Genomic DNA, 55467 nt, shown 5'->3' with positions numbered 1-55467 from the left:
TTGGTCATCAGACACCTCTCTATGGCAAGTATTCTCGCCTTAAATGAGTGTCCGGATTTAGTAGACCACTACAATGACTCCCTTGAGGTCCTCTCAACGTGAGTTCCAATCTCTACCGTATAGAGAGGATAAGCAGCGTAGCTAACTCAAAGCACTGAGTTAGCTACGCTCTAAAGCCCACTTCTAATGTCCAACTTTTTGGGGTCAGTTCATAAGAAAACTCTGAAAAAGCCTCTGGTTCGCGAAATCACTGCCCTGTAGCCCGCATGATTGCTGGGTTGCATCTTTCGACAAAAGACTTTTTCAGACTATCCCTAAAGCTCTCTCTGCGTGGATGGAGCCCCGTTCAGTTCCGCCTTCGGGAACCCAATGAGCTTAAGGAACGACAAAGACACGCTATAAATGAGTCCTGAGAGCTTTAGAATGCAAAATCAAAATATGCGCGTATCAACAACTAACAATTCAGCTGGTATTTCCAATATTGACTCTGATTTACACTCGCTTAGCCCCACCCAGCAAGAAGGCCAGAAAATTGTTAACGATATTTTAGATGTTCAAAATTCAGCAGACCCAGTGCGGTTCATAAATCGTCTGCCTGAGCATATTGTTACCCTGCAAAGACTTGCTGAGCAGGAAACTTATACTAGCCCTGGAGTGATTAGTCAGTTTGCAAAGAGCCAGGGTTTTACAGAGCCATTGTTACCTTGCAATACTGGTGGAAGTACAGCCGTGCGAATTATCACCGTATTAGAGCTTGAAGAACAGCTACATACTTTAAAAAGTCAAGCGGCGGTATTAAATGGGGTTCATGAGCGTCTAGGTAGTGACGCGCCGGTCTTAAGTCATGCGAAAATAATGGCGAATGGTTACAAATATGTATTATTACTAGCAGCAATTAGCAATATTTTTTCCGCAGGTAAGTTAATGCTTGAGCACGCTCCTGGACGAGAGTCGAGAACAATACTCGGGCTAGCTAGGGAGGTCGTCGCCTTGGCTATTCATCTAAAGCTCTTTAGAGATATGAGTTTTGATCTAAGTGTGCTAGAAAAAATAAAAAACACTCGAAATAGTACCCTTCAAACTTTACCTCAATGGGACTTGAATAACCCTGAAAAAAGTTTACAGGAAGCACTTGCTAAGATTAATTCCATAAAAGAGCAGTCTGTTGCTGTAACCAAAGCCAAAGACCAAGCTAAAGATATTTTTATGAAAAAGGATCTGCCCTCCATAATGGCTGGGTTTTTAACACTTTCTCTAGCTGGCCATTTCGTAGGCATAGCCACTCAGTAGTGAGGTGATAAACTACAGGTTTTTATTATTAATCAAGGTGCCCTGCTGCTTTGCGAAAGTCATTTGATAGGGGGTTGGAATTTGAGGGGTAATCTATAAAAGTTAGCTTCTTGTGGAGGAGAGGTGAACTGCTTTCAGTTAGCGTCTCGTTTCTAGATTAAAGTTTCTCTAAGCTCCATAAGCCTACCCCTTATCAAATAAATAATGTTGTCTTATGTAATCCTCTACTGATTGAGTGGACTGCTAAATTTTATAATGTTCTCTCGAAAGGGGAATATTGTCAGCCTTGGTTAATGACTAACCGAAATTTAAGTAGGAAGTAAACCGTCCAACTTTATGGGGTCAGTTCACTGGGAGGGGAGGTAGGTATAAACACCTGCACTGATGGTCACTTCGCCTGTTTCGTTTCCCTGATGGGGAATATGCAGGTCCCGAACAGCCTGGGAAATTCGCTCAGCGACCTGATAGGTTCCGAGTTCATCCGTGCCAGGCAACAGTACCGTCATCTCTTCTCCGCCGTATCGGACGGCAAGGTCTCCTGCTCGCTTGACAGACGCCCTGATTGCTTGCGCCACGGCCTGAATACAGGCATCACCTGCCAAATGGCCGTAGAGATCGTTGTAACGTTTGAAGTGGTCAATATCGATCATGACAATACCGAGCGGTATCCCGTTACGTCTGGCGCGGCTGATTTCCGCAGGCAGCACGGCATCGAGCTGTCGGCGGTTGGCAAGTCCGGTAAGGCTATCCTGCATGGCAAGCTTTTCCAGTGCCACATGTGCTATACGGAGCTCTTCTTCGGTGCGCGTTGAGTGCCTGATCTGGCGAAGTAAGGTGATCCCGACCGCAAGCGTTCCTGCAATAATAAAGGCTACAACGGCGACGGATCGTTGAGCGTCGGAATACCAGGATGCAAGGATTGCTTCCTTGGATAACCCTGCCTCCACAACTAAAGGGTAGCGGTCGAGCTGTTTATAGCTATACATCCGCTCCACCTTGTCGACTACTGCAGTAATAAGGGCCGTACCGCTCCGTGAATGGGGAAGGTAGTCAGTGAATATCACGCTTTTCGCAAGGCTGGTACCAATGACCGATTCTTTAAACGGACGCCTTGCCAGGATGGTGCCGTCAGTTAGGGCAACCACAATAGCGCCTTTGGGATCAACCTTGAAACCCGAGTAGAACTGAACGAAGTAATCAACTTTCAGGGTGGCCAGTAACACACCCGCAAAACTACCGTCAGGGTTATTTATACGCTGTGATACTGGAATGATCAGGTCGCCTGTCGACCGACTTTTAACTACCGGATTTATACGAATGCCTGGATCGGTATGGGTCCTGTGATAGATAAAGTAGTCGCGGTCCGAATTATTGATGCCTTTAGGGATAACATCCTTGTCGGTTACAAGCCATTTGCCGTCTTTGTCATAGATAAACAGGCCATGAAGTTGAGGAACGACGGCAACCTGCTGCTTGAAAAGATGATGTAACCGGTCAACCTGGAGGTTGTTTACTCCATCCCACCGTACGCGCTCAGCGGCACCTATGATCAAGGTATCCACTTCCTTGATGCTGTCTTCTGCGTGTTGTGCTACTGAACGGCCAGATTGGATGTATTGATTTCGGCCTGCTCAAGCGCTTCCTTGTAACCCGTCCATACCTGCCAACACTCCATCGCAGTCAAGGCAAGGATAACGAGCAAAACAAAAACAAGCGTTAGGCGTTGCGTTGATAGGCGCTTGGCATTTATCCCAGACCTGTTTTGCTTTGGCATTGTTAAGGTCCATCCGCCGTACCGTTAGCTGGTTTGATACCGGTACGGCAATGAAGATTCATATATCAACCAAATCTGCGCGAAATTAGTTATGTACTTCCCGGCTGGGGTGGAATGCCAAGCGATAGTGACGCCAAACAGGTCCAGTCGATACGCCTGTTAACTTGTCTTTTAATCATGCCTGCATGATCACTTGACCCTATTTATAGCTTAGTGGCCGAGCGTCTATCACGTTAAAAATACGGATTAATCGTACTTGTAATGGAAGATCAACCCACAGCGGCGCTTATTTTGAATGTTAATTGTTATTAATCGTTAACATTTATCATTTACATTGGTTCGCTGTTTTTATAGCATCTTGCCAGCTTCGTCCGTACCTCGTTTTCCTGATGAAAAATGTTCCAAGCCTGCACCATGCGGCCTGGGGTAGCTGTGCTTGCACTCTTCAAGGATTTTGAATAATGAACGTTTTTCCCCTACGACCGTTGGTGGTCACGATCTCGCTCTTGAGCACCGGCCTGGTATTTGCTGCTGCACCGATTAGTATTGATCTAGCTGCTCAGCCATTGAGTAGCGCCTTGCAGCAGCTAGGTCAGGTCAGTGGGTTGAAAGTCTCTTATTCCTCAACGGCAGTCGCGGGTAAAACTGCGCCAGCGGTGCGGGGCCAGATGGAGCCAGCTGTCGCATTGCAGGAAGTGCTGGCAGGCAGTGGCTTGGTGGGTGATGTACAAGGTAATGTGCTGACTGTTTCCAATGCAGGACCGGCCAGCCCCGATGAAATAGCACAACTGGGCATTACTCAGGTCGTTGCCGAAGACACAGGTAGCATGACCAGCGATGTGGCCGCAACAGAAGGGTCCCGCTCGTATACGACGCGTAGCATGAGCACGTCTACCAAATTGCCCTTGTCGATCCGTGAAACGCCGCAGTCAGTGAGTGTCATGACGCGCCAGCGCATTGATGATCAGGGCCTGAACGAGCTCAATGACATCGTGAAGTACGCACCGGGCATACAGTTGCACAAGCTGGGAGGAGACCGTCAGCAGTTTCTCGCGCGCGGATTCACTATTGACAACCTGATGTATGACGGACTACCCACCACGATCAGTACGTTCACGCTTGATACGGTCAGTGGGGCTGATCTTGCCATCTATGATCGGGTCGAAGTGGTACGTGGCGCTACAGGCCTGATGACCGGTGCAGGTAGCCCGTCAGCTACCTTGAACCTCGTCCGCAAGCGTCCTACCGCCATGCCACAGGTCAGCATTACCACCAGCGCGGGTAGCTGGGACCGTTACCGCACCCAATTGGATGCGTCCAATAAGCTGAATGAAAGCGGCACGCTACGTGGGCGCGTAGTTGCAGCCTATGAGGATAATGGGAGCTTCATTGATGAACGTGAGAAACAACGGCAGACTTTTTACGGCATTCTCGAAGCGGATCTGAGTGATTCAACCACCTGGACCATCGGCGCTTCCAAGCAGCGCGATGATGCTGTGTCGGACTGGGGCAGTTTGCCGGCTGGACCAAACGGGGAAAACCTACACCTTTCACGTTCCACCTTTCTTAGCAACGACTGGGCGTATTGGGATCGGGACAACATAACGGCCTTTACCGATATCACTCATCGTTTCGACAATGGCTGGAACGCCAAGCTGGCAGCGGCCCGAACCTGGGCTGAATCCAATACCTTCTCTAGTTACCTTAACGCTCCCATAGGTAACAACTACACGCAGTCTTCGGGTCAGTACCACAGCAAAGACGTGCAGACTAATCTGGATGCAACGGTATCCGGGCCGTTTGAACTGTTTGGACGTGAGCATGAAGTCGCGTTCGGTGCGAGTCGCCGCCAGGAACGTTATGACCAAAAGGGAGGGTATTGGCCAGAGGCAATCCCGGTTGATATCTACAATTTCAATCCAGGTGTCATTGCCAAGCCCGGTTTGAATACCCGTCTTCCCTATTCAAGCAAGAATACCGCCACGGAAGAGGCCGTCTATGGCGTTGCCCGATTTAATCCCATCGACCCACTGCATGTCATTCTGGGCAGTCGGGTGACATGGTACGACTATGACAATCGAGCAAGTGATGTTGGCGACTATAAGGTCATGCGTGAAGTAACGCCCTATGCCGGCGTCATCTACGACCTGAACGACACATATTCGGTCTATGCCAGCTATACCGAAATCTTCAAACCCCAGACCGAACAGAACCTTGGTGGATCGACACTGAAGCCCATGACGGGCGAAAGTTACGAGATTGGTCTGAAGGGCGAGTACCTGGAGGGCAATCTGAACGCTTCGATAGCGGTGTTCGATATGACCCAGCAAAACCGGGCCTATGCTGTGCCAGATCAGCCCACGCTGTGCCGCAATCAGAATCGTACCTGTTATGAAGCAGCAGGGGAGGTGCGTAGCCGCGGTATTGATACCGAGCTATCAGGAGCCCTGACGCCTAACTGGGATGTTTCAGCCTCTTATACCTTGGTCTTGAGCCAATACGTAAAAGATCAGGCTTATGACAAGGGGACATTATTCGCACCAGATCAACCTAAACACCTGTTCAAAGCGGCCACTACCTATCGTCTGACCGGTGAGTTAAGCAACTGGCGCCTCGGCGCGGATGTACTTGCCCAGAGCAAAACCTACAATCGGGTCGGCACAGGACATGCTGTGCAGGACGCTTATGCTGTTGTCGGCCTTATGGCGGGCTACCAGTTTAATGAGCATTGGGATGGTCAAGTAAACCTGAACAATGTGTTCGACGAAAAGTATTGGCAGGGTATACCCAACGCCAGCGGTACAGGCGTCTACGGCGATCCGCGCAACGTGATGTTCAGCGTGAAATGGAGCTTATGATCATCAGGTACACGAGCACGAGCCGACTGTATCACGCCGTACCGTTTAATATCTTGTAGGTTGGATGGGCTGGTCTGCTATCTAACCTGTCTTATGACGAACCAGAAAGAGCGTTCTCTTATGTGGTTCGTCAGTCCCATCATTGCGGCAGTATGAGCGGTGCATCAGCCCATTTGCGGCAGGTCTACTGGCTTATTAAAAGATCAGCCTGTCACTATGATGCTTGCCAAGTATGCTCTCTTAATCTCTCGCAATAAGTAAGTCTGGGGTTATCCTTTGGCTGACAGTCTTTCAAGGGCTCCCCTAGCAACAGAGCAAGCCTGTCGTCATCACCAGACACCCAGTGTTAAGGGTCTGCTTAATGTACGCGAGCGGAGCGCAGACGACAGGGCCAGCGTGATATCAAAAACGGTCGTTAGCAGATCAACGTTCCGCTGAGCAGCTCTTGCCCTAGGCTGAATAGCTCCGCCAGCGTAGCGGCAGCATCTAGAATGGACAGCGCAAAAAAGGCTCATAGCCGTCTTCTGGGTACGTAGATTTGCTTATTTTAAAGGTGAAGATTGTTAGCTATAGGCATGACTTCATCTTGTAGGCGGCTGCATTTTTATTGGTATTGAGCAAGCGCTCTACGCACCCGTTTGGCATCACGTTCTACAAAGAAAAGTTGGGTTATACAAACGCTATAGCAAGCGTAATAAGACGGTGCTAGAGCATTTGGCGTTTAATGCTAACACGCGCCTGCAAGGGGTAGAGGGCCAGAGTCAATAAATCAGGATTATGGCGCACTGTGCTAGCGATGGCCTTGGCCTAGGCATTAGATATGTTATATGGTTACAAAATGTTTCACCAAAAATGTGTTTAGTTATGAACCGTCGTCATCTTCTCAACTTCATTCTGGCAGGAATGATGTTGCCAGCCGTTCCCAACGCTTTTGCTGTTTCAAGCGAGGTGCGCTCCGTACGGACATCACGCTCTTCTGATCGCTTTCGCCTCGTATTGGATCTCTCCAGACCTGGGCAATATCGTACTTTTACGCTTGATTCGCCCCAGCGTCTGGTGATTGATCTACCCAACACAACATTGGCTACTGATTTTTCTAAACTGGATTTAAGCGGTACGTCCATCAAGGCTATTCGGGGCGGTTCTCACGGCGCCACAGGTAGCCGTATTGTTATGGAACTGAGCCAGCCGGTAAAACTAGATAGTCTGGTTCTAGGCCCTTCCGGCACTTTTGGAGACCGACTGGTGTTCGATCTTCACTCAAAAATGAGCACCGCCAGGGAGGTAGCGCATGTGGCTTCTTCTCCAGCACCTAAACCTGTCAAAAGTCCCAGTCGTGATCTGGTGATTGTGGTCGATGCCGGCCATGGTGGTAAGGACCCTGGATGCATCAGCGCGAAAGGTGCTTATGAAAAGAAAGTAGCCCTGGCAATCGCCCATAACCTTGCTAAAAGGATTAACAAAGAGAAAGGCTATAAGGCCCGGCTGGTACGCACCGAAGATATTTTTGTCCCGTTGCGCAAGCGTGTAGACATTGCTCACCAATATGATGCTGACATGTTTATCTCGGTCCATGCGGATGCAGCGCCCAACCGTCGTGCTCGGGGGGCTTCTGTTTTTGCACTCTCCAGCAGTGGGGCAACTTCAGCAATGGCCCGCTGGATGGCGAAGCGGGAAAATGATGCTGATCTTGTGGGAACCAACAGCTTGCCTCTGCAAGGTAAGGACTCGGATCTGGCCAACGTTATTCTGGACATGTCCATGAGCACTACCATCGCTTCAAGCCTGGATCTGGGACACAGTGTGCTATCGAGCCTGGGCACCGTCGCGAAGATACATCAAAAGCAGGTTCAACAGGCTGGCTTTGCTGTACTCAAGTCACCTGACATCCCATCGATCCTGGTGGAGACAGGGTTCATGAGCAACGCTCAGGATAGCAAGCGGCTACTCAACCCCCGTCACCAGCAAGTTGTCGCTGATCGCATATTCGATGGAGTACACAACTATTTCAGCCAGCGGCCGCCGGTGGGTACCTATCTTGCTGATCAAAAAGCTGCTGCAACAGCCTGAGCCGATTGGACTGACTGGTACTTCCAGTCAGTCCAATCATGCGAGGAGGCGCAAGTTAGCATTGGCGTGCAGAAGGCTTCCAAATGCTATCTAGGTTAAGTATGTCTTAACTCTAAACTCGCCGACCAAGCCTTTTACTGTTGATAAAGGGTAGCGGTGTTGCCCACTCCGGTTTGCATGACGGTAGCGGAATTGCCCAGCAGTTCTGAAGGTCCGTTTTGGGAAATAAGAACCTGATTGGATGATCCAAGCTGATCAACCTGTGCCTGGCTGTTAACACCCATTTGCTCAATGGTGGCTAGATTGGCATCACCTTCCTGTGTGAGGTATGTCGTAGTCAGAGACGTATCCTGGCTGATACTGGCGATGTTGTTGTTGCCTGTGGAACGCCCGACAATCGCTCCGCTTACCGTATCCTGATCAATAGCGAACTCGTTATTGTTTCCCTTTTGAGTAACATCAATAGTACTCAGGCCGCTGGATTGGAGGATAGAGGCAACGTTGGAGTCGCCTTCTTGATCCAGGCGGGTGGCATAAGCGCCGTAGTGATTGCCTGTCGACTGATCAACCGTTGCACTGTTCTCGTTACCCATTTGAGCAATATTGACAGCGGCCTCTATCGGACTACCACCCTGACTCAGCGTGATCTGGTTGTCATCGCCTGTCTGGGAAAGGTCAGCTGATTTCCCCTTTTCCTGAATAGCCGTGACAATGTTTCCGTCACCTACAGTATTAGCTGTCAAGCGGGTTACACCGTCATTCCTTTGCTCTATTGTGTGAGTATTATTATTGCCTTCCTGATACAACGTAGCGCTTTTACCTGGGTAGAAACCAAGCTGATGTAGGGTAACGACGTTAGAATCACCGCTCTGTACTACTGAGACGTTGTCTCCGTCTCTGTTAGAACTCCAGCCGTTCTGCTCAAGTGTGATCTGGTTATTTTCACCTTGTTGAAAGAGACTAGCCGATACGCCTGTTTGCTGTAGCGCTGTAATGGTGTTCCCATTACCGACGGTGTTGGCTGTTAACGTACTTAAACCATCGCCAATCTGGTCTATCGTATGAATGTTGTTATTGCCCTCTTGGTATAATGTGGCTCTGTTACTAGAGTCACCGCCTTGCTGGTTCAGAGTGGCGATATTCGCATCACCAAGCTGCAGAATTGAGGCGTCACTTCCACCCCCGGCATTAGCTTGATAGACCGCAGCCCTATTGTCGTTACCCGTCTGGCCAAGTGTCATTTTATGGCCAGAGGCTTGTTGCAGTACGTCGGCGCTATTGTAATTGCCTGCTTGTATAACGGTTGAACTCTGGTTATCCGCTAACCGCTGCTCTTGTGTCGCGCTATTATTTTCACCACGCTGCTCAAGAGCCATTTCATTATCGAACCCGCTCTGGGTCTGTGTGGCGCGGTTGCCTCCAGCCATGGCAAAACCGCTGAAGGAAACAAGAACGATCAACGTCAGGGGGGTGAGCTTGAACATGACAACTTTCCTTGTGTGTCCATAGGGGTTCAGCCAAGTGTCGGGCTGAGACAGTGAGCTATAGACCACAGGTTATTAAGTAGCAAAGTCACCTGTCTTAAACACATATGAAGATGACGTCATTCCATAGAAGTAGCTGTCTTCTTAAAGGTACTTTGAAGACAAGAGATGAGCGTTTGAAGATGCTCTGCGGCTTCGTGTAATAGACTGCTTGTCCTTATCATGGACGGCATAGTTGTTTTGCTCAGAAGCCAGCCAATACCATCAAGATGTTTTGCATCAATGAATACAGATGCATCAGACGGGCATAATGCTGCGCTAGGTGTTACGAGAAATTCCTGGGAAGCAAGATGAAAAAAAGTGTAGTCATGATCTTAGCCCTGCTGGCGCACGGAGCTGCCTTGGGTGCAGGAGACGCAACGGCAGGCAAAAAGTACTTCACCTCCTGGTGTGGTAACTGCCATAAGGTTGGGTCTTATGCGCGAGGTTCCTTTGGCCCAGAACTCAATGCAATTTTCGGCCGACAGGCCGGCAGTACGGAAGACTTCAACTATTCTCAGCCCATGAAGGATTCAGGAATCATCTGGAATGAGGAAACGCTAGCTGCATACCTGAAAGATCCGGATAAAGTCGTGCCCGGCACCAAGATGCGTTTCTGGGGGATCAGCAACAAACAGCAAATTGCCGACCTGCTTGCTTATCTGGCGACCTTCCAGAAAAAGAGCGAGTAAACCTTATTCTGGGTGAAGCAGAGCGTATGCATGCATTTGGGTGTGTCCGCGGTGTCAGTTGCTCACGCTGGCTTGGCTATGCTTTTATGAGTCCGGTTAGGTGATCAAGCAACATACCCACCAGTATGCCGATGCCGTAGGCAACTATATCCATCCAGGAAAAAGTAGTGCCTAAGACAAGATGGCCCAGCGGATGCTGTCGAATATCATTGATCCAGGGTGCCTGGTAAAGCTGTGCCGCCTCTACTGCACATGAAATGCCAAAAGCCATTAAGCCCAGTCGCACTGTTGCGGAGCGGGGAGAAACAAAGGCGAGACCCAAAAAGATCATGAGTGCCCAAAGCGCGTCACCTGGGTACTTGCCGAGTATTTCAGGAAGCATCCCAGGGAACCGGCGAGAAGCCAGCCCCAAGGCAATAACGGCAAGCAGTGCCAATGCGATCCGTACTCTATTACGACCCGCTTCATGGGAAAACAAGAATTGTGGCCGCATCGTTAAGGGCACGCTTGAGTGGTGCAAGGGCAACTGATCAACAACTTTCCTTATCTTTGGTCATTGCTTTCAATAGAGGCATAAGCCTTCCATGAATGTTTAAAAAGTGATTCTTATCACCATCCCTTGAGGATCGGCAATGCACGAAGCATTGGTACACCGTCGACCATGGGCCGAAGCGCTCTAGTAGGTCACGCTAGGCAGCACCTGAGACCAAGCCCCAGAGGATGCTGTTGAACATCAGCTGGTCATCACGGCGAGGTCTCCCCATCTTCTGTTTGAGGGAAACCAGATTTACAATGGGCTTCCAAGCAGTATCAGGAAGTTCGTAACGCTTTGCCATGTGGGCCTCCAGCCGGTTATGGCAGGCATTCTATCCGTTTGGACCTTTCCTACAGAACCTAGTACGCCGGCGCCCGTCCTTGGGCCGCGGCGACTTATACAGTCTGGGGAACCTCATCCATCAGCTTGTCCAGCGTGATCGGCAAGTCGCGGATGCGTTTGCCGGTAGCGTGATACACCGCGTTGGCAATGGCAGCCGCCAACCCTGTAATGCCGATCTCACCGATACCGCGAGCACCAAACTCGTTGAGGGCATAGTCGGGATAATCAAGCAGTATCACGTCCAGTTCCGGCGGCTGGTCGGCATGCACCGGCACCACGTACTCGGCGTAATCATTGTTGGTGGGCATGGCGTTGCGCTCGTCGTAATGGGTAGCCTCGAACATTGCCATGCCAATAGCCATTACGATTGCGCCTTCCACCTGATTAGCGGCGGCCTTGGCGTTGATGACCTGACCGACATCTATCGCACTGACTACCCGTGATACACGCAGGCGAGAGATACCCGGGTCCCACCGTACTTCCACGAAGTGCGCACCAAAGGAACGGATCGAAACATCACTTTTATCCGCTGTCTGCGTTCGGGCTTCGCCTTCGGCACTGCTCAAACGCCGTGTGGTAAGCAGGTGGCCGAAACCCAGCGCGTCGTTACCCTTGACCAGCCGGCCGTTAGTGAACTCCAAGGCTTTGGGATCGGCACCCTTGAACGGCCCGTCCTCTATGGCAAAGCTCTTTAGCTGCTCAATGGCGTCCCGGGTAGCCTCCGCCACGGCGGGTAGAACGCTGGCGGTTGCCCAGGAGCCACCAGAGACCGGTCCGGGCGGAAAGGATGAGTCACCCAGCTGTACAGTGATCTTTTCCAATGGCAGACCGGTGATCTTGCTCACGGCCTGGGCGACAATGGTATAGGTGCCGGTTCCGATATCCTGTGCACCGCAAGTGACGTAAGCCGTTCCATCGGCACGCAGTGATACCCGAGCCTCGCAGGCGCAGCGCATGGCATCCCAATTACAGGCCGCCAGACCATAGCCGATTATCTCATGGCCGTCGCGCATCGAGCCGGGCTCTGGGGTGCGCTTGTCCCAGCCAAACTTGGCCGCGGCTTTGTCGAAGGCTTCCTGCAGGTGGTTGCTGGACCAGGGCATGTCCTTGCTCTCGTCTCGAGTTGAAGCATTGAGCTTGCGAAACGCCAGTGGGTCCATGCCAATGGCCTCCGCCATTTCATCCATGGCTGATTCCAGTGCGAACAGGCCCGGCGCAGCGCCCGGTGCGCGCATGGACGTAGGCGTACCGTGGTTGACCTGCAAGGTCGCATGGGTAACGGCCAAGTTCGGGCAGCTGTACAGGCTCTTGGTTACGCTGCCGCAGCTTTCAGTATTCTGGTCAGTAAAGGACGTGCTGTTGACCGATTCATGTCGTACCGACAATAGCTTTCCCTGGTCGTCCGTGGCGAGCCGCAGTCGTTGCTCGGTGGCCGGACGATGACCAGTGGTAGTAAACATCTGCGGACGTGGCACCACGAACTGTACGGGACGACCTACAAGCCGCGCGACAGCGCAAGTGGCAGGGGAGTGCGGCCACGCCCAGAGCTTGCTGCCAAAGCCTGAACCTATAAAGGGCGATTGCAGTTCGACCTTGTCCGGGCTCAAACCAAAGATACGGGCCAAGGTGTTGCGGTGCACGATTACCGACTGTGTAGATTCATACACGAACAGCCGATCACCTTCCCAATAGGCGGTCGTGGCGTGCATCTCCATCGGGTTATGGGTTTCGACAGGCGTGGTGTAAGTGACATCGATGCGATGGGCTGCCTTGTCAAAACCGGCCTGCGGGTCTCCACGTGAGTAATCCGAGCCCGCGGTTTTGGGTGACTGTACCCTTTTTGCTTGCGCGAGCGTGGCCAAGGCAGGCTCTTCCTTATATTCGACCTTGACCTTGTAAGCCGCCGCGCGAGCCTGTTCAAAGGAGTCGGCTACCACCATGGCTACGAACTGACCGGCGTAATACACCCGGTCGTCCTCGAACGGCAGCCGACTTTCGTCGACTTTCACCAGCCGGTCGATCTTGTCTGGGTTCAGCTTCATCTTGGGTGGACGATAGAGTTCGGTGAAATGGCCGTGGTGGTAGATCCCGAGTACGCCCGGCATGCGCTGGGCCTCATCGACATCGATACGAGTGACGCGGCCGCTGGCGATGGTGCTGTAGACGCCATAGGCATACGCCATGCGCTTGAGTCCGTGATCGGCAGTGTACTGGGCATGGCCGGTGACCTTGAGTCGTCCGTCGACTCGTCTGGGACCAGCACCGATGATGTCGTTCATGCTACACCTCCGGTAAGTGTCTGCAGATTACGCACGATGGCCTGTTGGGCCAGTGGAATCTTGTAGGCGTTGTGCCGATAGGGCGTGGCACCCTGTAACGCTAGCTGCGCAGCACGGCGGAAGGTCTCATCATTGGCGGGCTGGCCACGTAATGACTGTTCCGCTTCATGCGCTCGCCAGGGCTTGGTGCCGACGCCGCCCAGTGCGATTCGCGCATCGGTGATGCGGTCACCCTGCAGCTGCACAATGATGGCACTCGACGCCAGTGCGAACTGATAGGAAGCACGATCGCGCAGTTTCAGGTAGCCCGAAAGGCTGTTGGCCAGTGGCGGTGCAAGCGTGATGTAGGTAATCAGTTCGCCGGGAGCGAGGGCGTGTTCACGTTCGGGAGTGTCGCCGGGCCGCAGATGGAAATCGAGGAAGTCGATTGTCCGCTCCCCTTTGGGACCTTGTACATGAACAGTCGCACCAATGGCTGCCATCGCTACACACATGTCAGATGGGTGCATGGCGATGCAGTGCTGGCTGGTGCCTAGGACAGCGTGGACTGAGCGATGGTCACCCTCGATCGCCGAGCAGCCGCTGCCGGGCTTGCGCTTGTTGCAGGGCGAAACGTTGTCGCGAAAGTAGTGGCAGCGCACCCGCTGCATGACGTTACCGGCGGTAGTGGCCTTGTTACGTAATTGTGTCGTAGCGCCTGCTAACAGTGCCTGAGACAGCACAGGATAGGCCTGGACGATGTAATTGTCTTGAGCCAACGTTGTATTGGTGACCAGGGCGCCGATACGCACGCTGCCATCGTCCTGGCGCTCCAGTCGGTTAAGGCCTACACGGTTGATGTCCACCAGCCGTTCGGGCTGCATAACGTCAAGTTTCACAAGATCAAGGAGCGTGGTGCCGCCAGCCAGGTACATCGCCTGGTTTGACTGGCCGGCCTTTAGCGCCTGCTCGGTGCTGGCTGCACGATCAAATTGAAAGCTACGCATCAGCTGGCCCCCTTCACCTTGCCGCGGGCCGACTGGATGGCCGCAAGAATGTTTTTGTAGGCACCGCAGCGGCAGATATTGCCGCTCATGGCTTCGCGGACGCTGGAATCGTCGCTGCCAATGGAGGGGTCGTTGAGGATGGCCACGGCACTCATGATCTGGCCAGAGGTACAATAGCCACACTGATAAGCGTCGTGCTCCCAGAAAGCTTCCTGGACCGGATGTAGCTTGCCGTCTTTTTCTAGGCCTTCAATAGTGGTGATCTCATCACCGTCATGGCTGACAGCCAGCGACAGGCAGGAATTCACTGCTGTCCCGTTCACATGCAGGGTACAGGCACCACATTGACCGTGGTCACACCCTTTCTTGGTACCGGTCAGCTGCAGACGGTCACGCAGTACATCAAGCAGTATGGCGTTAGCAGGAACATTGAGTGTGTGAGCCTGGCCGTTCACCTTCAGGGTGATTCTTTGCTCGCCAGGTTGCAGAGATTGTTGGGTATCGTCGACAGGTGCGGCCTGAATGGCCTGAACCCAAACTGGAGCCGAGGCGACGGCTAGGCTGGATACACCCACAGACTTGAGAAAGCTGCGGCGGTTAGGGGATATCGAGTCGCTCATGGAAGTCCTCATCGTTGGGACGTTCCGTCTCGTCACAAGACTCGACCCGCTCGAAAACGGCCGCGCATGCCTGATACATGCGTTATCCATTTGCCGACGGGGCTGGCTCGCAGCGATCACGGGCACGCCCATTCAGGAGTGGTCACAGACGGCTCACCGCTTCTGCGTCAGCAAGGCCGCTTTAGACGGACCGCCTTCAGGGCAGAAAGGTCCGGCAATAGTCATACGTTTTCCGGCTATTGATTACTGGATGTGTGTTTGAGCCTTGTGATCAAGCGGGCCGTGCATGGCTGCCTTCTGGCCGTCTGGGGCTGCCTCCAGCTGCTGGAGCGCGTTGAGGCTTCGGATCGCCAGAAGGCTCGGTGCAGAGCCTCCCCAGAGGTTTCAATATGTTTCATTCAATGGGCAGTCGTGAACTAACACGTAAGCGCTGCGTTCCTTTGCTATGGCATCACCAGCAGGCACCTGACATCCGGTGCACCTGCATACGGCCTTTGCAAGACATAACAGAGAAAAGGAGCTCCCGTGACCACCGCATTTCATTCGACCTATAGAGTCACACCCGGTCCGCTGCATGCAATACTGCTTGCCGGAACTGTGCCGCTGTTTCTTGGCGCACTGCTCAGCGACATTGCCTATTCCAAGACATACCAGATCCAGTGGAACAACTTTTCGTCCTGGCTGATTGCCGGAGGTGAACTTTTCTGCGGGCTGGCGCTGTTGTTCGCGTTGGTCAATCTGATCCGTGCCGACCGTAAGGCCGGGCGGCCGTTGATGTATTTCCTGCTCCTGCTGATCACTTGGATACTAGGGCTGGTTAATGCCTTCGAGCATGCAAAGGATGCCTGGGCGTCGATGCCTATGGGACTTACCCTGTCGGTAGTTGTAACGCTGCTCAGCGTTGTTGCAGCCTGGATCGGACTGACCAACCTGCGCTCAGGAGGTGCAAGATGAGGTATTCGAGTGCACTGACGATACTGAGCATGGCGGTAATGCTAAGCGCGTGCGGCGGTGGCGAGGGCGAAGCCACCCAATCACATGGTGGTGATCCAAAACTACCTAATCCTGAGCGCGGCCTGCTACCGAGTATGAAGATTGCTGATCCAGCACCCTGGGGCGATGAAAAGCCAAAAGTGCCTGAGGGTTACGACATCAGAGCGATCGCAACGGATCTTAAAATCCCGCGGCAAACCCTTGTACTGCCCAACGGGGACATCCTGGTGGCGGAAGGCCGGGGCGGTAACGCAGCGAAACTCAAGCCGAAAGATGTTATTGCCGGGGTCATCAAGGCAGAAGGCAATACCAAGGTAAAGGGGGGTAACCGCCTTACATTACTGCGCGATGCAAACGGTGATGGTACCTACGAGGTTCAAGAGGTCTTTGCTGAGAACCTGAACGCACCGTACGGTCTGGCTTTATTTGAGGGCAAGCTATACGTGGCCAACCAGGATGCGCTGGTGCGCTTCGACTATGCGGACGGCCAAACCAAAGCCAGCGGTCCACCGACCAAGATCACTGATCTGCCTGCGGAAATTAACCATCACTGGACTAAATCGCTGACCATCAGTCCTGATGGACGTTTTCTCTACGTAGGCATCGGCTCCAACAGCAATATTACCGAGCGCGGCATGGAAGCCGAGGTAGATCGCGCGATGGTCTGGCAAGTCAACGCTGAGACGGGCGCTCATAAACCCTATGCGACCGGTCTGCGTAATCCCACAGCATTGACCATCCAGCCAGAGACGGGGCAATTGTGGGCCGTGGTGAATGAGCGGGATGAACTGGGCCCTGATCTGGTTCCGGATTACCTGACCTCGGTTAGGGAAGGTCAGTTCTATGGCTGGCCTTACAGTTACTGGGGCAAGAACGTCGATCCACGCGTGAAGCCGGAGAACCCACAAAAAGTTGCTTCTGCCATCGCACCGGATTATGCGCTGGGCTCCCACGTCGCCGCGCTGGGTGTGGACTTCTCAGTACCGGAAATGGGCGACAAGTTTGCCAATGGCGTATTTGTTGGCGAGCACGGTAGCTGGAATCGAAAGAATCCGGTCGGTTACAAGGTGGTCTTCGTACCATTCAGCAACGGACGCCCGTCCGGTGATCCTGTTGATTTTGCAACAGGGTTCCGTGGAGATGACGGGAAAACCCGTGGCCGTCCGGTGGGCGTAACGGTCGATCCACGCGGTGCGCTCATCATCGCTGATGATCTGGCTAACACCGTATGGCGGGTGACGCGGACGCAGTAGCCGGTGCGGCATAACCTAGTCTCAGACTGGCTGTGAGCAGATAGCGGGTGCGCTTTGCGTACCCGCCCTGTTGCACCGGCCGGCGATCCTTGCGCTTTGCTTTCCGGATAGATAAGGCGTCCTGTATGGGAGAAAGACATTCACCAGGTTCTGTACGAAAAGTACTGGCGTAGGCATCGCAGCGTGCAGGCCAAAGTGATCATGGCGGCAAAACTTCTTGCCAGCTTGTCATAGCGAGTGCCGATCCGGCGATTCTCCTTCAGTCAGCCAAACATCTGCTTGACGATGTTCCGTTGCCGGTATTTTGGTCCCTCCAGTCACGAAAGCGCTGATACACCGTCGACCGTGGGCCGAAGCGCTCTGGTAGGCAGCACCTGAGTACATGATCCATAAAGGCCGCTGAGCATCGGTCAGTCATTACAGCAAGATCGTCTCATCTTCTGTTTTCTCGGCCTGTGTTAGCCAGTCTGCACGCACCGTGAAGCCGTATGGATCGAAATCAACACTCCACTGATTAATATCCAGAGGTAAATAAGGATTCATAACGGTAATCAGACTGTTAATGGTGTTATGTAGGCCGTGGGAACATCTGCTCAATAAGCATGATTACTTTCGCTGAATACATCTGTTAAACCGGCGATCAGGATTTTTCCCTAGTTTAATACACTCGTTGACTGCCCTAGCACATGGCAGCCACCTGCTAATGAGCAGATAAGGGACTCAAACCTGTCTGCAATCGGATGGAACCTTTTTCGGTATCAGGCTTTCCCATTTTTTAGACAGCTCTTGGACACGTCTGCTGTCTTTATCCTAGCCGCCTTCATCTTTTCATCGCGGCGTCACTGAATAGAGGAATGCTTCATGCCTACCGATAACCAGTACACCATGCAGAATCCCTTGACCCAATATCCTCAGCCTGAATTTCCCAAACAGCCACAGACTCCACCCGGTCTAGCTCAGGATATGCAGCCGCGTCCTGATCATGGTGAAACAAGCTACAAAGGCTTTGGTCGCCTCGCTGGACGTAAAGCATTGATTACCGGAGCGGACTCGGGCATAGGGCGTGCAACCGCTATTGCCTACGCCCGTGAGGGTGCTGACATCGTGTTGAACTACCTTCCTGAAGAAGAGGCTGATGCGAAAGAGGTTGTACAACTTATTGAGGCAGAAGGGCGCAAGGCCGTCTGCATCCCTGGCGATCTGAAAAGCGAGTCCTTTTGTAACGAGTTGATCACCAATGCAAAGGAAGCCCTGGGTGGGCTCGACATCCTGGTCAATGTTGCAGGTAAGCAGACAGCAATCGAAGATATTGCCAATCTGACCACAGACCAGTTTGATGCTACCTACAAGACCAATGTGTATGCACTGTTCTGGTTGTGCAAGGCAGCGATTCCTCATATGCCAGCCGGTGCGGCGATCATTAACACCACTTCTATCCAGGCAGTACAACCTTCGGAAACCCTGCTCGATTACGCACCTACAAAGGCTGCAATTACGGCATTTACCAAGGCTTTGGCCAAACAGGTCATTTCAAAGGGTATCCGCGTAAATGCGGTGGCACCTGGGCCATTCTGGACTCCGCTTCAACCCAGCGGTGGTCAGCCTCAGGAGAAAATTCCATCCTTCGGCAGCGAGACCATCTTCAAGCGTCCAGGCCAACCGGCAGAACTGGCTCCAATTTACGTCATTCTCGCCTCGCAGGAGTCCAGCTATGTGACCGGTGAAGTGTACGGCGCAACGGGTGGCATGGCCTGACGGATCGCATCATGCAGACGTTCTCAACGCATCGTATTGAGAGGGCGACTCCTCTGGCGAATTATGGTGCGTTGATCGATGGCCGTTCGGTCGCTAGGGTGGCGGCCGACGGCTCCATCGATGGCGATGCGTGACCTATATGGATTTGCCGTCGCCATTTGATCGACGGCCAGATGCATCCAGTGGTGACTATTTCTTCAGCACACTTGCCCAAGCCTATACAGCCAAGCGGGCCTATACATTCCATGCAGATCCAGCCCGCCGTTCGCTTGGCATCAAAAGCAAGACGCGACCTCTCACGACTTGCGAGACTATCCATCATGGGCTTCTTCCAGTGTATCGCTATAGTGGTGTCGAAAAGAGGAAGGTGCCTTTCTGACCTGCTGCTTCTGGCTGCTTGAGCCTACGCAGGTTCAGGCGATTAGACCTCTGTCGCTGTCCAGTGGAATCGTTAGGTGGCTACAACTACTATGAGTGATGCTCACCTCTGCTATTGCTCATGGAGTTTCTATGCCCGCGTCATCGTCCGTCGCTCCTGCTTTTGACGACGCCACAGCTCATGACCGAGATGCACTTATTCGGCATCTGAAAGATATAGTCGGCTCTCAGCATGTATTGACCGATCCCTCCCACACAAAGCGCTTTCGCAGTGGATATCGCTTCGGTACAGGCGATGCCATCGCCGTGGTTCAACCAGGCTCTCTTCTGGAGCAATGGCAGGTGGTCAAGGCATGCGTAGCGGCCAATAAAATAATCATCATGCAGGCTGCCAATACCGGCCTTACAGGCGGATCAACGCCAGATGGCAACGACTATGATCGAGACATCGTGCTCATCAACACCATGCGCATGAAAAAGATCCAACTGATCATGGGCGGCAAGCAGGTGATCTGTTTTCCGGGGTCTACACTTGATCAGCTGGAGCGAGAGTTAAAGGCTCATGGGCGGGAGCCTCACTCTGTTATTGGTTCCTCTTGCATCGGTGCCTCTGTGTTGGGCGGGGTCTGCAATAATTCAGGCGGCTCGCTCATCCAGCGTGGCCCGGCCTATACCCAGATGGCGCTCTATGCGCGCCTCGATGAGGGCGGTGAGCTTCATCTTGTCAATCATCTAGGGGTAGCGCTGGGGAGCACGCCAGAGGAAATTCTGACACGGCTGGATAATCACCAGTACGGTGAGGCCGATATTGAGCATGAGGCAGGGGCGGGGTCAGATAAAGGCTATACCGAACATGTGCGGGAGGTCGATGCTGATACCCCCGCTCGTTTCAATGCTGATACGAGTCGACTGTACGAGGCCTCTGGCAGTGCGGGCAGGCTTGCCGTTTTTGCAGTGCGGCTGGATACCTTTCCTATCGAAAAAGAAACCGCTGTTTTTTACATCGGTACCAACGATACCGCTGATTTGACTGAGATCCGACGGCACATGCTTGCCAATTTCTCGCAGCTTCCCATTTCCGGTGAGTACATGCATCGGGATGCATTTGATATCGCAGAGACGTATGGAAAGGATACCTTTCTTATTATCGACCGCTTGGGTACTGAGCGGCTGCCTAAATTGTTTTCACTCAAAAGTCGTTTTGATGAAATATTCAATCGTTTCGGCTTTCTGCCTTCACATCTGGCTGATCGAATTCTGCAAGCAGTAAGTCATGTGTTCCCAAGTCATTTGCCCAAGCGGATGAAGGAATACAGGAACCAGTATGAGCACCATTTGATCCTCAAGGTCGCGGGCTCTTTGATCGAGGAGACGCAGCATTACCTTGACAAATTTCTCGGGCAAACCCGCGGGGCTTACTTCAGGTGTACTGCCGAAGAGGGGCGTAAAGCGTTCTTACACCGCTTTGCCGCTGCCAGTGCAGCGGTACGCTACCGGGACGTTCACCCGCGCGAAGTAGAAGACATTGTGGCATTGGATATTGCGCTTAGACGTAACGATCGAGAGTGGTTTGAAACCCTCCCAGCCGACATTGAGGACAAGCTTGTCCATAAACTCTATTACGGTCACTTCTTCTGCCATGTCTTCCACCAGGATTATATCGTCAGGAAGGGCAACGATTGCCTCGCCATCGAGCATCGCATGTGGAAATTACTGGATCATCGCGGTGCCGAGTATCCGGCGGAGCACAACGTGGGCCATCTCTACCATGCCAAACCGGGCCTTAAAGCCTTCTACCGCAAGCTTGATCCCTGCAATAGCTTTAATCCTGGTATTGGGCATACCAGTAAGTGCAGCCATTGGACCGAGACGGGGACGAATGCACCGGAAGCTCGCTAAGTAGGGGATCTGGTTCAGGAGATAGGAAGGAAGAGAAAAGATGACCGCTCTAGAACGGGTAACCGTGGGGAAACTAAAGCGGTCGACAGGATGTTACGCAGTAAATGTTAAGAAACGATGAATGCGGCGTGAAGGAGGGGTGATAAGCCCGCTGTATGCGCTGCTCAAGGGCAAGGCCAAGAGCAGCAACAAGCAAAGCTATTGCATTCAATAAGTACAGTTAATACAAGGCCGGCAGCGGCTACTGCTTTCAATTACACAATGATACTGGTCGATACAATAGGCGCTAGACGGTACAAAAAGACGGATGAGCGGAGGATGCTATAGTGTGATACGCAGCACATAATAGCCCGCCTCTTTTCAGGTCTTATGGAGGGCAGCAGCATGGCGGAAAGAGAGAAGGCGAGACGCCTCGTAGAACTGCAAAAGGAAATTCGTCAGTACCAGATCAAAGTAGATCAGGCCCGCCTACTCGTCCAGAAAAACTTCCTGGACTACACCGAAGCCTACAATACCTTGAGCTTGCTGGAGGCCCAGCTGGAAGCTGAATGGCAGCATCAGGGCGCCAGTGCGTAATTATTGACTTGCACCCCTCCTCAATCGTTTTGTCGGGTAACGAGCCTTAGCTGATAAATCATTCCACAGTGTGATTCTCAAATCGCTTCTCCCCTGTATTCTAAGGCTGCATACAACGCTTGAAGGAGCAGGGTGGTGAGCAAGACGCGAGTAGGAATCATCTTTGGCGGCCGCTCTTCAGAGCATGAGGTTTCCTTACAGTCTGCCAGGAATATTGTTGATGCGATCGATAAGTCACGGTTCGACATCGTCTTGATCGGAATCGACAAAGAAGGCCAATGGCATCTTAATGATGCTTCCGATTATCTGCTTCATGCTGAAAACCCTGCGCTCATTGCGCTTAACCGCTCCAATCGAGCCTTGGCACTTGTACCGGGGCAGCGCGAGCAGCAATGGATCGAGACGTCATCGACTCAGGCATTAGGCCAAATTGATGTCATCTTCCCGATCGTGCATGGTCCTCTGGGAGAGGATGGCTCTCTTCAAGGCCTTCTACGAATAGCCGATCTGCCATTTGTAGGTTCCGGGGTGCTGGGGTCAGCTGTCTGCATGGATAAGGATGTCACTAAGCGTCTCCTGCGTGATGCAGGGCTACCCGTTGTACCGTTCCTGACCTTCAACCGGCTGACCGCTGCTCGTACCACGTTCAATGAGGTGATTGAAACGCTAGGCTCGCCTGTCTTTGTCAAGCCTGCCAACCAAGGTTCTTCCGTAGGCGTCAGTAGCGCTGAGACTGAAGCGGACTATCATGAAGCACTGGCTCAGGCCTTTGCCTACGACACCAAGGTTTTAGTGGAGCAAGCCGTCAAGGGTCGTGAGATCGAATGTGCGATTCTGGGCAACGACGAGCCCATTGCCAGTACCTGCGGTGAAATTGTCGTGCACAAAGGCTTTTATTCGTACGACACCAAGTACATTGACGATAACGGCGCTGAAGTCAGAGTCCCGACTGATCTGCCTGACGCAATGAGTGAACATATACGCACATTGGCCCTTGAGGCATTCAAGGTGCTGGAATGCGCAGGTCTGGCACGAGTTGATGTTTTCCTGACGGCTGAAGGTGAGGTACTGATCAATGAGGTCAACACCTTGCCAGGGTTTACCAATATCAGCATGTATCCCAAATTATGGGAAGCCAGCGGAGTAAGTTACCGTGATCTGATTACACGGCTAATTGAGCTGGCGCAGGAGCGTCATGCTCAGGAGCGTACGCTCAAACATTCCCGTTAATGGGCAAGGGCTAAGGTAACGACGCCTTAGCCCTTGATTGCCTTACGGCATGTCTGTTTGAGTGCGTCGAGCGGGCTTGGCCAGAATCCCATCAACACGGAACATCGCCTTGATCCCGCGCACGGCCTGACGAATACGGTCCTGATTTTCGATTAGTGCAAAGCGCACATGGTCGTCACCGTAATCCCCAAAACCGATTCCAGGCGAGACCGATACCTTGGCATCTGCCAGCAGTTTTTTTGCAAACTCCAGCGAGCCCAGGTGCGCATAGGCCTCAGGAATTTTGGCCCAGACATACATTGAGGCCTTGGGGTTCTCAACCATCCAGCCCGCTTCATGCAGACCTCTCACCAGCACATCCCGACGCTGCTGATAGTAAGCGGCAATATCTCGCACGCACTGCTGGTCACCCTCTAGTGCGGCAATCGCAGCCACTTGTAGTGGCGTAAACGTACCGTAATCATGGTAACTCTTGATACGCGCCAGGGCATTGACCAGCTCTGGATTACCGACCATGAAGCCGATTCGCCAGCCTGCCATGTTGTAGCTTTTGGACAGGGTGAAGAACTCGACAGCGATATCCTTGGCGCCCGGTACTTGCATGATGGAAGGTGCCTTCCACCCGTCAAACACGATGTCGGCATAGGCAAGGTCATGGACGACCAGCACGTTGTACTGCTTGGCTAGCGCAATCACCCGTTCGAAAAATTCCAGCTCGATGCACTGAGCCGTAGGGTTTGAAGGGAAACCCAGAATCATCATCTTTGGTTTGGGAATGCTCTCGCGAATAGCGCGCTCAAGCTCGGCAAAAAAGTCCATCCCGGGTACCAGTGGTACGGAGCGTACCTGGGCGCCTGCGATTACAGCACCATAGATATGGATCGGATAACTGGGGTTTGGCACCAGTACCGTATCGCCCGCATCCAGTGTTGCAAGCATGAGATGAGCAAGACCTTCCTTTGAGCCGATCGTAACGATGGCTTCAGATTCTGGGTCAATCTCAACCGCATAACGGTCCTGATACCAGCGCGAAATGGCTCGGCGCAGGCGAGGAATTCCCTTGGAGCTGGAATACCCATGGGTGTCTTCGCGCTGGGCTACCTGACATAGCTTTTCCACAATATGAGGAGGGGTCGCACCATCGGGATTGCCCATACTCAAGTCAATAATGTCTTCACCACGACGACGGGCAACCAATTTGAGCTCAGCCGTTATGTTGAAGACGTAAGGGGGGAGACGATCAATACGCGTGAAGCGGCGCATGGAGCTGGAATCAGCCATGTTTTCCTCGATAGACGTAAGCGCCCGGAACCGTCCGAGCGACGTGGGTCACTGCACGTGACCTAACCGTACTGTAGCCGAGAAAACAGCGAAGCGGCAGCAGGTAACAAAATTTCTACGGCATCATTTTCCGCCTTCAGGTGGTTTTGAAAGACAGCGGGTAAGTTTGCCGAGGAGTTCATCAAGCTGTCGCTGCTCGGCTTCGGTCAATGGCGCTAACACGCGCTGTTCGTTTTCAACATGCGGTGCCAGCATTGCATCGATCAGGCTTCGCCCCTTGTCTGTTAGGGCTACCAGCGTACCTCGACGGTCTGTGGGATGTTTGCGTCGCTCAATCAACTCGGCTCGCTCAAGGCGGTCCAGCCGGTTGGTCATACCACCGGAGGAAATCATCGCCGCCTCATAGAGCGCGGTTGGCGTCAAGGCGAATGGCTCTCCTGAGCGTCGCAACGTCGCCAGCACATCAAACTCCCCTGGGTGCAACCCATAGCGGGCAAAGAAGGGGTTGATGTAGTCCCGGGTGATCAGTTGGGCAAGTTCACCAAATCGCCCCAGGACCTGCATGGGAAATGGATCTACATCAGGTCTTTGCTTTCGCCATTGCTCAGTAGCCAGAAGGGCTCTGTCAGTCATAATTCACCTATTTGTCTTGATATTAAGATACTTTGTATTAAGTTAATTATAGAGAAACGAGTCTAGACAATCAAAAGGAGCTATACATGACTGCCTCGGAACATACTTACAGGCTCTGGCCTATCGTGGTGGCCCTGATACTGGTTAGCTTTAATCTCAGGCCTATCCTGGCTGCGATTGGACCACTGCTGGATGAGATCCAGCACACAACGGGTCTTGGCAGTGCATTGGCGGGTTTGCTGACCACACTTCCGGTATTTGCCATGGGGGTGGGTGCGTTGTTTGGCGCCCGGCTTCAGGCACTGCTCGGTGAGTGCAAGGGCGTTATGATTGGGGTGGGGGCTATCGCGTTAGCGTGTGCATTGCGCTGGTTTTTGCCCTCTACCACCGGTCTTATCGTGACTGCGGTAATAGCAGGGCTCGGAATCTCACTCGTGCAGGCGCTGCTGCCAGCCTATATCAAGCATCACTTTCCCACGCGTGTTGGCCTGCTGATGGGGCTGTATACCACTGGCATCATGGGCGGAGCTGCGCTGGCGGCGGCATCGGCATCACCACTGACCGATACCGTCGGCAGCTGGGCGTCTACCTTTGCCTTATGGTCCATTCCTGCTGTGCTGGGTGCATTGATATGGAGTCAGACCGCTACCCCTGCGGTAGAGCACGCCGCCAATAGACCGGTCCGGCTTCCGCTACGGGCTGGAAGAGCTTGTCTACTCATGGTCGCCTTTGGTATAGGCACCGGTGCCTATACACTGGTACTCGCCTGGCTACCCCCGTTCTATATTCAGCTAGGATGGTCAGCGGCTGAAAGTGGTTATCTGCTTGGCGCACTGACAGTGATGGAAGTAGTGGCAGGGCTTGCCGTCTCGATGTTTATTAGCCACTTCCCGGACAGACGCATTCCTCTGCTGAGTGTATTGCTGCTGATACTGATGGGGCTGGCAGGACTCGTCACTGCACCGATCATGATGGCAGTTCCCGCGGCTGTACTGCTGGGCACCGGTATTGGTGCGCTGTTTCCGCTCTCGTTGATCGTCACCATGGATCATGTCAGTGATGCAAGAACGGCAGGAGCATTGATGGGGTTCGTACAAGGAGGCGGCTACATTATCGCCAGTGGTATGCCTTTTTTGGCAGGGCTGATACGGGAGCATTCAACTAATCTCTCCCAGGCCTGGCTGCTGATGGCGCTCGGTATTGTCGTGCTCATGGCAATGGTGACGCGTCTGGCGCCGTTTACCCGGTTTGAAGCAGATGCGTGGCAGCTGCAACCTCATTAAAGGAGCGAGCCCGTATAGGGTCCATACTGAAGACATGTAAGCAATGAAGCATCTTGCAGGCCGCCCTGGATCTTAAAACGATTACCCATACCTCAGTTTTAATACTCCATCCCGATCCCGGCTCTTATTCGTTGCTTGCATACGAAGTAGAGCCTTTATCTGTTCGTTTGTACGCTTGGAAGATCAATTCCAAGCAGTCCATGGCTTGGTTAGAGGAGGAGCGTTGAGGCTTGGTGGTGAGTATTCGAAATAGTCCTCACGGTTGCCGAAGGTTTTCCGTTTAGCACGTCGGGACGCTAACGTTGCAGAGCACGCCAAGGTAGCGAGCCACATACACTATCTTTTCATATCCCCTGAGCGAACCTTTCTTGGTTAACACTGCATTGGATACTGCCGAAGCGGATGCTTGATTTATCCCTTATGACATCCAGATGTCGTACGCCTTGGCGCATTGCATACGCTTTTCGGTGCTGGCCCATGCGGGGGTGCATGAACTCTGGAGCTGTCTCGATCTTTAGCGAAAGCCTTGATTAATAACACCTCATCGCCACTTAACTGGGTACACTCCTTCTTTTTAGGAGCGCGCCAATGCTTATTGTTCGTTTGCAAAATGGTGTGACCTTTGCTCTTGAGCGCTCGGTAGGCAATGTTGGCAAGCATGGTCTCTGGGAATTTCACCGTGGCGAAAGCTCCTATATGCGCCCACCGAATTACACCCCTTGGCGGCATGCGGCGGTTTACCCTGCAGACCCTCAGGAAGGCCAGACGGTAACGTTAGCTGTGTGTAGAACCGGTATGCCTGAAGAGGAGTGGGCCCAGATGGGAGAGGGAGTGGCAAGGTATGAATCGGATCGGTAAGCCGATTAAACGTGCAGGTAGGTAAACCCGCCTGCGGCTGTTTTTACCCTCTTACCCTGATCTACTAAAGCTATGCGGCCCCGTGGCACTACGGTTGGGATCATTCGTACCAAAACTGCTTATGGTTGGTTGGAAATCAGCGTGGCCGTACAGCCACGCTGTAATGAACAACGCAAAAGACGAATTCCACGCATCCTTTATACCGTTAACGACTCAGGAAGTGGAGGACAGCTGAATCAGCCAGTTGGGCCCACCCTTGTTCATCTCAGGCAGTACGGTATTGCAGTCCTTTAACCCAAGCGATGCCTTTTTTCGTAAAGGGCATGAAAAAGCTAACTGAGGCTATCAAAGTCAAGGCTCTTGGGTAATACCAGCCCATAGAAGATTAACTCAATATTGACAAATCTGTTTACCTGCAAGAGGGAAGCAGATGCTTACTGCTCTTGAGTGATCAGATCATACAAGGCATGGACAAGCGAGTCGACGTCCGCTTCGCTGATTACCAGAGGTGGTAACAAGCGAATGGTATTTCCTCGAGTAACATTGATGAGTAGGCGGTGGTTGTCCAAGGCCCGTCGCATCAGTGATTGGCAGGGTTTATCCAGCTGGATGCCAATCAACAGGCCAGCCCCGCGTATCGCTTGTACATGGGGGAGGTGGCTCAGCGCATTCTCCAGGCACTCCTTAAGCCGCTTACCCTGTTGCGCGGCACGCTCGATCAGGCCTTCCTCCTCGATGATATCCAGTACGGTACATCCCACCCGGCATACCAGTGGATTGCCACCAAAGGTACTGCCATGGCTCCCAGGTGTAAAAAGCTCAGCGGCAATGCCTGATGCCAGGCATGCACCAATGGGTAGCCCGTTAGCCAGTGCCTTGGCCAGTGTTACTACGTCGGGTTGTATTCCTTCATGTTGATACGCAAACCAAGCCCCTGTCCGGCCCATACCGGTCTGAATCTCGTCCAGCATGAGTAGCCAGCCTTGGCGCGTGCAGTATTCACGCAGGGCTGTCAGGTAGCCTGGAGGAGGTGTTATGACCCCAGCTTCTCCCTGGATTGGTTCTACCAGCACGGCTACGATCTGATCGCTATGCTGACGGGTTATGGTTTCCAGAGCCTTCATGTCGCCAAATGGGACCCTGATAAAATCGTTGATCAACGGGCCAAAGCCGTTACGAACGCTAGGACTGTCGCTGGCAGAAGTCATGGTCAGAGAACGTCCATGAAAAGCATTTTCCATCACTACAACTTTGGGCTCGGAGATACCTTGTCGGTGCGCATATCGACGCGCGAGCTTAAAGGCGGCTTCGTTAGCCTCAGAGCCCGAATTACCGAAAAAGACACGTTGCATGCCTGAAAGCTGCGTCAAACGTTCGGCCAGTTGATGCTGCCACGTAATGCTGTAGTGATTGGATGTGTGCAGCAGAAGATGAGCTTGCTCTTGAATAGCTTGAGTGATACGCGGGTGCGAATGCCCGACATTAGTTACTGCAATGCCAGCAACAGCATCCTGGTACTCAACGCCACTCTGGTCCCAGAGGCGGGTACCTTTACCGCTTACAAAGCTGACGGGCAGAGGAGAATACGTTTGCATGAGTGGTGAGGAGGGCTCTGCAACAGGATGGGCATTGAAGGAATGCGCCTGCGTGTCTGCCAAATAAGTTCGCGTCATAAAACCTCCAGCGTCAAGGGAGGTATGAGTATCGTTAAACAGAAATATGAGATAAACGCTACGATTCTTCTAACACCTTGAAGCTGGGCTTTAAAATGGACCTTTACCAAGCCATGACCGTTTTTGTGCGGGTCGTTGAAAGCGGTAGCATGACAGCGGCGGGAGAGCAGTGCGGCTTGTCGACTACGATGGTCGGTAATCATCTTCGTGCACTGGAGAAGCGCTTGGGCATGAGTCTTTTGCGCAGAACGACCCGACGGCAAAGCCTGACTGAGTTTGGCGCTGTTTATTACCAACGATGCGTCGAAGTCCTTGGACTTGTAGAAGATTCAGAGCGCCTGGCCGAGCAGGCGCAGGCTACCCCTCATGGAACCTTGCGCCTCACAGCACCGCCTACATTTGGCGCGGAATGCCTGATGCCTGCCATGGCGGATTATTTGTCCCGTTATCCAGACGTCAAACTTGATCTTGTATTAACGGACCGGCTGGTCGATCTGGTTGAAGAGGGCTTCGACGCTGCCATCCGGCTGGGCACTCTGGATGCTTCGCGGCTCATTGCCCGACCGCTAATGGATTATGGCCTGACTATCTGCGCTTCACCTGCCTATCTAAAACAGCATGGCTGGCCGGAGCAACCGGAGGAACTCTCTCGTCATGAGTGCTTGTCTTTTGCCTATCCTGCCGGCACTGAATGGCGGTGGACCGAAAAGCGCTGGCGCCTGAGCGGGCCAGAAGGAGAGATATCCATCGAAATCAGTGGGCGAGTAATGGTGAACAGTGCCCAAGGCCTACGTCAGGCTGCACTTAGCGGCATGGGTATTGTCATGCTGCCTAATGTGCTGGTCTGGCAGGACCTACAACAAGGCAAGCTGGTAAAGCTGTTAGGTCGATACCAATTACCCACCAGGTCAATGCACCTTGTTTATTCCCAGGACCGCTACCGTTCGCCCAAGCTCCGCAGCTTTGTAGACTTTGCCCTGGAAGCGTTTCGGTGATGTTGCCGCTCTACAAATGAATTACAGAGAAAGGTATCTGGCATAAGTGTTGCTTTTGGTCTACTGCGCTTAAGTTAATGCTTCCATAACCGATACATATAACAGGCAGATCATGCAGCTATTTTTTTGTCAATAGCGCAGGTCATAAGAATTGATATTGAACATTCAGATGTAGTTCATCACGATCAATCATGAAAACACGTTATACAGGTACGGCGAACATCTTGCTAAATCCTGCTGAAAAGCCGGAGATCAGCGCTTATGAGCTTTCAAAGGATGAATATGCCTTCATCAATCTTATCCTAAGAGAACATGCCTCCAATGATGGAATACTGGACGGTCAAGATGTAGACGCCAATTTACTGACTGAAAGCTCGGATGCTCAGCTTAGAAACGAGTTTTCGAATCAAGCCCGTATGTTGGATGCAGCCATGACCCTGATTGATGCGTCTTCCTTTTCGGGCCAGGAAACCTTGGAGCAGGCAGCCCTTGAGTGCCTTAAACTGGCACGCGCCCTCGTTGGGCAGTTAATGGGCCAACCCATGAGCAATGAAGCTCCCTCAGCTGGCTGAAGCACTCTTACTTTTCTCCACCCTTCATCCAGCTGTTAATCTCTGCAAAAGACACGGCATTCTCGGCAAAGCCAAAGGTGCCCTCATCCCGAACCTCTAGTGCTGCCGCGATGAAGCCACTCCATGCGGCCCTTGCCATTGAACTGCCCAGGCTGATTCGCTTAACGCCAGCCTCAGCCAGTTCACTAACACTATAGTTTGCACCGGACAGGCCCATTACGACATTGACGGGTCTTGAAACGGACTTGCATACAAGCCGTATCGCGTCGAGATCAGGCAAACCAGGTGCATACAGCACATCAGCGCCTGCTTTTTCATAGGCCTGGAGGCGTCGGATCACGTCATCAAGGTTTCCGCTGCCGCACGTATAGGTTTCAGCACGTGCAACCAGCATGAAGGGAAAACCTAGCTCCTTGACAGTTTCAGCTGCCGCCGCAATGCGCTCTACCGCATGGTTGAAATCATAGAGGGGTGACGCCGCCTCGCGAGTGGAATCTTCTATCGAGCCACCCGCCAACCCCCTCTCGGCTGCCAGTCGTATCGTTTCGCTAACCGCTTCTGGTGAGTCGCCAAATCCGTTTTCCAAGTCCGCCGTGACTGGCAGGTCCGTTGCCTGGATGATGCTCTCGGCATTTGCCAATACAAGATCGCGGGAGAGGCTGCCACGAGCATCCTGGCGGCCAAGACTAAAAGCCAGACCTGCACTGGTGGTCGCCAGGGCTTCGAAGCCAAGCCGGCTCAGTATGCGAGCACTGCCAGCGTCCCATGGATTAGGCAACAGTAAAGGCTGGTCATAGGTATGAAGCTTTTTGAAGAGTGCCGCTTTCTCGAAAACATCCATGGCTAGCTCCTTTCAGGTTCGGTAGTCCTGCAGCTCTTGCCGCTACCATAGCGAAGTGCAATCAACTCTAATGCATTCATCTTGACGCAGTCATAGCCTGAGCGGACCTCCGTCTGTCAGTAAAGGTCGCGGTTATCGCTGCTCAGTCTGAAGTGAGATCGAGTCGACTAATCTAACCAGTGACTTATCGAAGCGACGTCTGGCACTAAACTCTTTTAAAAGCACTCTCTCAAAGCTCGCGTATAGGGGTCCTGCATCAGGACCTTCAACTTCAGGGCCTTTTATTAAAGCCTTGCCCAGGCTCAATTACTATGGACATACGAATGGACGCCTACGCCGTGCTTAATGAAGAGCTTACCCTTTTAGCCAGCAGCGATTCGTTGCCACCTTATAACCAGAAGCTGGCTTCATCGATTCTCTACCGTTTGTTGATGGAAGAGTCAGGCGAGATGTCCCAGATCTGCCGGTCTTCGATCCTGACTGTTCTCGCCATGCTGATTCGTGAGGATGTCGAGAAAAACAACACGCAGGCGATCGCAGCGACTAATCAGATTCTTGAGCGAATCAAGCAGTAAAGCTGCCTGTTACCAGGCGAATGGTTAAAGGCTTTGATTCACCCAGTATTTGACGTCAGGCAGTTATGGCTATGTGCTGTAACTGCCTAGTCGATGCCTGCTAACCGGTTGAGATCAATAGGGTCTCCCGGGTGCGTATGCAATTTATCTCTTAAGTCTTCAAACATTTGATCGTAATCTTCGTGATGCGTGAAAACACTCGCCTTGGGTAGAGGGACGCCATAGCGACGTAGCCGATGATCAATTTCTGCCAGGAAGTTATAGGCTTCGTCCCGATGCATCGAAAAGCGTTCCTCTACCATGTGCTGGCCGACCTGACCTGAAAGGTGAAAGTGAGCATGCTGGTTGGAGGAGACTGGATCAACCGTGTATTCCAGCAACAAGTGCATGGCGGGAAGGTATCCATTGGCAACCTGCTCTACTTCAATGCGGCCGGGTACAAACATGCGTTAGCTCCTGCAAGATCACTATATGCATCATTTTCAAGCTGTTAACCAACGGCGCAGCCGTCAAACCAACAGCGACAATATAAAGGTCCAGATACAAACATACGCCAACAGTGCCAAGCTGTACTGAAGCACCATTCTCATAATTGAAGATTCTGCACCTACCTGGTTAACGGCCGCAGCGGCAATCGCAATTGATTGTGGTGAGATCAGCTTGGCCATTACGCCGCCGCTGGTATTGGCCGCGACGAGCAATGCCTGGCTGGTACCAATTTGTACTGCCGTTACCGATTGCAGGTGAGCAAACAGCGTATTGTTGTTGACCACTGAACCGGTGATGAATACGCCTAACCAGCCGATAGCGGGGGAGAGAAGTGGAAAAGCCCGTCCCGTTTCAGCCAGAGCCAGTCCAATGGTAGAGGATGCACCGGAAAAGTTCGCAATATAGGCAACACCCATGATGAGGCAGATCATAATCAGCGGTCGCCATAACTCTTTTACCGTCTGTCTGAGCTGCTCGCCTGCACTTTGCCAGGAAAGCCTGGAAGAAAGCAGCGTGGTTAATAACACCGAAAGCAGAATGGCTGTGCCGGGCGCACTGATTAATGCAATATTCCAGGTGGCTGGCAGGGTATGCACCGCCGCAGCGATTGGTGGGATTTCTTCTACCTGCTGATGAAGCAACGGGGCATTTATTCTCAGGATGCTTGCGGCTAGGGGGCCTTGTGATGCAAACAATGATTTAAAGGCTGGCAAGCTCCACAACAGAACGAGCCCGGTGAGGATATAAAAAGGCGACCAGGCAGCCAAAACCTCTTTCAGTGACCAGCGTTGTGATGAGCGTGGCGGAGCGTCAGACTCGCGATAGATATGCCTGGGCCGCCAGAATTGCATGAACAGGGCAAGAGCGCCCATCGACACAAGAGGGGCGATGATATCGACCAGCTCTGGCCCTAGCAGGTACAACGTTAGCGTCTGGAGCCCGCTGAACAGCCCACCGATCAACAACAATACCGGCCAGGTTTCACGAACGCCGCGCAGTCCATCCAGCACCAGAATCAATAATGTGGGAATAAGTAGCGTAGCCGGCTGGACAATGGCAATCATCATCAGCGCCATATCCTCTAATGGCACCGAGCCCTGTTGTGCGCCCACGATGACCGGAATTCCAATAGCGCCATAAGCGCCTGCAGCCGCATTAGCCAACAGGCACAGCATGGCAGCCTTGAGTGGCTTGAAACCTAGCTCGACCAGAAGCGCAGCACAAATGGCAATAGGGACGCCAAATCCGGCAACACCCTCCAGAAAGCCGCCAAAGCAGAATGCGATCAGAATAACCTGGACGCGTTGATCTTCAGAGATAGTCGCAATACTGCTGCGTATGATCTCGAATTTGCCACTTTTAACCGCCAACTTATAAAGCCATACCGCCATAAGAACGATATAGCCAATAGGCCATAACCCATTGGCGATACCCAATAGCGCTGCGCTCAAAATCTTACCGAGTGGCATGCCAAACAACAGCAGCGAACAAATCACTGCAATGGCTAAGGTCAGCAGGGAGGCGATGAGTCCTTTAAGCTTGAAAAGCGTCAGCGCCAGCAGAAAAAACAGGATAGGAATTGCAGCGACCAAGGCAGAGAGATAGGTATTGCCGAGTGGATCGTAAAGTTGCTGCCACATGAGCGGCTCCCTCAATGAGTAACCTGTTCCTTGTTGACCAGCACATTGGAACAGGCCGTCCCATTCATCAGGCATTCCAGGTTGCGTAGGGTAACTTCGGAAATCTCACGCAGCGCTTCAACGGTAAAGAAGCCTTGGTGCCCGGTCACAATCACATTCGGGAAGGTCATCAGGCGCTGGAAGATATCGTCATCAATAATGTCGGATGAACGATCATGGAAGAAGAGAAAGCTTTCCTGTTCATAGACATCGATTGCCAGCGCCCCTAGCTGGCGATTTTTTAACGCTTCGATGACGGCTGCCGTGTCTACCAAACCACCTCGGGAGGTGTTGACAAGCATCGCGCCGGGCTTCATCCCGGCCAGGGTACTTTCGTTGATAATGTGGCGAGTCGTGTCCATGAGAGGACAGTGCAGGGTTACGACATCCGATTGCGCCAGTAATGTTTCAAGGTCGACGAAGTCTCCCAATGTCTTGAATTCCGGTGCAGGCATAGGATCATATCCCAGCAGGCGGCAGCCGAATCCTTTCAGAATGCGTGCTGTCGCCAAGCCAATCTTGCCGGTTCCGATAATGCCCGCCGTCTTGCCATGCAGGGTAAATCCCAAAAGCCCTTCCAGCATGAAATTGCCTTCACGGACGCGGTTATAAGCTCGGTGTGTATGCCGGTTAAGTGTGAGGATAAGTGCAATGGTGTGCTCGGCCACCGCTTCGGGTGAATAAGCAGGTACGCGGGCTACAAAAAGACCTAACCGCTCGGCGGCGCCCAGGTCGACATTGTTGAAGCCTGCACAGCGCAAAAGAATGGCATTGACGCCATATTCCTTGAGTGTTTCGAGAACCGGTGCATCCAGCTGATCATTGACGAATGTGCAAATCGCATCGCTACCCTGTGCGAGCGCAACAGTCTGAAGCGAGAGCGATACGTTTTGATAGGTGAATTCGAAATTGTAATGGGCAAAGTGGTGTTTGTTGGCTTCGTCGAGAAAACGCTGGTCATAGGGTTGGGCGCTGAAAACAGTGATTTTCATGCGGTCTCCTCAATGCACGAAAAGAGTAAAAGAGATACTCAATGCTGGCTGCCTAAGCTGTAATCACAATGGTAAAGCTTGATATAGACACCCCAAGCCTAGACGAAACCGCCTAGGCTGTTACTTCAACGTAAGGGTTTACTGCGCCAGAGCAATTAAAACGGTTATTTTGTAAATGTTTTGAGGGCTCTGATGGCTGGTAAGCCAGCCGGTTCTAACGCTACGCTTTCTTTGTTTCGCTTTATAAGCTGTTAGCCGCCGCCCTGTGCTGCACAGTATTTTCTCCCTATCACCAAGAACACCAATAACGAGCCCGCTTTATGAGTTATTCCCTGAATCGCCGAACATTTCTATTGGCTACCGCTGCGGTATCTACCTCTTATTCTCTAGGTTGCCTGGCCGGCACAGAGCGCGATACGTCGCCTTTCCAGAGCCGGCTGGCTCAGCTGGAGCAGCAGTTGAATGGCCGTCTCGGGGTCTATGCCATCGATACGGCAGATGGTTCGCGACTGGGGCATCGCGCCAATGAGCGATTCGCCATGAACAGTACGTTCAAAGTCATACTGGCCTCAGCGTTTCTTGCCCAAAGCCAGGCTGAACCTGGGCTGCTTGATGAGCGACTCATGTATACCCAGGAAGAGCTTGTCACGTATTCGCCGGTCACGGAAAAGCAGGCTGGCATTGGAATGACCATAGCTGAATTGTGCGCGGCAGGTATCCAGTACAGCGATAATACGGCGGCCAACGTACTCATGAAAAAGCTGGGCGGCCCTGAAGCCGTTACAGCATTTGCCCGCTCGATAGGCGATACCGAGTTTCGTCTCGATCGCTGGGAGACCGAACTGAATACAGCGATTCCGGGGGACCCTCGTGACACAAGTACTCCTCAATCCATGGCGGTTAGTCTCCAGCGTCTGGCATTAGGGGATGGCTTGGCGGCAGATAAACAGCAGCAATTACAGGATTGGCTGAAAGGCAATACCACAGGCGGTAAACGTATTCGAGCTAGCGTGCCAGCAGGCTGGCAGGTGGGTGACAAAACTGGGACAGGTGACTACGGTTCCGCCAATGACGTAGCTATCATCTGGCCGCCCCAGCGAGCGCCTATTGTTCTGACTATTTACACCGCGCTCAAAGACAAGCAGGCCGAAGCACGTAATGAGGTATTGGCTGACGCCACACGCATTGTGGTTGACTGGGCAGCGGGATAACGGTTGCCATTGTCCGCTTGAACTGGCCTGTGGGGCGAGCATTTCTTTTGGCGTGAGATGCCTACACTAACGTTATCTGGCAAAGTGCGGAGGCACATGCCTGTGCCTTTACGGCCCGTCCTCGGGTTGGCGTCGGCCGGATTTGCTGAGGTGCCGCTTCCTGATCTTTTTATCTGACCGACAACCCTTGGGTCTGTTGTGGTGTTTCGCCCTTTATACGCAGAGATAGTGTGATAGCGCAGCAAAGACGTCTAGCTGAGCAATGCTGACAATAGCTACTCATGTTGTGGATGTCTTGATTGTGATGACCTTAGAGTTCTGGATCATCACTACATACATAAGGGTTGCCCGGACGCAACCGCGGCGGGGGTACCGTCCAGAAGTGCTTGTGGCAGCAACGAAAACTACATCTGGCGCACAAGATTGCATGAAACTTTATAAACGTACCCCCAAACGCTAAATAACTATGAAGTTGCTATCACTTTGATTCTACCGGTGGCGCGTATAGTTCTGTTAGGTACTTCAGCCCTGGGCTGGGGAAGCCTAACAGCCTGCATTCTGCTTATGTGAATGCGGGAAAAGGGAACACAAACTATGCAAGGAAGCCGTTATGATGGGCGTATTCCAGAAGCCCCGGGGTTTTACTGTAGCCGCAACAAAGGTACTGCTGGCCGCTGGGCTGTTATCTGTATTATCAGTTGCCGAAGCTGGCGTTGATCTGATCAGTCTGAATATGTCAGGCGCAAGTTTCGCGGCTGAGGTGCTACCAGGCACCAATGGCGTCAACTATATCTTTCCTACCGAGCAGTATTTTAAGGATTGGAGTGCGAAGGGTATAAAGACCATTCGCTTCCCTATCCTGTGGGAGCGCTTGCAGAAAAATACCTACGCTTCATTCGATCCCGCGTACGCAGGGCTGGTAACACAAACGCTGGACTATGCACATAAATACAATGTGAAGGTCATTCTGGATCTGCACAACTTTGCCCGTTACAAGAACCAGCTGATCGGTAGCAGAAATGTTCCTCTGGATGCATTCCGCGACGTGACCTACCGGATGGCAGTGGCATGGGGGAATCATCCGGCGTTGTTCGCGTATGACCTCATGAATGAGCCCTACGCTACTTCAGGTACGGTGGCTGCCATCATGCAGGCGGGCATCGATGGTGTTCGCCGCTTTGATAACACGCACTACGTATTAGTCGAAGGTGAGAACTTTTCCAGTGCCTGGCTATGGGCTTCGTCGTCAAGTGCAGGCCTGCTTTCCGTCAAGGACCCGGCCGACAAAATTCTATATTCAGCGCATACCTACCTGGACTACAACAACTCCGGCACGTATACCAACCCTCGTGATGCGGGCATGAACGATCCCATGGTCGGCGTCAATCGGGTCAAACCTTTCGTGGAGTGGCTGAAAGCCAACAACAAGAAGGGGTATCTGGGTGAAATCGGCGTTCCGAACAACAATCCGGCCTGGCTGCCAGCGCTCGACAATACCCTCAAGTACCTGGCAGAAAACTGTATTCCGGCATCGGTTTGGGCTGCCGGTCCGGGCTGGGGTGATGACTATATTCTGAGTGTAGAACCTGTTAACGGACAGGATCGCATCCAGTGGCCTGTTCTGCGCAAATACATAGAAGGCACTCATTCATGTCTTACGATTGGTCCGCAAAAAGTGGGAAGCCCTACTCAGCCAACCCCACAGCCCAAACCGCAACCGCAACCGCAACCGGCGCCAAGCCCACAGCCCATACCGCAACCTAAACCAACGCCCCAACCAACGCCCCAGCCTGTGCCTGAACCGGCCCCACAGCCCAAGCCGGTACTTATGCCAAAACCATTCATGTGTAATTTTGCGCTAACGTCCTGGCTGCCAATCTGCCAATCTGCCAGACAGGCACAGTTACACGCACTTATTGGTGGCGCTGGTAAAGTAAGCACCCTGGCGGTCTCAACGTCCGCCAGGGTTTCGATGCCTATCCCTGTTATCACTCAACGTTAGGGCGCTCGATCTTGGCGGGTGCCATTGCACGTGTCTTCCAAAGTGATACCAACACACCGCCAGCCAGTAGCCCCAGCGTTACACTCAACGAGAGCGCGGCTGGAATCTTGCCGATAATGCCTACCAGGAAAATCTTGCTCCCGATGAATACCAGAACCAATGCCAGCGCATACTTAAGATAAGCGAAGCGATGAATCAGGGCAGCCAGTGCAAAGTAGAGTGCACGTAGACCCAGGATCGCAAAGATGTTGGAGGTGTAGACAATATAAGGGTCCTGCGTAATCGAAAAGATTGCCGGTACGCTGTCTACTGCAAACACCAGATCTGCACATTCGATCAAGATCAGCGCCAGAAACAGCGGTGTTGCCCACCAGACCGTACTGCCCGCCGCATTAGGTTGCTTTACGAAGAAACGCTGCTCATGCAACTCATTCGTAACGCGCATTCGCTTGCGCAAGAACTTGACCAGAACATTGTCTTCAAGGTTTGGGGCCTCATCTACCTTGGCAAACAGCATCTTGATGCCGGTTACGACGAGGAAGACACCAAATACATACAAGATCCAGCTGAACTGGTGGATAAGTGCTGCACCTATGCTAATCATGAGGGCTCGTAACACGATCACGCCCATGATTCCCCAGAACAGGACCTTATGCTGGTACTGACGGGGAATAGCCAGAAAGCTGAAAATGATCGCCATAACGAACACATTGTCCATCGAAAGCGACTTTTCAATCAGGAAGCCTGTCAGGTAGTCCATGCTGGCGTCACCGCCTTTCTGGAGCCAGACCCAGACAGCAAATAACAACCCTACGCTGATATAGCCTGCAGAAAGCAGCAGACTTTCCTTGACGCCTATCTCGTGGTGGTCACGATGCAGGATGCCAAGATCAAGCGTAAGCAGAGTGAGGACGACGGCGAAAAATGCAAGCCACAACCACGTGGCCGTACCGAGAAAATCGGCAAACAGAAACGCTTCTAGGGTGTTCATGAGCCCCTCCTTGCAGTCGAAGTTGTACCAGCTGTGACTCCGACATGGCGGTTGGAACCGTCAGAGGGGCCCGGCGTCACACTGATAACGTTAAGTCCTTTGTGCTGGCGACTCAACTGGCAAGTTTGACAAAACATTACGTCTCGGGAGGGCTGTAACGTAGGTTTGAACAGCCGTGTTGTAATGCCAAGAAGTGGCAGCTGCGCCTGGGAGGGGAAGGGACCTTCTAGAAAAAAGAGGCGGCTTCGAGCCGCCTCTCAGATTGATGGTTTTACCGCTTGCGAAGATAAACACGACTAACGCGTCGCTCTTCTACATCTGTAACAGTAAGACTCCAATCCCTCCATTCCAGACGATCACCCTTGACGGGTAGTCGATCCAGCAGGCTCATAACCAGGCCGGCCAAAGTCTCATAGTCCTGAGTCTTTTGTGCCTGAAAGCCCAGCCGTTGTCTGAGGACGTTCAATGGTAGTCCGCCGTTGACGATAAAGCCGTCTTTTTCCTTGCGGATATCGGGCACCTCAATCGTGCTGGCATCCGGTAGATCGCCCGCAATGGCTTCAAGCATGTCAGTAATAGTGAGCACACCTACAAAGTCGCCGAATTCATTGACGACAAATGCAATGTGCGTTGACGCCTGACGAAGCTGCTCCAGCGCGTGCAAGGCCCCGCATGTCTCTGGCAATACAATGGTGGTATGGATACTGCTATCCAGTTTTACCTCGTGTCCTGCCAGCAATTCGCGAAGCAGCTCTTTCTTATGGATAAACCCCAAAGGCTCATCAATTTTACCGTCTCGTATGACAAGCAGTCTTGAGCGGGGTGAGTCCATCAGGCGCTGGCGGTTTTGCTCATCCGTATTGGCAAGGTCAATATAGTCCACATCAGAACGTACCGTCATAAGGCTGCGAATCGGACGTTCTAAAAGGCTCAAGACACCACTGATCATGATGCGCTCCTGCCGCTGGAATACACTCTGATCACGGCCTTCGTCCAGGAGGTCGGTGATTTCGTCATCGACTTCCTCTGACTCCAGTTTGCGACCGCCCAATAGCCGCATGACTGCATAGGCCGTACGTTCTCTCAGAGGATGGCTTCCATGCAGCTTCTTACGGCGACGCCATCGCGCGATCTGGTTTAAAAGTTCGATCAGAATCGAGAAGCCAATCGCCGCGTACAGGTAACCCTTAGGAATATGGAAGCCCAGGCCATCAGCCGTCAGGCTCAGGCCAATCATCATCAAAAAGCCCAGGCACAGCATGATGACGGTGGGGTGAGCATTAACGAAGTGTGTCAACGGCTTGCTGGCGACGATCATTACACCAATCGAAACGATCACAGCAATCATCATGATAGAAAGATGATCAACCATGCCAACCGCGGTAATAACAGAGTCCAGCGAGAACACGGCATCCAGCACTACGATTTGCATAACGATGGGCCAGAAGGCTGCATATGTCTTGCTGCCATGTGCCTGAACAACGTGCCCCTCCAGACGCTCATGCAATTCCATGGTCGCTTTGAACAGCAGGAAAACACCACCAAAGAGCATGATGAGATCACGCCCGGAAAAGCTTTTACCGAACACGTCGAATAAAGGCTCTGTCAGGGTAACCAGCCACGAAATACCAGCCAGCAGCCCCAAGCGCATTAGCATTGCCAGCGAAAGGCCGATCACGCGAGCGCGGTCGCGCAGGTGAGGCGGCAACTTGTCTGCCAGGATGGCAATAAAGACCAGGTTGTCGATACCCAGTACGAGTTCTAGAACGATCAGCGTGGCGAGACCCAGCCACGCCGTAGGATCAGCAATCCATTCCATAGGGTTCAGGCCTTTAGCTGTTGGGTAATGAATGGACACGCATGTAGCGCCGCGGCATGTCGTGCAGGGTGGTCGCGCACGTTTTGCGGGGGTGACAAGGCGTCGTAAGAAAAACAGAAAGGGCGTACAGAAATGGACGAGTAATGCAGGGTGCAAGCGTTCAGTAGTGAGCGGAAGCGTCTACTGGGAGGCTCAGAGGAAGTGTTCATAACACCTTGGACGTAGTGGAAAGTCTTGAGCTTAACCGGAGCAGCGCTTTTTGCCTAAAGTGAAACTATTACAATTTGCGATGCTGTATCACGAGAGGGACGCGCCGAAGCGCGTCCGCCCTGCATTACAGGAAGTTGAAAGGCAAGGTGGAAACGATACGGATCTCCTTGAAACTACCATCTACCTGGTTCTGACTCGCCTTGTGACGAGTAAGCATCAGGCGGAACTTGCTGTCCTTGATCCGGCCCGACTGGACTTGGTAGGTGCCCACAAGGCCTAGCTCGTGATGGGTTTCTCCTGATTGCTGGAGCACCTCGGCATAGTTAGCATAGTTGCCGCTGCCGGGGTTGTAATGAGTACCATCGATATCCCAGCCCTTGACGTACCAAACGCCGGTTGTAAGGCCAGGAACGCCAAAGTAGCTCCAGTCTGTCTCGTAGCGAACCTGAGCAGATTTCTCGTTTGGTCCGTTATAGTCTGAAAACATGGAGTTGCCCAGATAGATCGCAGCCGTTTCGTGGGCATAGTCGAAGTATTCATTTCCTTCGATCTGCTGATACACGAACGTCAGGCTGTGGGCCTGATGGGTACCGGTAAGCCCCACGCTCCAGGCGGTGTTATTAATATTACCCGCCTTCGCATCGCCCTGGTCCAGCGTACGATAACCATTGAACGAAGCTTTCCAGCCCAGCGTCTTGACGTCGCCGCCGGTTTTGGTAAGGCCTAGGTAATATTGATTCCAGACGTCTTCGAACTGAGCACCGTACAGGCTGATTTCAAATCCATCCAACGGTTTGTAGTTACCACCGACATAGCTCAGGTGATCACCGATGACTTCACGTGTACCGTACTCGGTCGTGAATTTCTCATCGCCTGCTCCGGTTCGTGGGCTGGCGCGACGAAAGCTGCCGGCTTGCAAGGACAGGTTGTCCCATTCGTCACTGGTAATCCCGAATCCGGTAAAGCTGGAAGGTAGGGCGCGGTTGTCGTTATAGCTAATGACAGGCGTATCGACCAGGAAGCGACCTAGCTTGAGTTCTGTATTAGAAACACGTAACCGGACATCGGCTATACCAAGTTTGGACCATTCATCGTGACCATGCCCGTTACTGTCTGCCAGCGTACGGTTACCACCGCCCCCGATCCGGCCTTTGCCGCGCTCCAGGTTGATGGCATTAAAACCAGCCACATCGATACCGAACCCCACGGTACCTTGTGTATAGCCAGAGCTGTATTTAAGCGCCGTACCCTGAACCCAGGTGTTACGGGTATGGGTAAAATGGCGAGAGCCGTTCTTGGGATAGGTGAAACCGAAACGGTCCTGACCTATTTCCCTGGCGGCGAAATTTCGTGTGGTCAGTGTCAGCGTATCGTCTTCAAGAAACCCCTTGGCACCCGCTTGGCCTTTGATTGGCTTTTGCACATTCGGCAAGCTCTGGACCTCGTTGATATAACTGGGGTCTTCAGGGGCTGGCGATTGAGCCTGGGCAGCCAGCGAAAGCGCAAGCAGCGAAAGGGTAAAACCGGCGCGATGCAAAGTAGACATCTGTTTTCCTTATGATTTTTATAGGAGTTAAGTGAAACGCCCCATGGTGCTTTCCTGCTGACGTGCAGGAAGACGTTATCCTTGGCAAGCCGTTATGCGAACTGCCAGGACGGTTAACGCAATGGATAGCTGTTGTGTTCTCCCTCATTCGAAGCGTTTACGAAAAGCGGCTTCGTATTCGTTTCGCCGAGTCGATAGGGTGAAAACGCATTCTGCTTTCCCTGTCTCTGCGTGTATTTCCAATACGAATTGCCAGAAAACGAGCCTAGAGCAGGGGGGAGGCAGCCCATTTGATCGAGCAAAGACTCAGGAAAACGCTCTGAATCCCAGGCCGATCGATCTGGCTCTATGCAGAAGCTGTACCCAACAGAACATGACTGGTTGGTCAGCTTTGATTATGTCCGCTAAATATATATTTATGACGTATACGCATAAAAACAGGGCGCGCTCGATATCATTAAGCCTGTATACATTTAGTAACAGTACCTAAGCCGTTGTTACGACTGGAAAAGCATGAGATTTGCAACGCACGCACAAGGCACAGCTTAATGCACCAAAAGAGTGCGCTGTGGATTAAAATGGTGCTACTTATGAATGGCTTGTCTACCCCGGAAAATCAAAGAACCGGCATGGATATCCTGATTATCTATCCAGCAGAGTTCATTAAAACGCCGTATTATTCAGAGTGAGTTTCAACCGGATAGAATCCAAATGTTGTCTGCTGTTAAACGCTACTTGGCGGGGGCGTTATCAAATTACTTCCCACGAACGACGGAGTATCTGCAAAGTAACGCTGATGGCCCGTTGTCTCATCCCAAGCCTAGCAAGCAAGCTGGCTCGCTACTGACCAACAAGCTCAAGTCCATGGTGGTACGTAAGCCTGCCCAGAAAGGGGCGGCCCGGAAGAAGCCAGAGAAAACCGCAAAGGCGTCTGTAAAGCGTGGCAAGCCTACGCCTGCAACTAAAAAAGCCCAGGGCAAGCCTGCTACCAAGCGCTCGGTAAAGCCTGCTGGACGAGCGAAGAAGACTACCGAGTCTGAGCCCAAGGCCCATAGAGCAACCACGGAAGGACTCTATGGGCCGACGCTCTTGCCTGTAACCGAACACCATATTCAAGCGATGCGCGAACGTGTAGCCCAAGCCGTCAAGGCTGGGGTTATTCGCGCACCGTCTGACGAACAATGGAACATGATCCTTAGCCGCAGTCCGGCCACGCGAATTTTTGCCGGAGCAGGATCGGGCAAGTCCACTACGCTGGTGCTGCGTGTAGTGTTCATGCTGTGCCATATGGACATAAAGCCTGAGCAGCTTACGGTCATCTCGTTTACTAACGATTCCTGCGCGCAACTGCGTGAGCAGCTTATCAAGGTCTTATCATTCTGGCGGTTTACGTTTTCTACAGAACAAGCCCGCTGCTGCGTGCGTACGTTTCATTCGGCAATGGGAGCACTGGCTAAGGATGTATTAGGTGCACCAGCCTGGTTTGAGCAATTGTCCAGTCGCAAGGCATCACCTACTGAACTGGATAATCCTCTCACTGGCGGACGGCTTCATCCAGCGCAGCTGGAGCTGCTCAGGCAGGCGTATGAGCGTGCTTACTCGCAGGTCCCGGCTTTTAAGAAAAAGGTCGATAAACTGCTAAACACTGCTGGCGAAACCAATGAGGACGATAGAAATAAAACGGCCCCACTCAAACCCTTCAAGCTGGAAGGGGAGTATGTAGGGGTTCCTTTGTTCGAGGCGTTTTATGCGCAAGCGGGCTTTATCGAAAGCTTGGGTTTGCGAGTCAGCCGCCTACAGAGTGATACCCTGAAGTGTTCCGTTCGTGAGCAGATCTTTATCGAAGCGTTGGTGCTGTTTTGGCGGGTGTTCGAAACGTGTCTGAAAGAAAAAGGCCTCCTCACCTTTAATCGTGCATTTCAAGAACTTACTGACCGCCTTAATCGAAACGACCGAACAGTCCGCCCAGACATGCTGGAGCCGTTCAGCCACCTGCTGATCGATGAGTTTCAGGATATCTCGCCGCAGATTGTCCTGTGGCTTCAGGCCGTCCAAGGTTTTTTGGCTCGGCAAAAAACGACGCTCAGCCTCATGGCCATCGGGGATGATTGGCAATCCATCTACGGCTGGCGGGGAAGCTCTCCTGAACTATTCATGGATTTTGATCGGCATTTTCCTGGTCAGGGACGAAACAGGAAAAGTAGTGTACTTATGCTGGCAACGAACTACCGGTCCGTAGAACCTATCATCCGGGATGGGGAGAAGGTGCTTGCTGGCGTAACGTTCAAGCAGGAAAAGACGTGCCACGCGTTCAAATCTGTTATGGCAGGTGATCATGGGGTACAGGCCGTCACACGATTCGATTTTAAGAGCCGGTTACCAGACTTGATCAAGGAGATCCAGGCGCAATGTCTCCATGTGGCCAGTCGGAAATCCTCGGAGCGGACGGCGGTGTTGGTGCTGAGTCGGCGCAACGAGACGCTCAAGGCAATACAGAGCCAACTCGATAAAGCGCTCCCTGTCCGTTGTTACACCATTCACCGGGCAAAAGGGTTGCAGGGCGAAGTGGCCATTATTGTCGACGATGGAGGCGGTACATTGCCCCACCCCTTGCGAAACGCCTTATATGCAGCGTCTGGTTTCTTTCAAAACACCTATGATCAGGCTATGGCTGATGAGGCGCTAAGACTGTCTTATGTTGCCATTACTCGAGGTGTAAGCCGTGTACTCTGGTATACAACAAAGCCTAGCGTGCCATTCTGATGGCCGCCAAACCCTTGAAAGGGCAAGCTTTATCGAAGTATTGATTTGGCTGATGATTGCTAGTGCTATAAAGCATTTCTAGTCAGTCCTGGCGCTGCCTATGGTGAACCCATCTCTTCACTGAAGAGCCCACCAGTTCAAGAGGGTAGCGCCATGACTCATCAATTGTTTCGTAACCCCGCCAATGCTTTGCACACCCCTATCAGCTTTGCCGAAAAGGCCGCATTTTTACTCGGTACTCAGAAAAAAGCTCAACTTGAAACGGTATCCGGCAACGTTACGCATACCCATTAAGGCAGGTGTTATCGTTCGTGACTGATATGTGCCATTGCGCAGCCACGAGCGATAACGCTTCGTTCTGGAGCTTTACCGCTTTTGATAGACGTCCAGGAAGGCGGTAGAGCCTTGCATTAAATGCCGGGCGAGGCGAGCAGAGCCTAATGGCTCATGTTTACGCTCCTGAGCCAACATGGTTCCGGCTTGCAAATCGCAGCCATGAATCATGAGCTGAAGCAGTGAGTGAGCGGGCGACTGGTTAATGACTATGTTCATGGGCAGGACCATATGAGGTTTCGTCCATAGTTACGCTCTTGAGAAGCGTTGATACTGATTTACATCAAAGCTGCGTGTGATATGTACATACCGCTTTTTTCATTTCAGCGTTATTTCAATGCAAGCCCATTCTGGTATTAGCCGATACGCTGCATCACCGACTGCTGTATGGAAGAAAAGCAGTGGTAATCTGGCGTTGCCTTGTCGCCACTTTCCTGCGTGTCTGAGCGTACTTCCAAGCTAAGCATCTCTTTAACCAGTACGCGAAACCATACGACGGACGTAAGGGCGGCTCTGTCAGAAGTGCCCATAACAGCAGCTTTCCTGCATTCGATAGGCATAGAGTGAGTTGACCGCTGATGCAGGCTCATGGAGCGATTCCAAACCCTCGCTTATCTCATGGTGTTCTCTTATGTTGCAGGTAGGCCTTATTTTCTTGACTGCAGAGGTAAGGCATCAATTAGAAGCCCGCCACGCTCTATTGGGTCAGCCCAATGCGGCTATGGCTGTTTATTGCAACGGCCAGGAGGTCGATAGGCGGGTGATTGGTCACACCCAGTGCCACCCCTTGCGCTGGAGCTGGATGGACATATTGGCCGAGTCAATGTGCTGAGCCTGCGCCGCCGTTAGCGCGTCCGCCTTTGAGGGACCGGGGTTACTGCCTGTATACTTGGAATAGGCACCAGCTCGAATGTTATTCGGGTTGGTACTTATCTGAGAGCAGGGCAGGCAGTGCCCTGCTCAACAAGATGGCATGAGCTGGTAGGCAATAGCTATTGGCTATTAATTTCCATACTGCCGTACTTGTTCTGTTGATAGATCGTATAGGGCAGTAACAGCGTATCCAAGATACCTGAGACCGCCATATCAACAGCAATCAAAGGAACAGCATTTTTCTCCTGAGGCGGAGGGTAAATGACGGGGGGTGCATTAAGTGAGCAGAAGTCATATGCCACGCCGCTATAGACCCGACTGATCGACTCGCAATAGGTTTTCTGCTTTCTGAGTTTATAGCTGGTAGTCACATCATCCTGAAACACCGTATTGATTGTTCCGCACCCTGTCAGGCTCAGTGCCAAAACGCCAATGGCGATCGTGTCAAACTTCATGCCTACCATTCCTTTCGATATCAGCGTGGCCTAAGCCACTGGTCAAGCCAGGCAAAGGCGGCTTCCTGTTGTTCCTGAACAAACACATGGCCAAGCTCAGGCCATAGCTGTGTTCTGAGGTTCAGCTCTGCCTGTCGAGAGCGCCATATACGGTGCACCTTATCATAGGCCGCTTCGACCGACTCCGAGGGGAACAGCGTGTCCTTTCCGCCGTTGAAAAGCAATAATGGGCGTGGTGCAGCGATCCCGGCGATATCTGGAATATCCAGCCGAGCGGGTATGCCTGGATGCAGCATGTAGTACGATGACTGGCCACGCAAGACGTTATTTCCTGGCGTCATGAGGCCTTGGTAAGTTCCGAACCAGGAGATAGCGGCGGTCGCAGCAACTTTGTCGGAAAGGGCGGCCAGTTGCCAGGCACGAAAGGCGCCCATGGAGAAACCGACGACACCAATTCGGCGTGAATCGACCATTGGGAGCGTTGCCAGAAAGTCGACTGAGCGCATGTCCTCATAGGCCATTGTCCCCGCGAGCGAGCGTCCCAGGTTGAAGAAGTTACTGGCAAGAGCCTGCTGCTGTTCATACGTTACCGGACCACGCTCCCCCCAACCCAATGCATCGACCGACAGAACCACATAGCCTCGCCTGGCCAATTCATCCCCAGGGAAGCGACCGGAAAAATACTTGTCGGCCCACTGTTGGGCTGAAGCTGATACCGCGTGATCACCCCATGGTTTGACCATCTTTTCCTTGCCAATATCAAAACGCGCACCGTGGTCATGCAGCATCAGTACGGCAGGATGTGGGCCGGGAGTATCTGGTAGCAGAAGCAATGCATTGACTCGGCTTTCATCTGTCAGGGTAAATCTGATTTTCTGCGCCTTGTAGCCCGAGCGCTGCTGCTGGTCGATGACTTCAGGATGGAATGCACGTTTTGAGTCAGGCGTGACCAAGGCATCGCGTAGTAACGTTCGTGCATGGCTCCGCCATTTGGGGAAGTGTTTGTAATGACCGGAAAGCCAGCTGTCCGGGTAGGTCATCTGTTGTTTAAGAAGTAAATAATTGCCGGGAAGGGCATCGTCAGTTATTGGCTGAGAGGCGGACGAGGCTTGTGCATATGCAGTGCTGACAAGGCTCACACCGCAGAAAAGGAGTGCTTTTAGAATATTCACTTTACGACCTTGGTTATTGTTGTTAGATCGAGCAGAAGTATAGTTGGTGGTATGACAACTGGAAGCAAAGGTGATGAACCCATCTTTCAATTTGAACATCTTCTGCTCAAGCGGATTCAGTAAGATGATGCCTACCGTTACGTCCTATCCCCTTGTTGAATTCTTTTGACCTGGGTTTGGTCTCACACGCATCTTACGTCCGACAGGGAAGAACCCCTTGCAGCCTATATTTCTCACCTTTATGGCAGTGAAACCACCCAGGTTAGCGTCTTTCATCTCCAGCGCTATGAGCAGCGGTCTACGCTACGCCTTGGGCGCTTTCAGTATGATGACACTATTCGTGGTGGCTGGATGTGGAACCCATTCTACGCAAGAGGCACTAAAGCCCAGCCCTGCTGAGGTGCAAGCCAAGATCGTGAAGCTCATGCCCAGTAGCGTGCCTGATCGGCAGGGTTGGGCCAGAGACCTCTACACTGCTTTCGATGCACAGGAAATTGCTCCGACCACGGAAAATATTTGTTCCGTACTGGCAGTGACTGAGCAGGAATCAACTTTCCAGGCGAACCCACGTGTACCGGGTATGGGCGCGATTGCTCAAAAGGAAATTGATCGCCGCGCTGGCAAGCTCCATATACCTGCTTTCCTGGTTCGTACCGCCTTAAACATCCGCTCGCCCAGCGGTAAGACCTATAACGAACGCCTTGCTTCGGCGCATACTGAAAAGGAGTTGAGCGATATCTTTGATGATTTCATCGGAATGGTACCGCTAGGCAAGACGCTTTTTGGTGGCTTCAACCCTGTCGAGACGGGCGGCCCGATGCAGGTCAGTGTGGCGTTTGCTGAACGCAAATCCCGAGGTTATCCCTACCAGGTCGACGGCTCAATCCGTAGCGAAGTGTTTACCCGGCGTGGTGGGATGTACTTCGGAACGGCGCACCTGCTGGGCTATCCCGTGAGTTATACCCAACAGATCTACCGCTTCGCCGATTATAACGCCGGTTGGTATTCCAGCCGTAATGCAGCCTTTCAACAAGCTGTGAGTAGCCTGACCGGTGTCTCTCTTGCGCTTGATGGGGATCTTATCCGTTATGGCTCCTTAGAGCCTGGGTCAACCGAGCTTGCAGTGCGTAAGCTCGGCAAGCGGCTTGACATGAGTGAGCTGGCCATACGCCGGGCGCTTGAGAAAGGCGAGACGTTGGCGTTTGAGGAGTCCAAACTCTATACGAGCGTTTTCGAGCTGGCCGAGAAAAAGGCAGACAAACGGCTACCCAGGGCGATATTGCCAGGCATTACGCTAGAAAGCCCCAAAATTACTCGCAAGTTGACCACTGCCTGGTTTGCCAAGCGCGTTGATGAGCGTTACCAGCGCTGCCTGGCGCGGGCCAAGTAACACACCGACGTTCCGGCCTGCTGAAACGTATTTTCAGAATACGACGGGTTACGGCCGATTGCTCGATGTTCGCCTCTGCCCATAAAAGGAAGGGCTTGAGCGTATCGGCCATTCAGTAAAGCGGTTTTTACGGTAACCGGTACGGTTGGAAAGGCGGTACGCCAGACAAGGCCGTTTTCAGGGGCTGCGACAGCATCTCCTGGGATAGTTCAGCTAATGCTGCTTGGCCGCTTATTGAAGCTTGAGGGAATTTCAGGGGAAACCGCACTGCCCACTCATCCGCATAGCCTGGTCAGAACGATGTTTATTGTGCCTCTTTCTTAACGGCTCGTATTGCGGGCGACAGCAGAACTCTTGCGACGAAGCTCATGGATGGCATCTTCGATAATAGTGTCCATAAGCTCCTGATTCGCAGCATGACGGCTTAGCAGGCTTCGCTCGACTTTAGCAGGCGTCTTTGGGTCGATAAGCGTAATGACGAATACATCGCCACGGCTTTCAAGAGTGTACTTGACCGGCGGGTCGAGCGAGGCAAGGCGATGCTTCAAGGTATTCAATGTTATAAACCATTCTGGCGATGTTTCTATTTCGACAGGTATGGTCTGGGCGGCGTTCCAGACATTCGGTCTGAAATACCATGCTAGAGCGTCTGCTTGCTAGCAATTCACTGGCATAGTGAGTGTAAATACCGTTCCCTCATCGTGATTTGAGGTCACTTGTATCTGCCCGCCATGAGAGCGAGCGATTTCGTTGACGATATATAGCCCTATGCCAAGGCCTTGTTGAAGATTGGTCTGAAGTGTCGTTCGGCTGGCGCGCCAATAGGGTTGAAACATGCCGGAGAGGATACCTTCAGGAAGTGGCTCGCCATCGTTATGTACGGATAGCGTCAACAGGCCCTTATCGACATGGGCACTAATCAGTATAGGATGCTCAGGGTTGCCGTGTTGAATGGCATTGGCCGTCAGATTCGACAGGAGCTGTGCAAGTCGATCAGAGTCACAGTATACGGTCCCCAAGGTGTTTACCGCACTTTCGATCCGGCGCTCGGGATAAGTCGCTTGTAATTCATCTACAACCTGCTTGAGATGGAGTTCCAGATTGCGGCGCTCTTCTTTTGCGAGCGGAATACCGTTACCCAGCTGTCCTCGGGAAAAGTCGAGAACATCTTCTACCAATCTAAGTGCTCGTTGCGCAGACGCGTGAATCAGCTCAACCAGGGAGCGCTCTTGCTCATCGTGGGATTTCCGAAGTAAACGCTGGGCGCCGGCAGAGATAGAGAACAGTGGATTGCGTAGATCGTGTCCCACCAATGCCAGAAAATGCTCCCGTGATTTGGCGGTCAGCTTCTCATCAAGCAATTTGCTTTCGGTTTCGATAAGGTTTTCCTGGGTCTCAATTTCCAGCGCCAGAAGGTGGGTGAAGGATTCCATCATGGCGAGGGTTTTCGTCTCATCCAAATCAGCTGGCTCAGGGTCAACTGCGCAGAGCGTGCCGAAAAAGCTGCCATCGCGTCGGAAGATAGGCACTGAAATATAGCTTTCGAACCCATAGCGCAGGGGAGTGGGGTGTTTACAGTAGCGGGAGTCCGCACTGACATGCTTGATCAGAATAGGATTCTGATTCGCATGAACCTCCCGACATAACGTGGTGGTGACATCCAATTCGTCCCCGACATTGAGTCCAAGACCGATCAGGTCATGTACAGCGCAAGTGGTCCAGGAATCTTCTGTAACCCGAGCGACTGCCGCAAAGCGCAGGCGAGTGCTTTCTGATATGACTTTGAGAATGACACCAACTGCGCTGATTCTCGCGATGATGGAAAGATCATTCTCGAGTGTACGTATCATTAAGGTGTACCTTGAAGCGAGGCGTACTTCGTGGCTGCGCCTGACAGTGAATTGCGATAGTGAACGCGATTATCGCTTCGTTGACAACCTCCTGATGTCTAGAGGTTTACTGAGTGGTCATGCAGCTCCTGAACGCTTACGACCAAGTTGTTTGCTTTTATTGCTCATTGTTTTCTGAACGCGCTAGGCTGCTACTGCCAGCAAGTGTGCTATGTCATGTCAAAATGTACTTGGAAGCGTTGAAATCAAACATCTGGTTGTGTCTGGATTGGGCGACTTTCAACCGAGACGCCACCGTCACGCGCCACCGTTTGAATCACTGGCTAAATAAAGATCAATATCCTGGATACAGTGAGCACAGCGTCCCAAGCGGTGAGCACACGATCAGCCTCAAACCGATACGATACCCTGACAGGTCATCCACAGCTTGAAAGCTTCTGGCGTGGCCTGACTTAAAAGGCGTGTTTTTGCGGGAGCTACGGTAGTAGGTAAGTCTGGTGTCGAAACGGCAGCAGACCGTTATGGGCTCGCATAAAGGCACATTGTTTTCAGGGCTCGCCTTCCCAATAATCCACACTGGACTGAGGCCGCTGGATCACGCGGAACGTCCTGACGCCCTTGGCAGAGACAGAGGCAAGGTATTTTCCTGAGTCCGGGTACTCCACCACTTCAGGTGAGTCCTTTGTACTGATCGAGAGATACTTCAAAGCCGCTTCCGAGGTGTTGATGATCTGGTGCGGATAGTCAGGGCCGGCCGGGATGAAAAGAATATCACCGGGCTGAATAGGCAGATGCTCATCTGCCACACGAAGCGTACCGTGGCCTTCCAGAATGATGAATGCCTCTTCCTGAGCGTGATGAAAGTGATACGGACATGAGCGCTTACCGGGCGGAACGATATCCAGGGACAGCCCTAGCTTTTGTGCGGCTGTTCCCTCGGAAAGGCTGCTGCTTTGGCTCTCATACAACGGGTCGCGTTTTTCATGCGTCAACGGCACATGGTTCAGGTTACGGATAAGCGCCTGAGTCAGCAGGGCGGCCTTGTCGGTGAACGTCGTCATGGCTAGGACTCTGTGGGTTGTCTAGCTGTGCAGCATAGACAACCGCGCAAAGAGCAGCTGGCTTTTACTGTTTCTCTGTTCACAGGCAATACGGTTGTTTGTTATTGCAGACAGATCCTTGCCTTCAATAATGACAGCCTTATTGCTCAGTGATTTACAGATAGATTTATTCCTCTTCGGGCGCCAGCTTACGGCGTGTGAAAAGGGCTTCCAGGATCTTATTCAACAGCACCACCAAGCCGATAAAGACCAGACAGTAAACAATAAAATTATCAGTGCCCATAAGCTTGGAAAGCTTACCGGCAATCATTGCAGACAGCGCCAATACACAGACGAAGCGAATGCCCAGTACTAATGCAGACGTGTACTCATGAACCGCATTCTCAGGTTTCACGGGGCGCTCACTCGTTTCCATAGTCCAACTACCTGGCAAGTCTGATTGCTTGCCTAGCTACTTTAATAGCATTGCAATAGTGCTTTTCCGAGCAACATCCTCCAGACGATCATTTATGGCCGATAGGCGTCAGTTATAACGTCGACTGACCATGCTAAAACGCCTAAGTGCCAGAAAATCGGCGCGACCGTGAGAGCAATCAGGTACAAGGGACTAAGGGGCAAATGCTCCAAGGCTGTCATAGGATCTTTCTGTAAACGTATAAACCTTTGACTGCAGGGCATCTCTTAAAGCTGTGGTGTTGCTACGGCACTACCTGGCTGGAATGAAGCAGAGCCCCCGGCAACACCTGAGCCTGATCGAGCAGTGCGGGAGCTACCGTATTCACACGGATAGCACTCGGTGTGCTGAACCGTGTGTAATCGATAGCACACCTCAAGCGTGTTGTAACCAGTACGTGTTATATCACCGCTTGCCGCCGGGCAGTCTCTATGCCACAAAGAGCCGCTTGATTTACGCTGTCACCATCCTGCCGCGGCCCTGTTTACGGCAAAAGAGCCGCCTTTAGAGCGCTCCATAATAAGCGCAACCGGTATTTATGGTGCGGCAGTAAATCGAACCGCCCCAAACCGATCCTTGGCAGCATCCATAGCCTCTTCTAGCGTTTTGAAAGGCTTGCTAAGGATCATGTTCTCATGCGTACCGCCTGATATGCTCCAATCACCCGCTTGGTAGCCAAGGTCGGTGCCTTCCTGCTTCATATCATCGACCATGTTCTGGGTAACTTTGTGTATCACACATACAGGATCGTGAGCGCTATCGAGTGAACGAGGTTCCTCTTGCTCCTCACTCATATAACCTACAAGCATCTCGCTATTGGTGAGAGAAAGTTTGTCGCCTTCCTTGATCAGTTCATCTATGAACAAGTGAATAGCTTCTGCATTTAGATAATGGTCTCCGGCAATAACTTCTATCTCGGACATCCATCTCTTTGTTTTGGAGCTGATTTGCTTTAAGAGCTTGTCTAGCTTCTCTGCTTGAAATTGATCAGCAAACGTTTCTGATACGAAAACAAATACCATCACAAAGCGCTCTGATCGGTTGCATGCGTGAAAGGTATTAAGCTCTGTTTCCAGCCAGAATCTAAAGGATGCTTTAGTAACCGAACTGCTAGGGCTCAGGCAAAGAATCCCGTCTTGAAAAATCATGTATGTCTTTACCCGATTTGCTTGGAAAGTCCAAGAATACAGAGGCCAGGGGCCATACAACAAACCATCATCAATAAATGCCTTGAATCTTATGGGGCGCAACACCGTGCTCAAGCGTGATACCAACACCTGAGTTTTGCTACAACAGCTATGAAGCGTAGCAAGCTGATCCTTTAATTAGAGCGCTGGAAGATTAGTATTAGTCGTGATACCCGTCGCTCTTGGGGCCTTTGCTTTAATGAATTCTTTTTACCAAAAAGAGTTACTATTAATATAGATCGGAAGACGGACAAGCTGCTCCCTAGATTTACTGGCTTAAGAGGAGAGTGTCCTGCAAACCTTTTTAGATCATTTTCTGTTTGGTTTAACGCGTCCGTATCGAGCTTTTGGAAGGGACACTATCTATAGAAAGACTTATGAAAGTGGTTTGACGAAACGAATTCCTATGCCATCCCCACCTCATATTAAGAGGTGAATGATCGCAGGGCTGTAACCATTGGCGACTTTCTGTAGCCTAACTACAGGCAGCAGCAGACCGGCGATGCTCACAGTTACAACTGGAAAATAGCGCCTTGATGATGTCACTCATGAGACTGGCCGCTCGCTTCACGCTGCGGTTCTTTCGTCTTGTCGCCCTTGAAAGGGCCTCTGCACTGACGGGAGCAATAGCAGAGCCAATGATCACTTCTGATCAGTTGCTACTCACTAAGTCTGTAGTCGCTAAGGTAAAAACCTCACCGACTACATGGTTAGAAATGGGCGCTATTGAGCAGATGTCATCACTAACAGGGTTAACCTGCTGCAACGATAACTAAACAGTCCAAACGCGATTGTTTTATAGCGTCTGACCCAATAACCCTGCCGCATTAGCACGCGCCGTATGCAGTTTTTTATAGCTATCGATCAGGCGCAGGTGTCTATCAAGCCCTTCCAGTTTCATACTTGTAGGCGTCAGGCCGAAAAAGCGTACGCTTCCATCTACGGATCCTAAAACGGCATCCATCCGAGGATTGCCAAACATCCGGCGGAAGTTGAACTCGTAATCCTCTAGCTCCAGGTCATCGTCCAACAGTACCTCAAGCACTACATTCAATGCCTGATAGAACAAGCCGCGCTCCACAGTATTATCGTTGAACTGCAAGAAAGCGCCTACCAGCTCGTGCGCCTCTTCAAATCGTTGCAAGGCCAGATAAATCAGCAGCTTCAACTCAAGAATGGTCAACTGCCCCCAAACAGTATTGTCATCAAACTCAATGCCGATCAGG

At 52.2% G+C, this 55467-nt stretch carries 49 protein-coding genes and 2 pseudogenes (1 of these 51 only partly in view); 22 read left to right on the top strand and 29 right to left on the bottom strand.

Annotated elements, in window-relative coordinates:
* The first annotated feature begins 423 nt into the window (after positions 1 to 423).
* A complete protein-coding gene (locus IEX86_RS15440) occupies positions 424 to 1290 on the top strand; it encodes a hypothetical protein (protein ID WP_188867017.1) in 867 nt (288 codons plus the stop codon).
* A 347-nt stretch (positions 1291 to 1637) separates the two neighbouring features.
* On the opposite strand, the gene IEX86_RS15435 is transcribed toward IEX86_RS15440, so the two are convergent.
* Positions 1638 to 2852 (bottom strand): sensor domain-containing diguanylate cyclase, encoded by a 1215-nt coding sequence (locus IEX86_RS15435; protein WP_188867016.1) that lies wholly within the window; start codon positions 2850 to 2852, stop codon positions 1638 to 1640.
* 29 nt (positions 2853 to 2881) lie between these two features.
* Complete coding sequence (locus tag IEX86_RS15430) at positions 2882 to 3064, bottom strand: hypothetical protein (RefSeq protein WP_188867015.1); 183 nt, start codon at positions 3062 to 3064, stop codon at positions 2882 to 2884.
* Between the two features lie 461 nt (positions 3065 to 3525).
* Here IEX86_RS15430 and IEX86_RS15425 point away from each other — a divergent pair, with 461 nt between their 5' ends.
* Together IEX86_RS15425 and IEX86_RS15420 are read left to right on the top strand one after the other, a co-directional pair.
* A complete protein-coding gene (locus IEX86_RS15425; protein ID WP_188867014.1) occupies positions 3526 to 5922 on the top strand; it encodes a TonB-dependent siderophore receptor in 2397 nt (798 codons plus the stop codon).
* 864 nt (positions 5923 to 6786) lie between these two features.
* Positions 6787 to 7992 (top strand): N-acetylmuramoyl-L-alanine amidase, encoded by a 1206-nt coding sequence (locus tag IEX86_RS15420; RefSeq protein ID WP_188867013.1) that lies wholly within the window; start codon positions 6787 to 6789, stop codon positions 7990 to 7992.
* Between the two features lie 134 nt (positions 7993 to 8126).
* Here the strand turns inward: IEX86_RS15420 and IEX86_RS15415 are convergent, their stop codons facing one another.
* Positions 8127 to 9476: a hypothetical protein gene (locus tag IEX86_RS15415; RefSeq protein WP_188867012.1), complete on the bottom strand. Its 1350-nt coding sequence runs from the start codon at positions 9474 to 9476 to the stop codon at positions 8127 to 8129.
* Positions 9477 to 9826: 350 nt separating this feature from the next.
* On the opposite strand from IEX86_RS15415, the gene IEX86_RS15410 reads away from it, so the two are divergent.
* On the top strand, positions 9827 to 10207 hold the full coding sequence (locus tag IEX86_RS15410) for a c-type cytochrome (RefSeq protein WP_188867011.1): 381 nt from the start codon (positions 9827 to 9829) through the stop codon (positions 10205 to 10207).
* A 76-nt stretch (positions 10208 to 10283) separates the two neighbouring features.
* On the opposite strand, the gene IEX86_RS15405 is transcribed toward IEX86_RS15410, so the two are convergent.
* The 5 genes and pseudogenes from IEX86_RS15405 to IEX86_RS15385 form a co-directional block, all read right to left on the bottom strand.
* Entirely contained in the window at positions 10284 to 10700 is a 417-nt protein-coding gene (locus IEX86_RS15405; RefSeq protein ID WP_188867010.1) for a ribosomal maturation YjgA family protein, read from the bottom strand.
* Between the two features lie 82 nt (positions 10701 to 10782).
* Positions 10783 to 11043 (bottom strand): annotated as a pseudogene (locus tag IEX86_RS25705) (transposase); the annotation flags it as partial.
* Between the two features lie 94 nt (positions 11044 to 11137).
* Positions 11138 to 13363 carry a xanthine dehydrogenase family protein molybdopterin-binding subunit gene (locus IEX86_RS15395; RefSeq protein ID WP_188867009.1) on the bottom strand — a complete coding sequence of 742 codons (2226 nt, stop codon included), beginning with the start codon at positions 13361 to 13363 and terminating at the stop codon, positions 11138 to 11140.
* Positions 13360 to 14349, bottom strand: a complete 990-nt coding sequence (locus IEX86_RS15390) for an FAD binding domain-containing protein (RefSeq protein ID WP_188867008.1) — start codon at positions 14347 to 14349, stop codon at positions 13360 to 13362. The genes IEX86_RS15395 and IEX86_RS15390 overlap by 4 nt, the downstream gene beginning before the upstream one ends.
* The gene (locus IEX86_RS15385) at positions 14349 to 14969 is read right to left on the bottom strand and encodes a (2Fe-2S)-binding protein (RefSeq protein ID WP_188867007.1); all 621 of its coding nucleotides are present in this window, start codon (positions 14967 to 14969) and stop codon (positions 14349 to 14351) included. The genes IEX86_RS15390 and IEX86_RS15385 overlap by 1 nt, the downstream gene beginning before the upstream one ends.
* On the opposite strand from IEX86_RS15385, the gene IEX86_RS15380 reads away from it, so the two are divergent.
* From IEX86_RS15380 to IEX86_RS15370, 3 genes are all read left to right on the top strand, one after another.
* Positions 14968 to 15231 carry a hypothetical protein gene (locus IEX86_RS15380; protein ID WP_188867006.1) on the top strand — a complete coding sequence of 88 codons (264 nt, stop codon included), beginning with the start codon at positions 14968 to 14970 and terminating at the stop codon, positions 15229 to 15231. The genes IEX86_RS15385 and IEX86_RS15380 overlap by 2 nt on opposite strands.
* Positions 15232 to 15494: 263 nt before the next feature.
* Entirely contained in the window at positions 15495 to 15923 is a 429-nt protein-coding gene (locus IEX86_RS15375; protein WP_188867005.1) for a DUF2231 domain-containing protein, read from the top strand.
* Positions 15920 to 17215: a PQQ-dependent sugar dehydrogenase gene (locus IEX86_RS15370; protein ID WP_188867004.1), complete on the top strand. Its 1296-nt coding sequence runs from the start codon at positions 15920 to 15922 to the stop codon at positions 17213 to 17215. The genes IEX86_RS15375 and IEX86_RS15370 overlap by 4 nt, the downstream gene beginning before the upstream one ends.
* 140 nt (positions 17216 to 17355) lie before the next feature.
* Here the strand turns inward: IEX86_RS15370 and IEX86_RS15365 are convergent.
* Positions 17356 to 17523 (bottom strand): annotated as a pseudogene (locus IEX86_RS15365) (transposase); the annotation flags it as partial.
* 553 nt (positions 17524 to 18076) lie between these two features.
* On the opposite strand from IEX86_RS15365, the gene IEX86_RS15360 reads away from it, so the two are divergent.
* The 5 genes from IEX86_RS15360 to ddlA all read left to right on the top strand — a co-directional run bounded on the left by IEX86_RS15360 (position 18077) and on the right by ddlA (position 23053).
* Positions 18077 to 18970, top strand: a complete 894-nt coding sequence (locus IEX86_RS15360) for an SDR family oxidoreductase (RefSeq protein WP_188867003.1) — start codon at positions 18077 to 18079, stop codon at positions 18968 to 18970.
* An 11-nt stretch (positions 18971 to 18981) separates the two neighbouring features.
* Positions 18982 to 19104 carry a hypothetical protein gene (locus IEX86_RS25410; protein ID WP_268239865.1) on the top strand — a complete coding sequence of 41 codons (123 nt, stop codon included), beginning with the start codon at positions 18982 to 18984 and terminating at the stop codon, positions 19102 to 19104.
* A gap of 376 nt (positions 19105 to 19480) precedes the next feature.
* Positions 19481 to 21247 carry a D-lactate dehydrogenase gene (gene dld / locus IEX86_RS15355; protein ID WP_188867002.1) on the top strand — a complete coding sequence of 589 codons (1767 nt, stop codon included), beginning with the start codon at positions 19481 to 19483 and terminating at the stop codon, positions 21245 to 21247.
* Between the two features lie 384 nt (positions 21248 to 21631).
* Entirely contained in the window at positions 21632 to 21823 is a 192-nt protein-coding gene (locus tag IEX86_RS15350) for a hypothetical protein (protein WP_188867001.1), read from the top strand.
* Positions 21824 to 21958: 135 nt separating this feature from the next.
* Positions 21959 to 23053: a D-alanine--D-alanine ligase gene (gene ddlA / locus IEX86_RS15345; protein ID WP_188867000.1), complete on the top strand. Its 1095-nt coding sequence runs from the start codon at positions 21959 to 21961 to the stop codon at positions 23051 to 23053.
* Positions 23054 to 23095: 42 nt separating this feature from the next.
* On the opposite strand, the gene alaC is transcribed toward ddlA, so the two are convergent.
* Both alaC and IEX86_RS15335 read right to left on the bottom strand, forming a co-directional pair.
* The gene (gene alaC, locus IEX86_RS15340; protein ID WP_188866999.1) at positions 23096 to 24334 is read right to left on the bottom strand and encodes an alanine transaminase; all 1239 of its coding nucleotides are present in this window, start codon (positions 24332 to 24334) and stop codon (positions 23096 to 23098) included.
* A gap of 123 nt (positions 24335 to 24457) precedes the next feature.
* Positions 24458 to 24967, bottom strand: a complete 510-nt coding sequence (locus tag IEX86_RS15335) for a MarR family winged helix-turn-helix transcriptional regulator (RefSeq protein WP_188866998.1) — start codon at positions 24965 to 24967, stop codon at positions 24458 to 24460.
* An 86-nt stretch (positions 24968 to 25053) separates the two neighbouring features.
* Between IEX86_RS15335 and IEX86_RS15330 the strand changes: the two genes are divergently transcribed.
* Positions 25054 to 26250 (top strand): MFS transporter, encoded by a 1197-nt coding sequence (locus IEX86_RS15330; protein ID WP_188866997.1) that lies wholly within the window; start codon positions 25054 to 25056, stop codon positions 26248 to 26250.
* Positions 26251 to 26838: 588 nt separating this feature from the next.
* Positions 26839 to 27108 (top strand): hypothetical protein, encoded by a 270-nt coding sequence (locus tag IEX86_RS15325; protein ID WP_188866996.1) that lies wholly within the window; start codon positions 26839 to 26841, stop codon positions 27106 to 27108.
* A 434-nt stretch (positions 27109 to 27542) separates the two neighbouring features.
* Here IEX86_RS15325 and IEX86_RS15320 read toward each other — a convergent pair whose 3' ends face one another.
* Positions 27543 to 28703 carry an aspartate aminotransferase family protein gene (locus IEX86_RS15320; protein ID WP_229685365.1) on the bottom strand — a complete coding sequence of 387 codons (1161 nt, stop codon included), beginning with the start codon at positions 28701 to 28703 and terminating at the stop codon, positions 27543 to 27545.
* 173 nt (positions 28704 to 28876) lie between these two features.
* Here IEX86_RS15320 and IEX86_RS15315 point away from each other — a divergent pair, with 173 nt between their 5' ends.
* Positions 28877 to 29776: a LysR family transcriptional regulator gene (locus IEX86_RS15315; protein ID WP_188866994.1), complete on the top strand. Its 900-nt coding sequence runs from the start codon at positions 28877 to 28879 to the stop codon at positions 29774 to 29776.
* 191 nt (positions 29777 to 29967) lie between these two features.
* Entirely contained in the window at positions 29968 to 30348 is a 381-nt protein-coding gene (locus IEX86_RS15310) for a hypothetical protein (protein WP_188866993.1), read from the top strand.
* Positions 30349 to 30355: 7 nt separating this feature from the next.
* Here the strand turns inward: IEX86_RS15310 and IEX86_RS15305 are convergent, their stop codons facing one another.
* The gene (locus IEX86_RS15305; protein WP_188866992.1) at positions 30356 to 31189 is read right to left on the bottom strand and encodes an isocitrate lyase/PEP mutase family protein; all 834 of its coding nucleotides are present in this window, start codon (positions 31187 to 31189) and stop codon (positions 30356 to 30358) included.
* Positions 31190 to 31512: 323 nt separating this feature from the next.
* Between IEX86_RS15305 and IEX86_RS15300 the strand changes: the two genes are divergently transcribed.
* Complete coding sequence (locus IEX86_RS15300; protein ID WP_188866991.1) at positions 31513 to 31764, top strand: hypothetical protein; 252 nt, start codon at positions 31513 to 31515, stop codon at positions 31762 to 31764.
* Between the two features lie 86 nt (positions 31765 to 31850).
* Here the strand turns inward: IEX86_RS15300 and IEX86_RS15295 are convergent, their stop codons facing one another.
* From IEX86_RS15295 to IEX86_RS15285, 3 genes are all read right to left on the bottom strand, one after another.
* Positions 31851 to 32210, bottom strand: coding sequence for a DUF5064 family protein (locus tag IEX86_RS15295; protein ID WP_188866990.1), 360 nt, complete (start codon positions 32208 to 32210; stop codon positions 31851 to 31853).
* Between the two features lie 63 nt (positions 32211 to 32273).
* A complete protein-coding gene (locus IEX86_RS15290; RefSeq protein WP_188866989.1) occupies positions 32274 to 33893 on the bottom strand; it encodes an L-lactate permease in 1620 nt (539 codons plus the stop codon).
* An 11-nt stretch (positions 33894 to 33904) separates the two neighbouring features.
* Positions 33905 to 34924 (bottom strand): 2-hydroxyacid dehydrogenase, encoded by a 1020-nt coding sequence (locus IEX86_RS15285; RefSeq protein ID WP_188866988.1) that lies wholly within the window; start codon positions 34922 to 34924, stop codon positions 33905 to 33907.
* A gap of 320 nt (positions 34925 to 35244) precedes the next feature.
* Here IEX86_RS15285 and bla point away from each other — a divergent pair, with 320 nt between their 5' ends.
* Positions 35245 to 36135 carry a class A beta-lactamase gene (gene bla / locus IEX86_RS15280; protein WP_188866987.1) on the top strand — a complete coding sequence of 297 codons (891 nt, stop codon included), beginning with the start codon at positions 35245 to 35247 and terminating at the stop codon, positions 36133 to 36135.
* Between the two features lie 610 nt (positions 36136 to 36745).
* Positions 36746 to 38137, top strand: a complete 1392-nt coding sequence (locus tag IEX86_RS15275) for a glycoside hydrolase family 5 protein (protein ID WP_188866986.1) — start codon at positions 36746 to 36748, stop codon at positions 38135 to 38137.
* On the opposite strand, the gene IEX86_RS15270 is transcribed toward IEX86_RS15275, so the two are convergent.
* From IEX86_RS15270 to IEX86_RS15260, 3 genes are all read right to left on the bottom strand, one after another.
* On the bottom strand, positions 38124 to 39128 hold the full coding sequence (locus IEX86_RS15270) for a TerC family protein (RefSeq protein ID WP_188866985.1): 1005 nt from the start codon (positions 39126 to 39128) through the stop codon (positions 38124 to 38126). The genes IEX86_RS15275 and IEX86_RS15270 overlap by 14 nt on opposite strands.
* A gap of 271 nt (positions 39129 to 39399) precedes the next feature.
* Positions 39400 to 40947: a TerC family protein gene (locus IEX86_RS15265; protein WP_188867039.1), complete on the bottom strand. Its 1548-nt coding sequence runs from the start codon at positions 40945 to 40947 to the stop codon at positions 39400 to 39402.
* A 334-nt stretch (positions 40948 to 41281) separates the two neighbouring features.
* Complete coding sequence (locus IEX86_RS15260; protein ID WP_188866984.1) at positions 41282 to 42703, bottom strand: OprD family outer membrane porin; 1422 nt, start codon at positions 42701 to 42703, stop codon at positions 41282 to 41284.
* Positions 42704 to 43414: 711 nt separating this feature from the next.
* On the opposite strand from IEX86_RS15260, the gene IEX86_RS15255 reads away from it, so the two are divergent.
* Both IEX86_RS15255 and IEX86_RS15250 read left to right on the top strand, forming a co-directional pair.
* Entirely contained in the window at positions 43415 to 45466 is a 2052-nt protein-coding gene (locus IEX86_RS15255; protein WP_188866983.1) for a DEAD/DEAH box helicase, read from the top strand.
* A 153-nt stretch (positions 45467 to 45619) separates the two neighbouring features.
* Positions 45620 to 45760: a hypothetical protein gene (locus IEX86_RS15250; protein WP_188866982.1), complete on the top strand. Its 141-nt coding sequence runs from the start codon at positions 45620 to 45622 to the stop codon at positions 45758 to 45760.
* A gap of 72 nt (positions 45761 to 45832) precedes the next feature.
* On the opposite strand, the gene IEX86_RS15245 is transcribed toward IEX86_RS15250, so the two are convergent.
* The 4 genes from IEX86_RS15245 to IEX86_RS15230 form a co-directional block, all read right to left on the bottom strand.
* The gene (locus IEX86_RS15245; protein WP_188866981.1) at positions 45833 to 46018 is read right to left on the bottom strand and encodes a hypothetical protein; all 186 of its coding nucleotides are present in this window, start codon (positions 46016 to 46018) and stop codon (positions 45833 to 45835) included.
* A gap of 137 nt (positions 46019 to 46155) precedes the next feature.
* Complete coding sequence (locus tag IEX86_RS15240) at positions 46156 to 46389, bottom strand: hypothetical protein (RefSeq protein WP_188866980.1); 234 nt, start codon at positions 46387 to 46389, stop codon at positions 46156 to 46158.
* A gap of 402 nt (positions 46390 to 46791) precedes the next feature.
* On the bottom strand, positions 46792 to 47127 hold the full coding sequence (locus IEX86_RS15235; protein WP_188866979.1) for a YceK/YidQ family lipoprotein: 336 nt from the start codon (positions 47125 to 47127) through the stop codon (positions 46792 to 46794).
* A gap of 20 nt (positions 47128 to 47147) precedes the next feature.
* Complete coding sequence (locus IEX86_RS15230; protein WP_229685361.1) at positions 47148 to 48398, bottom strand: dienelactone hydrolase family protein; 1251 nt, start codon at positions 48396 to 48398, stop codon at positions 47148 to 47150.
* A 226-nt stretch (positions 48399 to 48624) separates the two neighbouring features.
* On the opposite strand from IEX86_RS15230, the gene IEX86_RS15225 reads away from it, so the two are divergent.
* On the top strand, positions 48625 to 49689 hold the full coding sequence (locus IEX86_RS15225) for a DUF1615 domain-containing protein (protein ID WP_308423902.1): 1065 nt from the start codon (positions 48625 to 48627) through the stop codon (positions 49687 to 49689).
* A 320-nt stretch (positions 49690 to 50009) separates the two neighbouring features.
* Here IEX86_RS15225 and IEX86_RS15220 read toward each other — a convergent pair whose 3' ends face one another.
* From IEX86_RS15220 to IEX86_RS15195, 6 genes are all read right to left on the bottom strand, one after another.
* On the bottom strand, positions 50010 to 50246 hold the full coding sequence (locus IEX86_RS15220; RefSeq protein ID WP_188866977.1) for a hypothetical protein: 237 nt from the start codon (positions 50244 to 50246) through the stop codon (positions 50010 to 50012).
* A 99-nt stretch (positions 50247 to 50345) separates the two neighbouring features.
* Complete coding sequence (locus IEX86_RS15215; protein ID WP_188866976.1) at positions 50346 to 51539, bottom strand: GAF domain-containing sensor histidine kinase; 1194 nt, start codon at positions 51537 to 51539, stop codon at positions 50346 to 50348.
* Positions 51540 to 52087: 548 nt separating this feature from the next.
* Positions 52088 to 52600 carry a cupin domain-containing protein gene (locus IEX86_RS15210; protein ID WP_188866975.1) on the bottom strand — a complete coding sequence of 171 codons (513 nt, stop codon included), beginning with the start codon at positions 52598 to 52600 and terminating at the stop codon, positions 52088 to 52090.
* A gap of 166 nt (positions 52601 to 52766) precedes the next feature.
* Positions 52767 to 52994, bottom strand: coding sequence for a hypothetical protein (locus IEX86_RS15205; protein ID WP_188866974.1), 228 nt, complete (start codon positions 52992 to 52994; stop codon positions 52767 to 52769).
* Positions 52995 to 53590: 596 nt separating this feature from the next.
* On the bottom strand, positions 53591 to 54316 hold the full coding sequence (locus IEX86_RS15200) for a hypothetical protein (protein WP_188866973.1): 726 nt from the start codon (positions 54314 to 54316) through the stop codon (positions 53591 to 53593).
* 721 nt (positions 54317 to 55037) lie between these two features.
* On the bottom strand, positions 55038 to 55467 hold the 3' portion of the coding sequence (locus IEX86_RS15195; protein ID WP_188866972.1) for an OsmC domain/YcaO domain-containing protein. 1784 nt of this gene lie beyond the right edge of the window; 430 of the gene's 2214 nt are visible here — the last part of the coding sequence; its start codon lies off the right edge, out of view; the stop codon is at positions 55038 to 55040.

The sequence above is a fragment of the Pseudomonas asuensis genome (genome assembly GCF_014646755.1).
GTDB classification, from domain to species: domain Bacteria; phylum Pseudomonadota; class Gammaproteobacteria; order Pseudomonadales; family Pseudomonadaceae; genus Chryseomonas; species Chryseomonas asuensis.
This window is presented reverse-complemented; position numbering and strand designations above follow the sequence as displayed.

Bases quoted from the DNA above. Each gene is read 5' to 3' on its own strand.
- IEX86_RS15440 (WP_188867017.1), top strand. From the start codon at position 424: ATGCAAAATCAAAATATGCGCGTATCAACAACTAACAATTCAGCTGGT.
- IEX86_RS15430 (WP_188867015.1), bottom strand. From the start codon at position 3,064: ATGCCAAAGCAAAACAGGTCTGGGATAAATGCCAAGCGCCTATCAACG.
- IEX86_RS15425 (WP_188867014.1), top strand. From the start codon at position 3,526: ATGAACGTTTTTCCCCTACGACCGTTGGTGGTCACGATCTCGCTCTTG.
- IEX86_RS15420 (WP_188867013.1), top strand. From the start codon at position 6,787: ATGAACCGTCGTCATCTTCTCAACTTCATTCTGGCAGGAATGATGTTG.
- IEX86_RS15415 (WP_188867012.1), bottom strand. From the start codon at position 9,476: ATGTTCAAGCTCACCCCCCTGACGTTGATCGTTCTTGTTTCCTTCAGC.
- IEX86_RS15410 (WP_188867011.1), top strand. From the start codon at position 9,827: ATGAAAAAAAGTGTAGTCATGATCTTAGCCCTGCTGGCGCACGGAGCT.
- IEX86_RS15405 (WP_188867010.1), bottom strand. From the start codon at position 10,700: ATGCGGCCACAATTCTTGTTTTCCCATGAAGCGGGTCGTAATAGAGTA.
- IEX86_RS15395 (WP_188867009.1), bottom strand. From the start codon at position 13,363: ATGAACGACATCATCGGTGCTGGTCCCAGACGAGTCGACGGACGACTC.
- IEX86_RS15390 (WP_188867008.1), bottom strand. From the start codon at position 14,349: ATGCGTAGCTTTCAATTTGATCGTGCAGCCAGCACCGAGCAGGCGCTA.
- IEX86_RS15380 (WP_188867006.1), top strand. From the start codon at position 14,968: ATGGAAGTCCTCATCGTTGGGACGTTCCGTCTCGTCACAAGACTCGAC.
- IEX86_RS15385 (WP_188867007.1), bottom strand. From the start codon at position 14,969: ATGAGCGACTCGATATCCCCTAACCGCCGCAGCTTTCTCAAGTCTGTG.
- IEX86_RS15370 (WP_188867004.1), top strand. From the start codon at position 15,920: ATGAGGTATTCGAGTGCACTGACGATACTGAGCATGGCGGTAATGCTA.
- IEX86_RS15360 (WP_188867003.1), top strand. From the start codon at position 18,077: ATGCCTACCGATAACCAGTACACCATGCAGAATCCCTTGACCCAATAT.
- IEX86_RS25410 (WP_268239865.1), top strand. From the start codon at position 18,982: ATGCAGACGTTCTCAACGCATCGTATTGAGAGGGCGACTCCTCTGGCG.
- dld (WP_188867002.1), top strand. From the start codon at position 19,481: ATGCCCGCGTCATCGTCCGTCGCTCCTGCTTTTGACGACGCCACAGCT.
- IEX86_RS15350 (WP_188867001.1), top strand. From the start codon at position 21,632: ATGGCGGAAAGAGAGAAGGCGAGACGCCTCGTAGAACTGCAAAAGGAA.
- alaC (WP_188866999.1), bottom strand. From the start codon at position 24,334: ATGGCTGATTCCAGCTCCATGCGCCGCTTCACGCGTATTGATCGTCTC.
- IEX86_RS15335 (WP_188866998.1), bottom strand. From the start codon at position 24,967: ATGACTGACAGAGCCCTTCTGGCTACTGAGCAATGGCGAAAGCAAAGA.
- IEX86_RS15330 (WP_188866997.1), top strand. From the start codon at position 25,054: ATGACTGCCTCGGAACATACTTACAGGCTCTGGCCTATCGTGGTGGCC.
- IEX86_RS15325 (WP_188866996.1), top strand. From the start codon at position 26,839: ATGCTTATTGTTCGTTTGCAAAATGGTGTGACCTTTGCTCTTGAGCGC.
- IEX86_RS15320 (WP_229685365.1), bottom strand. From the start codon at position 28,703: ATGCAAACGTATTCTCCTCTGCCCGTCAGCTTTGTAAGCGGTAAAGGT.
- IEX86_RS15315 (WP_188866994.1), top strand. From the start codon at position 28,877: ATGGACCTTTACCAAGCCATGACCGTTTTTGTGCGGGTCGTTGAAAGC.
- IEX86_RS15310 (WP_188866993.1), top strand. From the start codon at position 29,968: ATGAAAACACGTTATACAGGTACGGCGAACATCTTGCTAAATCCTGCT.
- IEX86_RS15305 (WP_188866992.1), bottom strand. From the start codon at position 31,189: ATGGATGTTTTCGAGAAAGCGGCACTCTTCAAAAAGCTTCATACCTAT.
- IEX86_RS15300 (WP_188866991.1), top strand. From the start codon at position 31,513: ATGGACGCCTACGCCGTGCTTAATGAAGAGCTTACCCTTTTAGCCAGC.
- IEX86_RS15295 (WP_188866990.1), bottom strand. From the start codon at position 32,210: ATGTTTGTACCCGGCCGCATTGAAGTAGAGCAGGTTGCCAATGGATAC.
- IEX86_RS15290 (WP_188866989.1), bottom strand. From the start codon at position 33,893: ATGTGGCAGCAACTTTACGATCCACTCGGCAATACCTATCTCTCTGCC.
- IEX86_RS15285 (WP_188866988.1), bottom strand. From the start codon at position 34,924: ATGAAAATCACTGTTTTCAGCGCCCAACCCTATGACCAGCGTTTTCTC.
- bla (WP_188866987.1), top strand. From the start codon at position 35,245: ATGAGTTATTCCCTGAATCGCCGAACATTTCTATTGGCTACCGCTGCG.
- IEX86_RS15275 (WP_188866986.1), top strand. From the start codon at position 36,746: ATGATGGGCGTATTCCAGAAGCCCCGGGGTTTTACTGTAGCCGCAACA.
- IEX86_RS15270 (WP_188866985.1), bottom strand. From the start codon at position 39,128: ATGAACACCCTAGAAGCGTTTCTGTTTGCCGATTTTCTCGGTACGGCC.
- IEX86_RS15265 (WP_188867039.1), bottom strand. From the start codon at position 40,947: ATGGAATGGATTGCTGATCCTACGGCGTGGCTGGGTCTCGCCACGCTG.
- IEX86_RS15260 (WP_188866984.1), bottom strand. From the start codon at position 42,703: ATGTCTACTTTGCATCGCGCCGGTTTTACCCTTTCGCTGCTTGCGCTT.
- IEX86_RS15255 (WP_188866983.1), top strand. From the start codon at position 43,415: ATGTTGTCTGCTGTTAAACGCTACTTGGCGGGGGCGTTATCAAATTAC.
- IEX86_RS15250 (WP_188866982.1), top strand. From the start codon at position 45,620: ATGACTCATCAATTGTTTCGTAACCCCGCCAATGCTTTGCACACCCCT.
- IEX86_RS15245 (WP_188866981.1), bottom strand. From the start codon at position 46,018: ATGAACATAGTCATTAACCAGTCGCCCGCTCACTCACTGCTTCAGCTC.
- IEX86_RS15240 (WP_188866980.1), bottom strand. From the start codon at position 46,389: ATGAGCCTGCATCAGCGGTCAACTCACTCTATGCCTATCGAATGCAGG.
- IEX86_RS15235 (WP_188866979.1), bottom strand. From the start codon at position 47,127: ATGAAGTTTGACACGATCGCCATTGGCGTTTTGGCACTGAGCCTGACA.
- IEX86_RS15230 (WP_229685361.1), bottom strand. From the start codon at position 48,398: ATGTTCAAATTGAAAGATGGGTTCATCACCTTTGCTTCCAGTTGTCAT.
- IEX86_RS15225 (WP_308423902.1), top strand. From the start codon at position 48,625: ATGATGACACTATTCGTGGTGGCTGGATGTGGAACCCATTCTACGCAA.
- IEX86_RS15215 (WP_188866976.1), bottom strand. From the start codon at position 51,539: ATGATACGTACACTCGAGAATGATCTTTCCATCATCGCGAGAATCAGC.
- IEX86_RS15210 (WP_188866975.1), bottom strand. From the start codon at position 52,600: ATGACGACGTTCACCGACAAGGCCGCCCTGCTGACTCAGGCGCTTATC.